General features: G+C 57.9%; 49 protein-coding genes and 2 tRNA genes (1 of these 51 running past the window's edge). 32 read left to right on the top strand and 19 right to left on the bottom strand.

What is annotated here, in order from left to right; genetic code table 11:
* From CRI93_RS07560 to CRI93_RS07535, 6 genes are all read left to right on the top strand, one after another.
* Positions 1-1,237, top strand: partial view of a hypothetical protein gene (locus CRI93_RS07560; protein ID WP_098062018.1) — the 3' portion only. 86 nt of this gene lie to the left of the window's left edge; the window shows 1,237 of its 1,323 coding nt (coding positions 87-1,323); its start codon lies off the left edge, out of view; it ends in the stop codon at positions 1,235-1,237.
* Between the two features lie 168 nt (positions 1,238-1,405).
* Entirely contained in the window at positions 1,406-2,767 is a 1,362-nt protein-coding gene (locus CRI93_RS07555) for a tetratricopeptide repeat protein (protein ID WP_098062017.1), read from the top strand.
* A 314-nt stretch (positions 2,768-3,081) separates the two neighbouring features.
* Positions 3,082-4,371, top strand: a complete 1,290-nt coding sequence (gene eno, locus CRI93_RS07550; protein ID WP_098062016.1) for a phosphopyruvate hydratase — start codon at positions 3,082-3,084, stop codon at positions 4,369-4,371.
* 78 nt (positions 4,372-4,449) lie between these two features.
* Positions 4,450-4,740: an FtsB family cell division protein gene (locus tag CRI93_RS07545; RefSeq protein WP_098062015.1), complete on the top strand. Its 291-nt coding sequence runs from the start codon at positions 4,450-4,452 to the stop codon at positions 4,738-4,740.
* 42 nt (positions 4,741-4,782) lie between these two features.
* Positions 4,783-5,751, top strand: a complete 969-nt coding sequence (locus CRI93_RS07540; protein WP_098062014.1) for an ROK family protein — start codon at positions 4,783-4,785, stop codon at positions 5,749-5,751.
* A 123-nt stretch (positions 5,752-5,874) separates the two neighbouring features.
* Positions 5,875-8,802, top strand: a complete 2,928-nt coding sequence (locus CRI93_RS07535) for a putative LPS assembly protein LptD (RefSeq protein WP_141491616.1) — start codon at positions 5,875-5,877, stop codon at positions 8,800-8,802.
* Between the two features lie 127 nt (positions 8,803-8,929).
* On the opposite strand, the gene sucC is transcribed toward CRI93_RS07535, so the two are convergent.
* Complete coding sequence (gene sucC, locus CRI93_RS07530; RefSeq protein ID WP_098062012.1) at positions 8,930-10,114, bottom strand: ADP-forming succinate--CoA ligase subunit beta; 1,185 nt, start codon at positions 10,112-10,114, stop codon at positions 8,930-8,932.
* A gap of 145 nt (positions 10,115-10,259) precedes the next feature.
* Here sucC and CRI93_RS07525 point away from each other — a divergent pair, with 145 nt between their 5' ends.
* From CRI93_RS07525 to CRI93_RS07505, 5 genes are all read left to right on the top strand, one after another.
* The gene (locus tag CRI93_RS07525) at positions 10,260-11,396 is read left to right on the top strand and encodes an LptF/LptG family permease (RefSeq protein ID WP_245850396.1); all 1,137 of its coding nucleotides are present in this window, start codon (positions 10,260-10,262) and stop codon (positions 11,394-11,396) included.
* A gap of 499 nt (positions 11,397-11,895) precedes the next feature.
* Positions 11,896-13,266, top strand: coding sequence for a tryptophanase (locus CRI93_RS07520; protein ID WP_098062010.1), 1,371 nt, complete (start codon positions 11,896-11,898; stop codon positions 13,264-13,266).
* Between the two features lie 484 nt (positions 13,267-13,750).
* Positions 13,751-14,017: a hypothetical protein gene (locus CRI93_RS07515; RefSeq protein WP_098062009.1), complete on the top strand. Its 267-nt coding sequence runs from the start codon at positions 13,751-13,753 to the stop codon at positions 14,015-14,017.
* Between the two features lie 21 nt (positions 14,018-14,038).
* On the top strand, positions 14,039-14,848 hold the full coding sequence (locus CRI93_RS07510; protein WP_098062008.1) for a glycerophosphodiester phosphodiesterase family protein: 810 nt from the start codon (positions 14,039-14,041) through the stop codon (positions 14,846-14,848).
* Between the two features lie 25 nt (positions 14,849-14,873).
* Positions 14,874-15,383, top strand: a complete 510-nt coding sequence (locus CRI93_RS07505; RefSeq protein WP_098062007.1) for a hypothetical protein — start codon at positions 14,874-14,876, stop codon at positions 15,381-15,383.
* 24 nt (positions 15,384-15,407) lie between these two features.
* Here the strand turns inward: CRI93_RS07505 and CRI93_RS07500 are convergent, their stop codons facing one another.
* From CRI93_RS07500 to pdhA, 6 genes are all read right to left on the bottom strand, one after another.
* Positions 15,408-16,235: a hypothetical protein gene (locus CRI93_RS07500; RefSeq protein WP_141491615.1), complete on the bottom strand. Its 828-nt coding sequence runs from the start codon at positions 16,233-16,235 to the stop codon at positions 15,408-15,410.
* A 182-nt stretch (positions 16,236-16,417) separates the two neighbouring features.
* Positions 16,418-17,299 carry a DNA adenine methylase gene (locus CRI93_RS15130; protein WP_141491614.1) on the bottom strand — a complete coding sequence of 294 codons (882 nt, stop codon included), beginning with the start codon at positions 17,297-17,299 and terminating at the stop codon, positions 16,418-16,420.
* A gap of 5 nt (positions 17,300-17,304) precedes the next feature.
* The gene (locus CRI93_RS07490) at positions 17,305-18,159 is read right to left on the bottom strand and encodes a NotI family restriction endonuclease (RefSeq protein ID WP_098062004.1); all 855 of its coding nucleotides are present in this window, start codon (positions 18,157-18,159) and stop codon (positions 17,305-17,307) included.
* A gap of 110 nt (positions 18,160-18,269) precedes the next feature.
* Positions 18,270-19,655: a pyruvate dehydrogenase complex dihydrolipoamide acetyltransferase gene (locus CRI93_RS07485; RefSeq protein ID WP_098062003.1), complete on the bottom strand. Its 1,386-nt coding sequence runs from the start codon at positions 19,653-19,655 to the stop codon at positions 18,270-18,272.
* An 83-nt stretch (positions 19,656-19,738) separates the two neighbouring features.
* Positions 19,739-20,725 carry a pyruvate dehydrogenase complex E1 component subunit beta gene (locus CRI93_RS07480; RefSeq protein WP_098062002.1) on the bottom strand — a complete coding sequence of 329 codons (987 nt, stop codon included), beginning with the start codon at positions 20,723-20,725 and terminating at the stop codon, positions 19,739-19,741.
* A gap of 80 nt (positions 20,726-20,805) precedes the next feature.
* Positions 20,806-22,014, bottom strand: a complete 1,209-nt coding sequence (pdhA, locus tag CRI93_RS07475; protein ID WP_098062149.1) for a pyruvate dehydrogenase (acetyl-transferring) E1 component subunit alpha — start codon at positions 22,012-22,014, stop codon at positions 20,806-20,808.
* 333 nt (positions 22,015-22,347) lie between these two features.
* Here pdhA and CRI93_RS07470 point away from each other — a divergent pair, with 333 nt between their 5' ends.
* The 6 genes from CRI93_RS07470 to CRI93_RS07445 all read left to right on the top strand — a co-directional run bounded on the left by CRI93_RS07470 (position 22,348) and on the right by CRI93_RS07445 (position 26,883).
* Positions 22,348-23,073 (top strand): polyprenol monophosphomannose synthase, encoded by a 726-nt coding sequence (locus CRI93_RS07470; protein WP_098062148.1) that lies wholly within the window; start codon positions 22,348-22,350, stop codon positions 23,071-23,073.
* A gap of 229 nt (positions 23,074-23,302) precedes the next feature.
* Positions 23,303-23,647, top strand: a complete 345-nt coding sequence (locus CRI93_RS07465; RefSeq protein ID WP_098062147.1) for a phosphomannose isomerase type II C-terminal cupin domain — start codon at positions 23,303-23,305, stop codon at positions 23,645-23,647.
* A gap of 97 nt (positions 23,648-23,744) precedes the next feature.
* Positions 23,745-24,335 (top strand): peptide deformylase, encoded by a 591-nt coding sequence (gene def / locus CRI93_RS07460; RefSeq protein WP_098062001.1) that lies wholly within the window; start codon positions 23,745-23,747, stop codon positions 24,333-24,335.
* Between the two features lie 60 nt (positions 24,336-24,395).
* The gene (locus tag CRI93_RS07455; protein WP_098062000.1) at positions 24,396-25,151 is read left to right on the top strand and encodes a metal ABC transporter ATP-binding protein; all 756 of its coding nucleotides are present in this window, start codon (positions 24,396-24,398) and stop codon (positions 25,149-25,151) included.
* The gene (locus CRI93_RS07450; protein WP_098061999.1) at positions 25,144-25,938 is read left to right on the top strand and encodes a metal ABC transporter permease; all 795 of its coding nucleotides are present in this window, start codon (positions 25,144-25,146) and stop codon (positions 25,936-25,938) included. Before CRI93_RS07455 ends, CRI93_RS07450 begins: the two co-directional genes overlap by 8 nt.
* A gap of 132 nt (positions 25,939-26,070) precedes the next feature.
* Positions 26,071-26,883, top strand: coding sequence for a DUF3047 domain-containing protein (locus tag CRI93_RS07445; RefSeq protein ID WP_176521766.1), 813 nt, complete (start codon positions 26,071-26,073; stop codon positions 26,881-26,883).
* A gap of 385 nt (positions 26,884-27,268) precedes the next feature.
* Here the strand turns inward: CRI93_RS07445 and CRI93_RS07440 are convergent, their stop codons facing one another.
* Positions 27,269-27,721, bottom strand: coding sequence for a dCTP deaminase/dUTPase family protein (locus CRI93_RS07440; RefSeq protein WP_098061997.1), 453 nt, complete (start codon positions 27,719-27,721; stop codon positions 27,269-27,271).
* A gap of 194 nt (positions 27,722-27,915) precedes the next feature.
* Positions 27,916-28,000 (bottom strand) — tRNA-Leu (locus CRI93_RS07435).
* 193 nt (positions 28,001-28,193) lie between these two features.
* On the opposite strand from CRI93_RS07435, the gene CRI93_RS07430 reads away from it, so the two are divergent.
* Entirely contained in the window at positions 28,194-28,688 is a 495-nt protein-coding gene (locus CRI93_RS07430; protein ID WP_098061996.1) for a 6-pyruvoyl trahydropterin synthase family protein, read from the top strand.
* 648 nt (positions 28,689-29,336) lie between these two features.
* Entirely contained in the window at positions 29,337-31,808 is a 2,472-nt protein-coding gene (locus CRI93_RS07425; protein WP_217992512.1) for a hypothetical protein, read from the top strand.
* A 12-nt stretch (positions 31,809-31,820) separates the two neighbouring features.
* Here CRI93_RS07425 and CRI93_RS07420 read toward each other — a convergent pair whose 3' ends face one another.
* From CRI93_RS07420 to CRI93_RS07400, 5 genes are read right to left on the bottom strand one after another with little or no spacing between them, the layout of a single operon-like run.
* Positions 31,821-33,101 (bottom strand): DNA sulfur modification protein DndB, encoded by a 1,281-nt coding sequence (locus CRI93_RS07420; protein WP_098061995.1) that lies wholly within the window; start codon positions 33,099-33,101, stop codon positions 31,821-31,823.
* A complete protein-coding gene (locus tag CRI93_RS15125) occupies positions 33,098-33,577 on the bottom strand; it encodes a GIY-YIG nuclease family protein (protein ID WP_141491613.1) in 480 nt (159 codons plus the stop codon). Before CRI93_RS15125 ends, CRI93_RS07420 begins: the two co-directional genes overlap by 4 nt.
* 27 nt (positions 33,578-33,604) lie before the next feature.
* On the bottom strand, positions 33,605-34,486 hold the full coding sequence (locus CRI93_RS07410) for a phosphoadenosine phosphosulfate reductase family protein (RefSeq protein WP_098061993.1): 882 nt from the start codon (positions 34,484-34,486) through the stop codon (positions 33,605-33,607).
* Positions 34,483-38,058: a hypothetical protein gene (locus CRI93_RS07405; protein WP_141491612.1), complete on the bottom strand. Its 3,576-nt coding sequence runs from the start codon at positions 38,056-38,058 to the stop codon at positions 34,483-34,485. Before CRI93_RS07405 ends, CRI93_RS07410 begins: the two co-directional genes overlap by 4 nt.
* A gap of 17 nt (positions 38,059-38,075) precedes the next feature.
* Entirely contained in the window at positions 38,076-38,975 is a 900-nt protein-coding gene (locus CRI93_RS07400) for a DUF4007 family protein (protein WP_098061991.1), read from the bottom strand.
* 202 nt (positions 38,976-39,177) lie between these two features.
* Between CRI93_RS07400 and CRI93_RS07395 the strand changes: the two genes are divergently transcribed.
* From CRI93_RS07395 to CRI93_RS15600, 6 genes are all read left to right on the top strand, one after another.
* Complete coding sequence (locus CRI93_RS07395; protein ID WP_098061990.1) at positions 39,178-40,161, top strand: HNH endonuclease; 984 nt, start codon at positions 39,178-39,180, stop codon at positions 40,159-40,161.
* A gap of 215 nt (positions 40,162-40,376) precedes the next feature.
* Positions 40,377-40,736: a DUF4870 domain-containing protein gene (locus CRI93_RS07390; RefSeq protein ID WP_098061989.1), complete on the top strand. Its 360-nt coding sequence runs from the start codon at positions 40,377-40,379 to the stop codon at positions 40,734-40,736.
* 91 nt (positions 40,737-40,827) lie between these two features.
* A complete protein-coding gene (locus CRI93_RS07385; protein ID WP_098061988.1) occupies positions 40,828-42,798 on the top strand; it encodes a CASTOR/POLLUX-related putative ion channel in 1,971 nt (656 codons plus the stop codon).
* Between the two features lie 255 nt (positions 42,799-43,053).
* A tRNA-Asn gene (locus tag CRI93_RS07380) sits at positions 43,054-43,126 on the top strand.
* Between the two features lie 306 nt (positions 43,127-43,432).
* Complete coding sequence (locus tag CRI93_RS15605; protein ID WP_217992511.1) at positions 43,433-43,627, top strand: GIY-YIG nuclease family protein; 195 nt, start codon at positions 43,433-43,435, stop codon at positions 43,625-43,627.
* Complete coding sequence (locus tag CRI93_RS15600; RefSeq protein ID WP_342752081.1) at positions 43,575-43,706, top strand: hypothetical protein; 132 nt, start codon at positions 43,575-43,577, stop codon at positions 43,704-43,706. The genes CRI93_RS15605 and CRI93_RS15600 overlap by 53 nt, the downstream gene beginning before the upstream one ends.
* 978 nt (positions 43,707-44,684) lie before the next feature.
* Here CRI93_RS15600 and thyA read toward each other — a convergent pair.
* Positions 44,685-45,560: a thymidylate synthase gene (gene thyA, locus CRI93_RS07370; protein WP_098061987.1), complete on the bottom strand. Its 876-nt coding sequence runs from the start codon at positions 45,558-45,560 to the stop codon at positions 44,685-44,687.
* Positions 45,561-45,651: 91 nt separating this feature from the next.
* Here thyA and CRI93_RS07365 point away from each other — a divergent pair, with 91 nt between their 5' ends.
* A complete protein-coding gene (locus tag CRI93_RS07365) occupies positions 45,652-45,930 on the top strand; it encodes a hypothetical protein (RefSeq protein WP_098061986.1) in 279 nt (92 codons plus the stop codon).
* A gap of 6 nt (positions 45,931-45,936) precedes the next feature.
* Here CRI93_RS07365 and CRI93_RS07360 read toward each other — a convergent pair whose 3' ends face one another.
* Together CRI93_RS07360 and CRI93_RS07355 are read right to left on the bottom strand one after the other, a co-directional pair.
* Entirely contained in the window at positions 45,937-48,561 is a 2,625-nt protein-coding gene (locus tag CRI93_RS07360) for an ATP-dependent helicase (RefSeq protein ID WP_176521764.1), read from the bottom strand.
* A 50-nt stretch (positions 48,562-48,611) separates the two neighbouring features.
* On the bottom strand, positions 48,612-48,992 hold the full coding sequence (locus tag CRI93_RS07355; protein ID WP_098061984.1) for an ApaG domain-containing protein: 381 nt from the start codon (positions 48,990-48,992) through the stop codon (positions 48,612-48,614).
* 287 nt (positions 48,993-49,279) lie between these two features.
* Between CRI93_RS07355 and CRI93_RS07350 the strand changes: the two genes are divergently transcribed.
* The 3 genes from CRI93_RS07350 (at position 49,280) to CRI93_RS07340 (ending at position 52,978) form a co-directional block, all read left to right on the top strand.
* Positions 49,280-51,184, top strand: a complete 1,905-nt coding sequence (locus CRI93_RS07350; protein WP_098061983.1) for a 2-oxoacid:acceptor oxidoreductase subunit alpha — start codon at positions 49,280-49,282, stop codon at positions 51,182-51,184.
* 46 nt (positions 51,185-51,230) lie between these two features.
* A complete protein-coding gene (locus CRI93_RS07345; RefSeq protein WP_098061982.1) occupies positions 51,231-52,406 on the top strand; it encodes a thiamine pyrophosphate-dependent enzyme in 1,176 nt (391 codons plus the stop codon).
* Between the two features lie 155 nt (positions 52,407-52,561).
* Positions 52,562-52,978: a DoxX family protein gene (locus CRI93_RS07340; RefSeq protein ID WP_098061981.1), complete on the top strand. Its 417-nt coding sequence runs from the start codon at positions 52,562-52,564 to the stop codon at positions 52,976-52,978.
* A gap of 18 nt (positions 52,979-52,996) precedes the next feature.
* On the opposite strand, the gene CRI93_RS07335 is transcribed toward CRI93_RS07340, so the two are convergent.
* Positions 52,997-53,512: a DUF192 domain-containing protein gene (locus CRI93_RS07335; protein ID WP_098061980.1), complete on the bottom strand. Its 516-nt coding sequence runs from the start codon at positions 53,510-53,512 to the stop codon at positions 52,997-52,999.
* A 125-nt stretch (positions 53,513-53,637) separates the two neighbouring features.
* Here CRI93_RS07335 and CRI93_RS15120 point away from each other — a divergent pair, with 125 nt between their 5' ends.
* The 3 genes from CRI93_RS15120 (at position 53,638) to CRI93_RS07320 (ending at position 57,165) form a co-directional block, all read left to right on the top strand.
* Positions 53,638-54,519 carry a hypothetical protein gene (locus CRI93_RS15120; protein ID WP_141491611.1) on the top strand — a complete coding sequence of 294 codons (882 nt, stop codon included), beginning with the start codon at positions 53,638-53,640 and terminating at the stop codon, positions 54,517-54,519.
* Between the two features lie 58 nt (positions 54,520-54,577).
* Positions 54,578-55,813, top strand: coding sequence for a lipase family alpha/beta hydrolase (locus tag CRI93_RS07325; protein WP_098061978.1), 1,236 nt, complete (start codon positions 54,578-54,580; stop codon positions 55,811-55,813).
* A gap of 116 nt (positions 55,814-55,929) precedes the next feature.
* Positions 55,930-57,165, top strand: coding sequence for an outer membrane protein assembly factor BamB family protein (locus CRI93_RS07320; RefSeq protein WP_176521763.1), 1,236 nt, complete (start codon positions 55,930-55,932; stop codon positions 57,163-57,165).
* 94 nt (positions 57,166-57,259) lie between these two features.
* Here the strand turns inward: CRI93_RS07320 and CRI93_RS07315 are convergent.
* Positions 57,260-57,671: DUF192 domain-containing protein (locus tag CRI93_RS07315; RefSeq protein ID WP_141491610.1), on the bottom strand; the 412-nt coding region annotated here is incomplete at its 5' end.

The raw sequence follows: 57,671 nt of genomic DNA, 5'->3' as shown, positions 1-57,671 counted from the left end.
TGGGTCGATCTACTCCCGCTTTGGCATTGGCGAGCTGCAAACGCCTTCTTCGGCCCAGGCCCAGGCGCTTGGCGGACACGGCGTAGCCCTGCGGTCGTTGAATTACACCAACCTCAGCAACCCGGCCCTCTGGAGCGACCAGGTGCTAACGCGTGTCGCGCTGGGCGCCCGCTTCAGAACGGTTGAGTCGGAGGGCGGCCAGACTGAAGGCACCAGCCGTCTTACCGCAGGCAACTTCGACGGTGTGCAGTTTAGCTTTCCGCTGCTACGCCAGAAGCTGGGCGTGGCATTTGGATTTGTGCCTGTGTCGCAATCGAACTTTCGCTCTCGGGTACAACGCACCGCCAGCAGCAGCCCGTTCGATGACGAGACGCTGGATTATCAGGTTGAGTTTCTGGGCCGTGGGGGGCTGCAAAAGATCACAGGCGGATTCGGATACCGATTCAACGACCTGATCAGCGTGGGCGCAAGCCTCGATTATCTCTTCGGCACCATCGAAACACAGCGCCGCACCTCGTTTACCCGGCCCAACTTTCAGGAGACCGTCGTCACCAACGGCGTCCGCCTGGATGCGCTGTCCGCTACGCTGGGCACACATCTTACCATCGGCGATCTGCTGCGCTCCGACGACAACCTGATGGTTGGTGCAGCCGTCACCCTGCCCGCCAGTCTGTCGGGGACGCGCACACGCACCATTGGGGAGAGTCTTGACCGCGATACGGTGAGCACTGCCTCTGGGGGCGCCCTCGACATGCCACTTACCACGCGCCTTGGCATTGCCTACGTACCCAGCTCAGCCCTCACACTAACAGTGAACGGCAGCTATGCGCCCTGGAGCCAAGCCGAAAGCAGCATGACCGATGACGACGTTTCCTTTGCTTTTCCTGTGGGCGGTACCGAAACGCTGGCCGACCAATGGACGCTCTCCTCAGGCGTGGAGTGGCGCCCGGCAGGCGATGACTCGTTTGAAAGCTTCTTGGCCCGAACCGCTTACCGCCTGGGCGTCTCATACGAGCAACTCTACGTCTCCCCCAATACCACAACTACGCTCAATGCAGTAGAGGCTCGGCTGGGGATTAGTCTTCCCACCTCGGTTTCTGGCACACGGATTGATCTAACTACTCATGTAGGCCGTCAAGGGACAACCAGCCAGAACCTGGTGCAAGACCTGTATTACGGTGTGTCGGCGCGCGTTACCATTGGCGAACGATGGTTCCAAGAGCGCCGTCTCCGCTAAACGGGCTATACGTGCTCTCGGGCACGCCTTACCAGCTCCGGCTCAAGGCGCCCCTTGCACAGGCTCCTTCGCCACTCGCAGTCCCGCTGCGCTACCTCGTTGTTTAACGCGCGGCCTGCACAGTGTGTAACATTCTGCCACCCCCTGTCCACTAACAGCTACACTCACATGTACGCATCACTCCGCCCGCAGCGCTCGCTCGTGTCGTCTTTCTGGTGGTCTTCGGTCGCCGGGCTGCTGGTCCTCGCTTTAGCTCCGCTTGTTGCATTTGGCCAGACGTCGGATGAGGAGGGCCCCAGCGATATGGACATCCGACGCACGTACAGCCTGTATACTGAAGACTATAACAATGAAGACTGGGAAAGTGCAGCTCCCAACCTGCGGTGGATGCTTGACAACGCTCCCGCCGAGCCGTTTAACGACGATCGCAACTACCGCCGGGCTGTCGATCTGTACGTTGGCCTTGCCGAAGAGACTGATGATGAGACAGATCGCCACGCCTACCTCGACTCGGCTGCTGTAATGCTCTCCTCTGCCCCCAACACGCTTGAAGAGCATGACGTAGAGCATAGCGATTACCGATGGGAGATGCGACGCGGCCGCTTTCTACAGCAGTACGGATCTGAACTCGACGGATCGTACGAAAACCTCGAAACGGCTCCCGTCCATTACGAGCGGGCCTTCGAGATCGACCCCGAACGCATGCAAACGTATTACATCAACGAGGTCATCGAATCGTATGTCGACCGGGGCAACCAGGCCGATGCGGTTGCCTTTATGGGCCGCGTTGAGGAACTGCGCGGGGACAATGAGGAGATCATGGAGATTGTGAACCGCGAGCGCGAGCGCATATTCGACCGCAATCCCGCTGCTTTCACCGAATACCTTGAAGGCGTTGTCGAGGAAGAGCCCGACAACCTCGAAGCCATGTCGGAGCTGTTCTCTGCCTACCTGGAGCAGCGCAACTACGAAAAGGCGAATGCGATGACGGAAGACCTGCTGACCATGGATCCTCCGGCATCGGTCTATCTCGACATTGCCCAGCTCTTCCTTGAAGATGGCGATCCGCAACGCGCGTTCGACACCTTTGAGGAAGCCGAAGAGAAAGGTGCCAGCTTCACCGCTGCCGATTACCACAGCATGGGCGAAGCCCAGCAGCAGATGGGGCAACTCTCGAAGGCTCGTACGTACTTCCGCCGTGCGCTCGACGCCGATTCGGAATATGCCGAAGCCCATGTTTCCATTGGGGATGTGTACGTAGAAGCTGTGTCGGAATGCTCGGGAGCCGAAATGGGACGTAGCGACCGTGCCGTATACTGGCTTGCAGTAGACCACTATGAGCAGGCCCAGCAGTTGGGCGATGCCAGCGTGGCCAACTCCGCACAGAGCAAGGCCCGGACATACCGCGAATACTTCCCAAGCACTGAAGACATCTTCTACCGAGACGACTGGAACGAGGGCGAGAGCATCCAGATCAATTCGGGATGCTACTCCTGGGTCAACGAGTCAACGACGGTGCGTGCCCGATAGGAAGCACCGCTCTCATTCGGATGCTCGCACGTCCCGGCATCCTCTTGCCTTCACAGGGCCGATGGCACTGCGCCATTGGCCCTTTCTGTTTGGGGGTGGAGCATCAGATCGCGGTCTTGCCCCTGCACCAACCACTGTCCAGCACAGAGCCATCGCTACCCACCATCTCGTCCTCACTCTGTGCGCACCGTCCCTATCCGTTTTTCGCAATGCACAGCCACTTGCGTCTTGTTATTGCGAACTGCTCTTCCGTTCTTGTGAAGACAGCACGATTCAACTTGTAGCTTCCCTCTGCATCCAACCCCGTCGCTCTTATGTCTACTATTCAGCAGATTACGGCCCGCGAAGTGCTCGACAGTCGCGGCAACCCCACCGTTGAGGTTGACGTGATTACCGACAGCGGCATTCGCGGACGTGCCGCCGTGCCCAGCGGCGCCTCAACCGGCGTACACGAGGCTGTTGAGCTTCGTGACGACGATGCCAACCGTTACATGGGCAAGGGGGTAACACAGGCCGTTGCTAACGTAAACACGACCATTGCCGACGCGCTTACCGGACACGCCGTGTCGGACCAGCACGGCGTTGATGCAGCCCTGCTTGAACTGGACGGCACCGACAATAAATCAAACCTTGGAGCCAATGCGATTCTTGGTGTATCGCTGGCTGTGGCTAAGGCCGCAGCCCAAACGCACACACTGCCCCTGTATCGCTACTTGGGCGGCGGTCTTGCCCGCCGCATGCCCGTTCCACTCATGAATATCCTGAACGGCGGCCATCATGCCGACAATACCGTGGATATGCAGGAGTTTATGGTGGCCCCTATTGGAGCCAGCAGCTTTGCCGAAGGGCTGCGCATGGGCGTTGAAGTCTTCCACACGCTTAAGAATGTTCTGTCGAAGAATGGGTACAGCACCGCGGTCGGCGATGAAGGCGGCTTCGCTCCAGCCCTTGGGTCTAACGAGGAAGCGATTGAGCGTGTCGTGGAAGCCATTGAGGCGGCTGGATACAGCGCCGGCACCGACCTTGCCATCGCACTCGACCCCGCCACCGCCGAGATGTATGACAACGGCCAGTACACCTTCTGGAAGAGCGATCCCGACCACCCACGCAGCTCCGAAGACATGGTGGCCTACTGGGCCGACTGGGTCGAGCGCTATCCCATCGTATCCATTGAAGACGCCATGGATCAGGACGACTGGGACGGCTGGAAGCAGCTGACCGACGCCGTGGGCAACCAGGTGCAGCTCGTGGGCGATGATCTCTTCGTGACCAATACCACACGCCTGCAACGTGGCATTGATGAGGGCGCTGCGAACTCTATTCTCATCAAGCCCAACCAGATCGGAACGCTTACCGAAACGGTGGAAGCGATCACGCTGGCGCACGAAAATGGCTTTACCAGCGTGGTAAGTCATCGCTCGGGCGAAACCGAAGACACCACCATTGCCGACCTGGCGGTGGCGTTGGGTACCGGTCAAATTAAGACGGGCTCGGCCAGCCGAAGCGACCGTCTGGCGAAGTACAACCAGTTGCTACGCATTGAGGAAAGCCTTGGCGCTGCAGCCACGTACTCCGGTACGGATGCGTTCACCCGTACCTCCTAATCCGCTTCTGCGCTGCGGCGTCGGTGGGCTGCACCGGCGCCGCGTTTCGTTGCGCTATGTATCTGCGTTCCTTGTACAATGTCCATCTCTTCCGTTTCTCGCGGCCGTCTCATCCGCTGGGGACTTGTGCTTGTGGTCGTCGTTGGGAGCATTTGGGTGCTGTTTCTGGATACGCACAGCGTGATGCATCGTATCGAACTGCACCGCGAACACGAAGCCCTGCGCGCCGAAAACGAGCGCCTGCAGACCAACATTGATGCCCTGCGTGAACAGTTGGCTGATTCGCTCTCCGATGCCGAGATTGAGCGCATTGCGCGGGAGGAATACGGCATGCAGTACCCAAACGAAACCGTGCATCCAATTGAGTAGGGCGGCTCGTCTATCGCTCTCTTTGCTTACCCCCCCGTTTCTATGGAGACCTATGCACTTGGCATCGACCTGGGCGGCACCTCAATCAAAGGGGCCCTTGTAGAACGCGAGCAAGGCGTTGTGGCGCAGAGCACGCGTCCCACCGAAGGCGACCAAGGCCCCGATCATGTGCTGGACCGCATTGCTACCATTGTCCGAGAGCTGCTCAATACCCATCAAGGCCCAGATCCTGTAGGGTTGGGCATGGGCGCCCCCGGCGCCGTGGATATGGCACGCACAACGGTAAGCTATCCGTCGAATCTGGCCGACTGGGGCGTCGTAGATGTGCGTACAGCCCTTTCGGCACGCACCGGAATTGATCACGTGGTCGTCGAAAACGATGCCAATATAGCCGGGCTGGGCTCGGCCCATTATGGCGCCGGAATGGCGCACGACTCGTTTATTATGGTGACACTGGGCACAGGTGTTGGAGGCGCCATCATTCACAATAACAAAGTGTTTCGGGGAAGCACCGGAGGCGCAGGCGAAATTGGCCACATGAGCATCGACTACGAAGGCCCGCTTGACAACTCAGGTATAAGCGGTGCTATTGAGGCCTACCTGGGACAACAGTTTCTGTCTGAACACGCTCGCATGCGGCTCCGCCACCAGCCTGAGAGTGTTGTGCATGACCTTACCGGCAGTGACCTGAGCACCCTTACGCCGCGCACGCTGCACAAAGCAGCTACCCAGGGCGACGAAGCGGCTACCCACATTCTCGCATGGGCCGGACGCCGATTAGGCTACGCGCTAAGCAGTGCGGTGAGCCTGCTCGATATTCGAGTTGTGGTGGTAGGCGGTGGGGTGTCCAATGCAGGCAGATTTCTGTTAGATCCAGCCCGAGAAGCGCTTCGCAGCCAGGTCTTCCCGGCGTTTCAGGAGGGCCTGCGCATCGAACGTGAGCAGCGCGGGAACGAAGTCGGCGTACTCGGCGCCGCCCACCTCGCATTCTCTACAACGCCGACCGCGTAACCTCCTCGTACTGCTGGTCCTCGCGCCCTTGTTCGTCACGCTACTATGACAGACTGGCCCCGGCTTCCTTTCGGAGTTGTCTTGCTGTTTGGGGGTATGCTGGTGATTCTGCTTCCCGGCTTTATGCCGGAAACTCCCGCCGCCCCGCCCGATGCCGCCTCAAAAGAGGACCCCAGGCCTCGTTCGGGCATGGTCGTACAGATCGATACCACTGAGGCTGATACCACTGAGACTGATAACGCAGCCACTGACACGCCCCAGACCGCCCTACCGGATAGCACAGCCGCTGCACAGCCGGAGAGCGGCCTCGCGCCCACGGCGCAAGCGCCCGCGACAGGAGCCGACACGACGGGCGGAGACGGCGACTTGGATGCGCCCATCGAACTGGCCGCCCGCGACTCGCTCATCCTCGCGTTCGATGCGGAGGGCGCAGGCGAAACCGGCACGCTGCATGGCGAAGCTAAAACAACGTATCAGGACAGCGAACTGCGCGCACAGACGATCCGCTACCGCTTTACTGACGACGAACTGCGTGCTACGGGCCCGCCCTCTGACACCGCCCGCATTCCGTTTCCGGTGTTTGAACGCGAAGGCGAAGACACGTTTAGCGGCGCCGAACTGGCCTACAGCCTGCGCACGCAGCGCGGGCGCGTCGTGCAAGCGCGCACGGGCCAGGGCGAAGCCTCGCTGCGCGGCGGCGTCATCAAGCGATATGAAGACCGCACCACCTTCGTGGCCGATGGTGCCTACACCACCGACAACCGCCCGCCTGGCGAAACGCCATCGTATACGCTGCGCTCCTCGCGCATGAAGGTCGTAAACGAACGCTGGGTATACACTGGGCCCATCCAGCTGTATATCTTCAACATTCCTATGCCCTTATGGCTGCCATTTGGCATGGTGCCGTACACCGAAGGCCGCCGCAGTGGACCGCTCCCGCCCACCCCCGGTGAGGATCGGCGCGGGTTCTTCCTAAGCGATTTTGGCTGGTACTTTGCCATGAACGAGTATACCGACTTCACCATTCAGGGCAGCGTGTGGTCGGGTGGCAGCTTCGAGATTAATCCATCGTTTCGGTACAGCCGCACGGACTATTACAACGGCGACCTCAATCTGAATGTGCTCTTCGAGCGCATCGGGCAGCCCGAAGACCCCGACTTTCAGAAGTCCGTAGAGGGTGATTTGAGGTGGACCCACAACCAGGATCTGAACCCGACCTCTTCAATCAATGGCAACGTAAATCTGCTTACCTCGTCCGATTTTGTCCGGGAAAATACGACCGATTACAACGATGCGGTGCGCCAAGACATCAGCTCCAGCATCAACTACTCCAAAAGCTGGCCCGATGGAGGGCGCAACATCAGCGTAAGAGCCAACCAGAGCCAGAACTTGAGTTCGGGCAACGTAAGCCTGACTCTGCCCGATGTCTTATTTAGACAGCGCAGCTTTAAGCCCTTCAAACGCGACCGCGTAGGTCAGGACGAAACGTGGTACGAGCGCATTACGACCGGATACAGGGGGTCGCTCACAAACAACTTTGAGTACACACCCACCGACACCACCAATATTCCATGGTACGAAGCGCTCGCCTCCCCCAGTGCCTATCGCGAAGGGCATAGCAACCCCGACCGTACCAATCCGTTCAATGTGGAGATGACCCATAACATCCCCCTGAGCACGTCGTTTCGGATTAACCAGTACAACCTGAACATCCGCCCCAACATCAGTTACGATTCGGAGTGGGTACTGCGTACGCAGCGCAAACGGCTCGTGGTGGATACGCTGGACGCCGACTCGCCCGGCGTGGGCACGCCTGTAGAGACCCGCGTAGAGCGTCGTAACGAGGCCGGGTTTGCAGCGCGCCACAACTTTTCAACGGGCGTAAGCATGAACACCGAATTCTTCGGGCTCTTTCCCGTTTCGGTTGGATCGTTTCGTGGACTCCGGCACCGCGTGCAGCCCTCGCTCTCGTACAACTACCGACCCAACTTTAACGATCCGTTCTGGGGGCGTACGCGCAGCTACGTGTCGGATATCGACGGCACGGTGCAGCGCTACGACATCTTTACCGGGCGCGACGTGCGGGGCGACGCCACGCAGCAAAACCTCAGCTTTAGCGTCACCAACCGATTCGAAACCAAGCGCGTCCGTACCGACTCGACGGGAGCCGAGCAGGAAACGACCATCCAACTGCTGCGCCTGAATGCCAGCTCGTCCTACAACCTGGCTGCCGACTCGCTCAACCTGAGCGACATCAACCTGAACGCCAGCACCTCTATTGGCGACTACAACGTGCGTGTGCGCAGCACGCTGTCGCCGTATCAGTATGCCGACGTGTCGGATCCGGATGATCCAGAGAGTATCGCGGTCGTCAACCAGTACATGGCGGCGCGGAGCCCGCTTACGCCGGTTCGCCTTACAAGACTTTCCGCTGCACTGAACGGTGGGTTTCAGGGGGGATCTGGAGGCTCACGCTCCGCTGATCGGTCGGGGGCACAAACCACCAGCACCTCGTCGCCCCGGGGCGGAGCGCGCACCCGCGGCGGCGCGCGCATTCAGGGCAACGCCTCCAGCAATAGGAACACAGGTGCTGCAAGCACACAAGCAGCCACTGGTGCTAATCTGGGCGGATCACAAGGCCGTGTGGACTTCAGCATTCCGTGGTCGCTCGATTTCGACCTCCAGTACAACATGCGGCGTCGGTTCGGAGAGGCCGAACACGATGCAGAGGTCAGCGGACAGTTTAGCGTGCAGCTGACCCCCAAGTGGCGCACCAGCGGGCGTACATCGTTCGACATTGGCGAGATGAAGATCGCTACTACACAACTCTCCGCATACCGCGATCTGGGTGCATGGGAGATGTCGTTCTCGTGGGTGCCGTTCGGGCGGTTCCAGTCGTACAGCTTCAGCCTGAACGTGAAAGGCGGACAGCTACGCAACCTGCTGCGCCTGAACGTGCCCCGCAACGAAGCCGGAAGCCGACTGGGCGGCACCGCAGGCAGATTGCTTAACAGTGGGGGGAGCAGTCGCGGTGGAGGACGCCCGTTTTAGCAGGCCCTGGTCTCCAGAGTGGCCACGGTGCCCCACAAAAGAACCCGTCCACCGCGCAGTAGCACGGTGGACGGGTTTCTGTCTTTTGTATGGTGCAGCAAAAACTTATTGCCACTACAGCAGGCGCTTACGCCACATCTGCTTCTTTGAGGGCCTGCGTCACTTTATCGGCCGCCTCCTTCAGAAGCACTGCGGAGCGCAGCTCCAGGCCGCTTTCGTCGAGCAGCGCCTTGCCTTCTTCGGCGTTGGTACCCTGCAGGCGTACGATAAGCGGCACATCCAAATCAATGTTCTGCGCCGCCTGAATGACACCCTTCGCAACGCGGTCGCAGCGCACAATGCCGCCGAAGATGTTCACAAGAATCGCTTCCACATTCGGATCCTTCAAGATGATGCGGAAGCCCGCTTCCACCGTTTCGGCATTGGCGGTGCCGCCCACATCCAGGAAATTCGCCGGCTCGCCGCCCGCCAGCTTGATGATGTCCATCGTCGCCATGGCGAGCCCGGCCCCGTTGACCATGCAACCCACATTGCCATCCAGCTTAATGTAGCTGAGGCCGTGTTCGCTGGCCTCCACTTCGGTCGGGTCCTCCTCGTGGATGTCGCGCATCTCCGCCAGGTTGGGGTGGCGGTAGAGCGCATTGTCATCGAGGTTAATCTTGGCATCAACCGCCGCCACATCGCCACTTCCCGTAAGCACGAGCGGATTGATCTCGGCGATGGTGCTATCGGTTGCCTCGAACGCCTCGTAGAGCGCCGTGATGAACTTTACCGCCTGCTTCAAGGCCGTGCCCTCCAGCCCGAGCCCAAAGGCCAATCGGCGCGCCTGAAACGGACGCAGCCCAATGGTGGGATCGATCCAGGCCTTCACGATCTTCTCGGGGCTCTCCTCGGCCACCGTCTCAATCTCGACGCCTCCTTCGCTGGAGACCATGATGACGTTTTGGCTCTTGGCGCGGTCGAGCGTTACGCCCACATAAAACTCCTGCTCAATGTCCACCGCGTCGGCGATGAGCAGCTTACGCACTTTTTGCCCCTCGGGGCCGGTCTGATGCGTGACCAAATCCATGCCCAAAATGGCCTCGGCGTGCTCCTTGACCTCATCGAGCGAGCGGGCCAGCTTTACGCCGCCGCCCTTGCCGCGGCCCCCGGCGTGAATCTGTGCTTTCACCACAAACATGGTGGCACCGTCGTTGGCCAACTCCTCGGCAGCCTGCACCGCGTCGTCGACCGATTCTGCGACAATGCCGGGCTGCATCGCCACGCCATGGTCGCTTAGAATTTCTTTCGCTTGATACTCGTGGACTTTCATAGGAGGTTGCGGGGTTGCGTGAACAGTTGGTCCAGCCTGTAAGTAAACAGGACGCTGGCAAAGAAGCGAACGCCTGCCCGCGGTATATCCGGTTTTCGCAATCTGCTCACGGATTGTATGGCTGCGCCTTCACGTGGGTTGGCAGGTGCCTGTACATCCTCCTCGTTCCTACGACTTACGCCTCACGCCTCCTTCGGTGACTCGGTTCGATTGGCATATTGTGGCGCGCGTACTCAAGGGCTTTGCGCTCTTTGTATCTGCGCTGATCGTGTTCTTCATTGTGCTGCACTGGGTCGAGTACAACGACGACTTTGTGGACCGCGGCGCCGACATGAGCGAGATCTTCCGGGTCTACTATCCGGCGTACATCCCGGAAATCGTGCGCCTCATCTCTCCGCTGGCCATCTTCCTGTCGTGCATCTACGTGACTGGGAAGCTTGCCCAAGAGGTGCAACTCATTGCACTCCAAACCTCGGGCGTGTCGCTCTACCGCCTGATGCGTCCGTACCTGCTGGTGGGCGTTACGCTCACGCTGGTTATGTTCGGATTCAACGGATGGGTCGTGCCGCGTGCCAATGAGGTCGTGGTTCAATACGACAATGAATACCTGCATCCAGAGCGCCAGACGATTGAGGTAAGCGAGATTCACCGCCAGAACGATCCACGCAGCATTGTGTCGGTGGGCTACTATGACACGGGCGAGCAGCGCGCGCACCACGTCTCCCTGCAACGCTTCGACGAGCAGCAGCACCTGCGCGAGCGCTTCGACGCCGACCGCATGGACTGGGTCGACTCGTTGCAGGTGTGGCGCATGGTGGGCGTCACCGAGCGTACCTTTCCCGACGACCAGCCCATGCAGCAGGCCTACCACTCGCGCATGGACACCACCTTGCAGATTACGCCACGCGACCTGGCCCGCACCGCCCGCGATGTGGAAGCGATGACGGTTACCGAGGCGCGCTACTACCTCGAATCTCTTCAGCGCTCAGGGGCAGGACAGCTGGGACGCCCGCTCGTGGCCTACTACAACAAGTTTGCCTATCCGGTGGCCAACCTCATTCTTGTGCTCATTGCCGTGCCCCTGGCTGCGGTGCGGCGGCGCGGCGGGCAAGCGGTACGCTTTGGGATTGGGCTGTTCGTAGCACTGCTGTATCTGGCCGCGCAGAAACTGAGCGAACCCTTTGGCTACGCTGAAACCCTCGACCCGTGGCTCACCACCTGGATCCCCCATGCTCTGTTCGCTACCGTTGCGTTGCTACTGCTTCTGCAAGCGCGCAAGTAACGCGGTGTGCAAGTTTTCCCATTGTCCTTTCGGGGCGGGCATCCCCCTTTGTCGCTGCGCGACGTATACTCCGCTTCGCTTCGTCAGTCGCTAACGCTCGTGTCTCCCCTTCGCGAAGGGGGAAACGCCCGAACAGCGTGAGGGAATGGGGGATGCCAGGACCGCGTATTCTGCCACAAGGCTATCACCAAGGGAAAAAGGAAACCTGCACATGCCGTTAAGTAGCTCCAGGGATGCTGGTCAAATGCTAAGTGATGCACCAAGATTGCGGCATCACTTGCCCCCTTTTCCTGCAGTGTCATTCCGATCCCGACAGCAGTCGGGAGAGGAATCTCCTGCACTCCCGAGACGCGCTTCCGGGCACTCATCATTGGACCATGAACCGCTGCCGCTCCAGATTCAACCTGCAGAATCCAGGGAATGCTCGCTTTTTGCGTATCGTTTTGTATGTTGAGGCCGCACCGTTTCTTGTTCGTTACTTATTCTGCACCCGCTGCCTATGGATACGATTATCGAGCCCTTCCGCATCAAGTCAGTCGAGCCGATTCGCCTCACTACACGTCCCGAGCGCGAGGCACTGATTGAGGAGGCCCACTACAACCTCTTCAACCTTGACGGCGACGACGTGATGATCGACCTGCTCACCGACTCGGGCACCGCCGCCATGAGCGCTGCGCAGTGGGGCGGGCTGATGCAGGGCGACGAGAGCTACGCGGGCTCGTCCTCGTACTACCGCTTCGAGGCTGCCGTGCGCGATTTGATGCCGTTCGAGCACATCATTCCCACCCACCAGGGGCGCGCTGCCGAACGCATCCTCATGGGCATTGTAGCAGATGAAGACGCCATCATCCCCAACAACACGCACTTCGACACCACGCGCGCCAATATCGAAGCCACCGGGGCGGAGGCGGTGGATCTGGTCATTGAAGAAGGCCACGATCCAGCGAATATGCATCCGTTCAAGGGCAATATGGACGTGGATCGCCTCGATGCGCTCCTCCAGGAGAAGGCCCATCGCATCCCCCTGGTGATGTGCACGATCACCAACAACTCGGGCGGCGGACAGCCGGTGTCGCTGGCCAATCTCAAAGCCATCAAGGCGGTGTGCGAGGCGCACGATGTCCCGCTCTTTCTGGATGCGTGTCGGTTTGCCGAGAACGCCTATTTCATCAAGATGCGCGAGGAGGAGTACGCGGATTGGAGTGTGCCCGACATCGTTCGCGAGATGTTCAGCCACGCCGATGGCATGACCATGAGCGCGAAGAAAGATGCGCTCGTCAATATTGGGGGATGGCTGGCGCTGAACGACGATGCCTGGGCCGAGGCCGCCCGCAACCAGCTGATCCTTACCGAAGGCTTCCCCACCTACGGCGGCCTCGCCGGGCGTGACCTGGAGGCGATTGCGCAGGGCCTGAAGGAGATTGTGCGCGAGGACTACCTGGCCTACCGCATGGCCTCGACGCGCTACCTGGGGCAGGCGCTCACCGACCTCGGTGTGCCCGTGGTGCGGCCCATCGGCGGACACGCGGTCTACATCGACGCAAAGGCGCTCTTGCCGCATATCCCGCCGCTGCAGTATCCGGGGCAGGCGCTCGCCGTAGCGCTCTACGAAACCGGCGGGATTCGAGGCTGCGAGATCGGCTCTGTGATGTTTGGCCGTCAGCCCGACGGCTCCGAAGAACCCGCTGCTATGGAGCTCGTGCGCCTGGCTATCCCACGTCGCGTGTACACGCAGTCGCACATCGACTATGTGATCGAGTGCTTCGAAGACATCGTGGAGCGTACCCGTGAGCTGCCCGGCTACGCCATCACCCACGAGCCCGAACAGCTGCGCCACTTCACTGCGCATTTTGCTCCGATTGATGCTTAGTGCTGTGTCACGCGTCGATCTCGGGGTAGCAACGTACCCCTCCCAAACGCTGTCATTTTGAGCGAAGCAACTGCGCTTAGCAGGTGCGGAGTCCTGACACGAGCGAAGCGACTGATGAACGCAGTGAATAAACGTCTCCCCGAGGTTGGCAGACCCCCTCCGCTGTATCTGCCAAGCGCCAAGGAGATGTTTCGACGCGCTTCGCCCCGGACAGCTCGGGGCTCCGCTTGCTCAACATGACAACCCGTTGGAGAGAAAGGCCTGGAGGGAGCCTTGCACCGCGCATTGTGCTCCAGTTGATGCATAGGATCGTTACCATCCTTCCCGACTGGAGGCGGTCAAGATGACCTGCGATTGGGAGACATCTCACCAGAAGTATCCTGTCGAAGACTGTCGTCTATCACGCAGCACGCTCGACTTTTTCTGAGATGCGTTGTATGTTGCGCTGTACACGCCCATCCGAATCTTCATATGACTCGTATTTATGTCCGACGACGTCTTTTCCAGCGGTCCGTCCCGCGATGATGAACTCAATGCCCTACGCTCCGAAGTGCGATCGCTGCGGAGCCGGATTCAAGAGCTTGAATCTGGCGGGGCCTCCGTACCCGACTCCATGCTCTTTGACACCAGCTTCCTGAAGCGCTCCTTTGCGGTGTTTGGGCATCATTTCGTGGCCAATCTCATCATCAGCATCCTGATTGGACTGCCTATTGCGCTGCTGCTTGTTCTGCTTGGTGTCCTTTCTGCGTAACCACTTGGTGTCGTACTGCTTATGTCGCTGCTCTCGTTTGGCACTGGTGCCTGCACTATCGTCGCTCACCGCGGCGGACGCGGTGGGGCGCCCGAAAACACGATTGCCGGATGCGACTGGGCCCTCGACCAGGGCGCCGAGGCGCTGGAGGTTGACGTGCAGCTCTCAGCCGATGGCGAACTGATCGCGATCCACGACCCAACGGTTGACCGCACCACCAACGGCACCGGACGCGTGCGCGACCTTTCTGTGCACACGCTCCAATCACTTGATGCGGGCTACCACTGGCAGAGCGAAGACGGCGCGTATCCGTATCGGGGCGGGGGGATTCGGTTGCCCACACTTCGAGAGATGCTGCAGCGCTACCCGGATACGCCGCTTATTGTGGAGCTCAAGGGCGGAGCCGGGCCGCGTATCGCCAATGCGATGAGCCACCTCATCGCTGACACCGAGCGTACCGACCAGATTGTAGTAGCCAGCTTCAGTGCCAGCATCTTGCACCGCTTTCGGGCGCTGCGTCCGCGTATCCCTACGAACATGGCGATGACCGAGACGGCTTCGTTCTATGCGCGTCACCTGCTGGGGAGGCACACCCGGTACGATCCGCCTGGAACTGCTTTTCAGGTGCCGCACTGGTACGGCCCGATTCAGGTGGTGCAGCGCCGTTTTGTGGAGGCGGCCCATGCGTGCCAGATGCCGGTGCAGGTGTGGACGGTCAACGACCGTGCCGAGATGGCCACGCTCCTGGCCTGCGGTGTGGATGCACTCATCACCGACTATCCACGCCGTGCGCGCGGTGCCGCTGCCCAGGCCGGGTGCGCCCGCTCGTAGCTCGTTTCCTCATTCCCGCTGTGCCATGATCAGTCTTCGCATGCGGCCTGCGTTTGAGCGGCACCTGTCGTGCTCGCCCAATGCGGCTGTTGAGGCCCTACAAACCCACGTTGAGCAGTCGGACGACGGCTACCGGGGCGCGTTCTACGATAAGCACGTCATCATCAACGTGCCGAAGGACGAAGCCTGGTTTTGGTCGCCACAACTCAGCCTCGACCTCCAGCCCAAGAATGGGGGCACGCGCCTGCGCGGCGTGTACGGGCCGCGCCCGTCAGTGTGGACGATGTTCATGGCCATGTATGCGATGGCAGCCTTTGCGGCGTTTCTGGGCGGCGTGGTGGGTGGCACGCAGTGGAGCCTGGGGATGGACGCACCCTGGCTGTGGTCGATTCCTGCGGGGGGCGGGCTGGCACTGGCCACGTACGCCCTGGCGCTGATGGGCCAGTGGCTCAGCCGCGACCAGCTCGACGCGCTCTACACGTACACCGAGCGCGCCCTGGCCGCCGCCGACCCTGAGCTACCGCACGACCCGTAATAAGCGAAGCCTACCGGCCGATCTCTACTGCTGACGCTCCCACGCCTCGCGCGAGGCAAAGCGCTCTACGTCTGGCACGTCAGCCCCAGAAGCAATCTCTACCCGAGCGCGCTCATCCACAATCAGACGCCCTTCTACGCGGCTGTCGCCATCGATGCTGAGCACCGGCGGCTGAGAGCCGTCCCAGTCCTCGTGCATCAGCAGCCGCACATCGCCGCGGATGACCGTTCCCGCACGCAGTCGGATGTCTCCGTTTCGGGCATCAACCAGCTGGTCGACCTGGGTGCCTGAAAGGGTGATGGTGCCATTCCGGGTTTCCACTTCGCCCTGAATGCGCACACCCTCTGCGGTCTCGATGGATCCGTTGCGCGTCTCAACATCGCCGTCCACCGTTGACTCCCGTTCAATCGTCACATTTCCATTGCGCGTCTCCACCGCCCCGCCAATGGTGCTTTCTGCGCCAATGGTGACGCGTCCGTTGCGCGATTCAATGCCCCCCGTGGTGTTTGCTCCACGAAGTACCAGCGCCCCGTTCCGCGTTTCGATGGACGCAGCCTGCGCGCCTTGCTGCAGCACAATAGCGCCGTTGCGATTCACAATGTTGCCTACCTGTGCACTCTCGCCAATTGTAATGGCTCCGTTGCGGCTCTCGACATCATCAGAGGTGGTCGTACCCGCTTCAACCGCGATGGGGTCATTCCGGGTCTCCAACGGCGACGTATCGTCATCCGACTGCGCACCTGCGCATCCAACCGTACTGATCCAGACCATTGTGAGCATCAGCAGGGCAGGGCCGGTCAAGGAAATCCGTACCTGCGGCAGGCGAGCCAGCGTTCGAGATAGCATAGTCATAGTGGATGCAGGGGAATGGTTCATGGAATAGAGGGTTAAAGCCAGCTTCGTTGTCGTCTCTCAGGACGACCATTCCCCAACCAATGTTACAGGCTTTTTTTGCCATGCATTGTCCAACGCAAAACGCCGCTTTCGCATCCTGCACAATGCAGAGGCAGTGTGCTTCCAACAAGATGGGCGTTCTACATAGACGGATCCATGCTCCGCAACCAGGTCAGATCTTTGCCAATGAGCAGCTCCGTTTTTCGCGTGTGATGCGTTGTGGACACGATAAGCTCCTCCGAGTCAAACCCATGCGCGTTCACAAGCGCCTGCACATGCTCCGAATTGTCGTATGTAAGGAGAACCGTTCCTTCAGCAGAAGCGGCGTATCGGAAGATTTCGTCGTGATCCACATCCGAATGCTCGTATAAACGCCCGCCTGCCTTGGGATACGGCGGATCGATAAAGAGAGCCTCCTGCGCTCCGACATGGTCGGGAAACACGTTGAATGCATCGCCTTCCACGAACGTGACGCGGCTACGAAAGTCAGCAATCTTCTGAATCCGCTGGACAAGCGTTTTTGCATACCAGCGCGAGCTAAGCCCTTTGCCGTTCTCCCCCTTTTTGACCCATCCAGCCCCGGGAGCTGTAATTCCTCCCCGGCTTACGCGATTGTGCACAATCATAGCAAAAGCCCGGTCGCGTACCGATTGATCTTTGGCTTCGATGGCTCCTTCTGCTGCCGCGCGCGACATTTCGAATGACTGAATACGGTCGAGCAGCCAGTCAACCTCATCGCTAAAGATTGTTTTCCAAACTGCGCTTACATTCTCATCTACTTCAACAAGAATGACCTCATCAACTATTGTGTGTGCCCACGGCTCTATGGCAACAGCAAGCCCTGCATGGGCTCCACCTGCAAACGGCTCGACAAATACCGAAGGCTGCGTCGATAGTATCCACTGCTTTATGTAAAAGTACCACCGCGACTTTCCACCTGGGTACCGAAATGGACTGTACAGTGGTACTTTCGCAACATTGGGAAGCGTATATTCTACGTCGTCGAAAAGCGTTTTGGGCATATCTCTTATAATGTAAATATGGGACTGTCATCACGTGCTAACTTTCGCTGAAGCGCCGCGCGTATGTCTGAATCATCTTCCGGCGTTTCAAAATACTGCAGATCGGTTAATGTGTGCTCTACACGAGTATGTATTGTGTCTACTTTTGTGAGCCGATGCCGTTCATCCTCGCGAACCAAGTCGTAGATAAGCCACACCATGTTAGCGTCTTCAATGGGAACGCGCGTGAGATCAGGCATGGAGTCATAGAACGGTTGTTGGATGACAACAGCCTGTTTTTTCCCCAACTCTGCGAGAAGCGTACCCTTTGAGTTGATCTGACGAAAGAGTCGCTTGTGCGAAGAACGCCAGTCTGGGGTCGGATAGTAGCCTCCACGTTCAGACACACGCGAGCGCCAATCACGGCTGGCTTGCTCAGGGTCATCCATGTAGTGCTCAAACGGACGCCGCATGTTGCCGCTGATGTAAACAGACTGGACTTCTATCGTCCCAAAGTCTACGATGCTGTCGTCTTCTACCTTCACGAGTACAAAGTCAATGTTGCCAACAACCTCGTTGTCTGCATCGCGCATTTGATATTCGCGAAGCACGTGGTATGTAGAGCCATTCTCGAAGAAGAATGCAGCACTATCTCTAACAATCGTCCAGTCTTCAGTGAACCGCTGCGGACAGGTGATCACAGCATTTCCGCGCTGATGGACATTGCATGCCCCGAGTGGGTCGCTCTTCTTGTCTTTTGTGCAGTACTGGGACTTGTTGTTGAATGGACAGAGTTTCTCCTCACGGTGCTGCACTGCTTCCTCTGAGAAATCGTCGATCGCATATCCGAATACTTCAACGAGTGGGTTGTCTGCATTCATGGCACTGGGGAAATAAGGACAGGCCTACAAGGATAAGCGCATTAAAACGCCGCAGCCGAATCCGGGAGGATTCCGCTGCGGCGCAGGATGGATTCGAATGAGAGGTGGCGTTACAGCAGCATCGTCATGGGGTCTTCGAGGTAGCCGCGTACGGTGTCGAGGAACTGCGCTCCTACGGCGCCATCCACCACGCGGTGATCGCAGGAGAGCGTTACCTTCATGCGCTTGCCGGGCACAACCTCGCCGTCTTCGACGACCGGCTCATCGCGAATGCCGCCAATCGCGAGGATGGCTGCGTTCGGCGGATTCAGGATCGCCGTGAACTCTTCGATGCCGAACATGCCCAGGTTGCTCGTGGTGAAGGTGGCGCCTTCATACTCTTCGGGCTGCAGCTCGCGGTCGCGGGCTTTCCCGGCCAGCTCGCGCGTCTCAGCTGCGATCTGCGTGAGGCCCTTCTGGTCGGCATTGCGGATGACGGGCGTAATCAGCCCCTCGTCAATCGCGACGGCAACGCCTACGTGCACGTCGTCGTAGAGACGGATTTCCCCTTCGTCGGCGTGGTAGGAGCCATTTACGTATTCGTGCTCACGCAGCGCCAACGCGCAGGCCTTCGTGATCAGGTCGTTGTACGAGATGCGCGCACGGTCTTGCGCCTCGGCGCGTTCGTTGAGCTCGGCGCGCACGCTGGCCGCGCGGGCCATGTCGACGTCGATCGTGAGGTAGAAGTGCGGCGCGGTGAACTTGCTCTGCGCCAGCCGCCGCGAGATCGCTTTCCGCATCTGCGAGATGGTCTCGGTGTCGTAGCCCACGTCGATTTTGACGGATTCGGTGGGCGCGGGCTGTGGCGTGGGGGCGCCGTCGCCTGAGGGCGCGGGGGCTGTTTCGGGCGCGGCGTCGGGCGTGGCCTCACGCTGTTCGAGGGCTGACTCCACATCGCTGCGTACAACGCGTCCGTTCGGACCGGTGCCTGCTACGCTCCCCAGATCCAGGCCGTGCTCCTGCGCCACACGGCGTGCCAGGGGCGAGGCTTTCACGCGCTCGCCGCTCGCATCGGTGGGCGCCGGGACGGGTTCGGGGGTGCGCTCGGCCAGTTCGCCATCGCCGGCAGGGCTGGCGGGCGCCTCCGTCTCTGGCGATGCAGGTTCTGGTTGCGAGGACGCAGCTTCTGCCGAAGCCGCCTCGGTCTCGGAGCTGGCGGCAGCCTCGGAGGCGTCGTCGGAACCGCCCGTATCTCCAACAAGATCAGAGATGTCTTCGCCCTCTTCGCCCAGTACAGCAATCATTTCGCCGATGGGTACGGCATCGCCCTCATCGATCATTTTTTTGAGGAGGATGCCGTCGTCGAAGGCTTCCAGATCCATGGTGGCCTTGTCGGTTTCGACCTGAGCGAGAATGTCGCCCGCCGAAACAGCGTCGCCTTCGTCGACCAGCCAGGCGGAAAGGACCCCTTCCTCCATGGTGTCGCTGAGCTTGGGCATTTCAATTGTGATAGCCATAGACAGTTGGTTTTGTGCAGCAGGTGAGTATCAGCAGAACAGGAATGGGGGATGCGCAGGCTGCGGGGCCCGCCCACAGGGGGTTAGGCGTCAGCGTAGAGCACCTGGCGGCAGGCAGTCACGGTTTCATCGACGCTGGGCATGTACGCCTCGTACAGATTCGGTGCATAGGGCGAGGGCGTGTCGGCGGCGTTGACGCGCGCTACGGGCGCATCCAGGTAGTCAAACGCGCGCTCCTGCACCTGCTGCGACACCTCGCTCGCAAAGCTGGTGAAGGGATTGCTCTCGTCGACAATGACGAGGCGATTCGTCTTTACAACCGACTCCACGATCGTGTCAATGTCGAGCGGCTTAATGGTGCGCGGGTCGATAACCTCGGCCTCGTAGCCTTGCTTGGCCAGCTCCTCGGCGGCATTCATAGCGAGGTGGTAGCTCTTGTTGTGCGCCACGATAGTGACGTCGCCGCCGGTACGCGCAACGCGCGCTTTGCCGATGGGCAGCGTGTAGTCGTCCTCGTCCGAAACCTCGCCCTTCAGACCGTACATGAGTTCGCTTTCCAGGAAGAGCACCGGGTCGTCGTCGCGCACCGCGCTTTTGAGCAGACCCTTCGCATCGTCCGGGTTCGACACGGATATGACCTTGAGGCCTGGGAAGTTGGCATAGATGGCCTCGACCGAGTTGCTGTGCGTGGCCGCGAGCTGTCCGGCGGCACCGTTGGGGCCGCGGAAGACAATGGGCGTGCCAAACTGCCCGCCCGACATGTAGCGAATGTTCGCCGCGTTGTTGACCACCTGGTCGAACGCGACAAACGAGAAATTCCACGTCATGAACTCGATGATGGGGCGCAGGCCGTTCATGGCCGCGCCGATGCCGAGTCCGGCAAAGCCCAGCTCACTAATCGGCGTGTCGATGACGCGGTCGGAGCCAAACTCGTCGAGCATGCCCTTGCTCACCTTGTAGGCGCCGTTGTATTCGGCCACCTCTTCGCCCATCAAGAACACCTTGTCGTCGCGGCGCATTTCTTCGGACATTGCCGCGCGAATTGCTTCACGTAATTGCAGTTCAGCCATCGGGTAGGAAACAGTCAGTCAGTACGTAATATCGTTGGGGAGGCGCGCGGCAGGCGCGCCCGTGGGTGCCAATGCGCAGGTCAGTTCAGGAAGCGGTAGTCGTCCTGCGCGTACACATTGTCGTAGAGCTCGCTCTCGTCGGGGAAGTCGCTCTCTTCCGCAAAGTCGATCGCGTCGAGCACGACCTGTTGCAGCTCGTCGTCAATCGCGTCGAGCTCGTCTTCGGTGGCAATGTCGTTGGCCACAAGATAGCGCTGCAGACGCACAATGGCGTCTTCGCTCTTGCGGTCGTCGAGCTCGCCTTCTTTGCGATACGCGGCGGGATCGCTAATGGAGTGGCCCTGGTAGCGATACGTGCGGATCTCCAGCAGCGACGGCTGGCCGTTGCGCGCCATTTCAGCGTGGTCGTGCACCGCCTTCTTGACGCTAAACACGTCCATGCCGCTTACGAGCGCGGCGGGCATGTCGTACGAGAGGGCCTGCTTGAAGAGGTCGGGCTGCGAGGAGGCGCGGTCCACCGCGGTGCCCATGGCGTACTGGTTGTTCTCGATGATCGTAACCAGCGGCAGATCGTAGAGCGAGGCCAGGTTCAGCGCTTCGTGAAAGGCGCCCTGGTTTACCGCGCCATCGCCCAGAAAGCAGAGACAGACGTTGTCTTCGCCGCGATACTTGTGCGCGAAGGCGATGCCCGCGCCCACCGGCACGTGCGCGCCCACAATACCGTGTCCACCAAACAGACGCTGTTCCTCGCTAAAGAAGTGCATCGACCCGCCTTTTCCGCGCGATGAGCCCGTGGCCTTGCCAAAGAGCTCCGCCATGGCCGGTCCGGGCTGCATGCCCATGGCCAGTCCCAGGCCGTGGTCGCGATATGCCGTGATGACGGAGTCCTCGCCCAGCCGAATCCCGTGGACTGATCCGGTCGAGACGGCCTCCTGACCAATGTACAGGTGCAGAAAGCCCGAAATGTTCTGCTTCTGATACTGCTGACGGCAGCGCTCCTCGAAGCGGCGCTGCAGCGTCATGCTACGAAACATCTCGACGAGCTCGTCCGCGTCGGCGTCTACGTCGTCGTGCGTATACGCATCGGCCGGATACGTGTCGAAGGTGTACTCCTCCGTAATCGGATCGCTGGGAATGACGATCGACTGCTCGGTCCACGGCCCTTTGGGCGCGTCGTCGGCGACGCCGTTGCCCGACGCCGCAGCGTCGGACGCTGTGTCCTCAGCAGCTGCATCGCCAGTGGCGTCTTGCGCATTGCTTTCGTCTACTACCTCGTTGCTCGATGCCATAACCGTATCGTTGGGTATCAGGATGATGGATAGCGTGGGGCGGCCCACCCGAAAGCGGTCCCCGGATATACCAGCTCTTTTAAGTGAGGCCGTGGCGTACGGTTTCGGTGTGACACGGAATCGGAACGGTTTCCTATCGTTCTTTGTGGAGAACCTTTGCGATGACGGCGGACCGCCTCGCACGATCCGGGGTACAACCCGGAGCTACGTTTCGATTTATGCCTCGCTTTTTAGCGCAGGTTTTGGGCTCAACCGCTGCTGTTACGTGTCTGTACGTGTGCACGCCCCGACCGCTTGTTACGCCTGCCCTCTTTCCTGACCCACTTGCGTTCTGTGCCCCCCACGCTGGTTCTCGTTCCCACGTACAACGAAGCTGCCACCATCGAAGTGCTGCTCACCCGCATCATGGAGCTGCCCGATGCAGTGCATGTGCTCGTCATTGATGACGGCTCGCCCGACGGCACCGCCGACCTGGTGCGTAAGGTGAAGACCGTGCATCCCAACCGGATTTTTCTGCTGGAGCGCTCCGGCAAGCAGGGGCTCGGCTCGGCCTACCGCGCCGGCTTCCGGTTTGCACTGGAGCGCGACTACACGTGCATCTGTGAGATCGATGCCGACCTTTCGCACGATCCCGACGACCTGCCGCGTCTCATTGAGCCGGTGGCCGCCGACAAAACCGACCTGGCCATCGGGTCGCGCTACATCGGCGGGGTGCGCGTCATCGACTGGCCGCTGCCGCGCCTGGTACTCTCGTATGGGGCAGGCATGTACACACGCGCCATCACCCGCATGCCCATCAAAGACGTTACAGCGGGATTCAAGTGCTTTCATCGCCGCGTGCCGACTCACCTCGACCTCGACCGCGTGCGCTCGAACGGGTATGCGTTTCAGGTCGAGATGCACTTTCGCACCTGGCGCGCTGGATTTCGCATCCAGGAAGTCCCCGTCATCTTTACCGAACGCAGCGAAGGGCAGTCCAAGATGAGCAAAGCCATCGTGCGCGAGGCGGCCTGGAAGGTGTGGGAACTGCGGCTGCGCGACTGGGTCGGGCGGCTGTGAGGCGGCAGCCCTGGTCTCCGACTATGGAAAACGCTCCGTGTACGTCATCCCGGCCCCTGAGCCGGAATCTTTCGTTTTTGAAGGACAGGACACAGGATGGAAGAATGCGCTTCCCCCGTCGCATCCCGCTGTATTTTCATAAAAAGAGCGCGTGCGATGCTTGCGTGATACCGTCGGTATCGGGCATACTACATCCTCCATCTTTTTTAACCATCAATCCAATTACCGCATGCTACTGGATGCCGACGACCGTCCGTGGGGACGCTGGGAAGAGTACTTGAATGAGCCGGGCTACCGCGTAAAGCGCATTGTAGTGAATCCGGGCGAACGCCTCTCGCTGCAAAAGCATGAGCACCGCCAGGAGCACTGGGTGGCCGTACAGGGCAGCGCCGACGTGACGCTCAACGACGACGTGATCACCATGGAGGTGGGCGACTCGGTCTTCATCGACATTGGCGATGTGCACCGCGTCACCAACCCAAACGACGCACCGTTTGTCTTTATTGAGACGCAGCTTGGGCTCTGCATCGAAGATGACATCATCCGCCTCGAAGACGACTACGGGCGCTCGTGAAGCGACCTGTAGCAGGGCACTCGCGGTCGAATCCCTGCGCCACACCACGGGTATAAGGAGACTGCGTTTTGTTTGTCCACCAGCCCCCGTTTGCTTCATGATTCTGCCCATCTACGTGTTTGGCCACGATGCGCTGCGGCGCGAGACGGAGCCCGTCACCGAGAACACCGAGGCGGTGCAAACGCTCATCAGCAACATGATCGAGACGATGCGCGCCGCTAACGGGCTGGGGCTGGCGGCTCCGCAAGTAGGCCGCACCGAGCGCATCTTTGTGGTGGACCTGCTTCCGCTGGCCGATGAGCTGCACGCCGACGGCGTCGAGTTTCCGGAGCAGCCGATGGTGTTTATCAATCCCAAAATTACATGGGAAAGCGAGGCTACCGGTAAATTCGAAGAGGGCTGCCTTTCGATTCCCGACGTCCGCGAACCCGTGCGGCGGCCCGAGCGGGTGCAGGTTGAGTACCTCGACCGCAACTTTGAGGAGCAGTCGTACGAAATGGGCGATATGCTGGCCCGCGTGGTGCAGCACGAATATGACCACCTCGAAGGCGTCCTCTTCACCGACCACCTGAGCGCCTTTCGCCGCCGCCTCTTACGCCGCACGCTGCGCCAGATGGCCAACGGCGACATCTCCGCCGAGTATCCCCTGCGCACCGCCGATGGCGATACCATTCCGGCTGCCGCATAGCTCGTACCTGTTCGGGCTCCTGGATGCAGGGGCATGTCTCATTGTGCTCATCGCTCTGCTATGGCCCAGGCGCCTGTCATTCAAGTCAACCGCCTTTCGGTGGATCGCGGGCGTCGGCGTGTCATCGACCACGTGACGTTCAACGTGGAGGCTGCCGCCTTCGTCGCGGTGGTCGGTCCCAATGGCGCAGGCAAAACCACGCTCCTGCATACACTGCTGGGACTTGTGGAGCCCTCTGATGGCACGGTGCGCGTGCTGGGCCACCCGCCGGGGCGCGATGCTCCACGCATTGGCTACGTGCCGCAGGTCAAGACGCTCGACCGTACGTTTCCCGCCGAAGTCATCGACCTGGTGTGCTCGGGACTCACCCACGCCTGGCCGTTCTGGCGCACGCAGTCAGCCACCGAGCAGGCCCGTGCCGCCCTACAGACCGTGGGGGCCGCCGATCTGGCCACAGCTTTGCTGAGCGACCTCTCGGGCGGCGAGCTGCAGCGCGTCTACCTGGCGCGCTGCCTGGTGCACGAGCCCGAGTTGCTGCTGCTCGACGAGCCCGCCACCGGCGTCGATGCCACCGGCGCTGCCGACCTCTACGAGCTCCTCGATCGCTACCAGGCCGACCACGACGCCACCATCGTAATGGTGACGCACGACTGGAACGCGGCCTACCACCACGCCACCGACGTACTCTTGCTCGACGGACGATGCATCAGCTACGGGCCGCCGCAGAAGGCGCTTGGGGCCGATCCGCTCCGCGAGGCCTTTGGACATGTCGGACACGCCCACGCTATGCTGCAAGGAGGCCCACCTCATGATTGATGCGCTTCAGTATCCCTTTATGCAGCGTGCGCTGGTGGTCGGTGTGTGCCTGGGCGCGCTGGCCAGCTACTACGGCGCGTTTGTGGTGCAACGCCGCATGAGCTTTCTCGGCGTGGGCCTCTCGCACGCCGCCTTCGGCGGGATTGCGCTGGGTCTGCTTCTGGGCATCGAGCCGTTCTGGGTCGCCGTGCCGTTTACCGTCGGTGTGGGATGGGCCATCGCATGGATTAGCGACCACGGCCCGCTCACCAGCGACACCGCTATCGGGATTCTGTTTGCTGTTGCTATTGCACTCGGCGTGGTGCTGCTCTCGTACCGGCAGCAGTACACCGCCGATGCGTTTACCTACCTGTTTGGCTCCATCCTGGCCGTGGAGGCATTCGACGTAGGTGTGCTACTCGCGCTCGTGGTGGGCACCGCGGCCCTGGCGCCGCTCTGGCCCCGATGGGCCTACGCTACGTTCGACCGCACCCTGGCCCGCGCCGATGGCGTGCCTGTGCAGCGCGACGACCTGATGCTCATCACCTGCATCGCCATTACCGTGGTGGCTGCGGTGAAGCTCGTCGGGGCCATTCTCGTGACCGCCTTTCTGGTGGTGCCCGCCGCCACCGCCCGGCTGCACGCACGCTCCTTCCGCACCATGACCCTTGGGGCCATGGGCGTGGGCACAACCACCGCCGTGGCGGGGCTCTTCGCCTCGTTCTACCTGGACTGGCCCAGCGGCGCCGCCATTATCTTGATGCAGGCACTCGTCTTTAGCCTTGCACTCGCGGTGTCTTACCGCTGAGGCATGGCGCCATGCCGAGCACGCATGTAACGCATCAGACACATACGCGCGGCGCCCCCATCCGCGTGCATGCCACAATCCGTACGGGTGTACAACGAAGCACTGTCCCTCGTACATCCCTGTGGCCTCGCTATGCGTGCTATCTTCGCTACGATTCTTGTTTGCACACTTGCCGCTGGGCTGGTTGGATTCGGCATGCTGTCGCTGCCCGACGATGTGATTCGCGTTGGCGATTTCTCGGCGGGACAGATCGAGCGCGGATTCCCGGCCGGGTGGCAGCCCATCACGTTTGGCGATATCGACACGCCTACCACGTACACCGTGCGGCGCGTGAACGACACGCTCGTGGTGCGGGCCGAGAGCGATGGCGGTGCCTCGGGACTGGCGACCGAGCGGCGCATCAACCCGAATACGCACCCGATCGTTGCGTGGCGGTGGAAGGTTAGCAACGTGCTCGACGAAGGCAGCGTCTACGAGAAGAGCGGAGATGACTATCCGGCGCGCCTCTACGTGACGTTCGACTACGATCGCAGCAACCTGAGCTTCGGGCAGCGCGCGCGCCTGCGCACCGCCAGCTTTCTTGGATACGACAACCTGCCCACGCGAGCCCTCAACTACATCTGGGCAAGCCAGGCCCCGATTGGCGAGCCCGTTGAAAACCCGTACACGCGCCTTGTGATGATGCTGCCCACGCAGAGCGGCTCCGAAAAGACCGGCCAGTGGGTCGAGGAGGTGCGTCACCTGGGTCACGACTACCGGCGCGCCTTCAGCGATGCCGAAGGCCCCCTGCCCAACGTAAACGGCGTAGCCATCATGACCGATACTGACGACACGGGCGAGTCGGCCACCGCGTACTACGGCGACATTCTGTTCATGACCGAAGCAGCCGCTGCCGCGCGGTATGGCGACGATGCGGTGTCGGCGCTTTCGTCTCCCCAACCATAACCGGGCTGACTGCCACAACGAAAATCCGGCTATCTGGAACAAGTCGCTAAAGACATACGTGGTCGACAAAAATTACCCGGCTGAGGACTTACGCAGTTGCGGCTCACACATGTTATCTCGTCGCGAGGCTCGTACCTGTTTAGCGGCCCTCGGGCTAAACATCCTACGTGTCCACCCCTCAGTCGCTCATGCGACAGCTCCCCTCTCCAGGGGAGCAGGTGGAAGCGGCACACTTTCGTTTGTCTCCCCCTTCGGCTGAAGGGGGATTAAGGGGGATGTGTGGTGCTGCCAAACGGCTCGGTCCCGTCCTTGTGCAAGAAACCACGACAATCGAGACCAAGTGCGTAACTCCTACCGGCTATCAAAGCGGGGGAGGCCGCGGCTTCTATTCGACAATGCCAAACACCTCCAGCCGCGAGATCCGGGCATTCTCTTTGATGTGACATCCGCCCGTGCCCACGGTCAGTAGCGTTTCGAGCGTGCCCTCGGGCGGATTAAGCACACGCGACGGGTGCTGTGCGCCTGCCCGCAGCAGCCGGGGGAGCGGGTCGAGCCGGGCGTGCTGGTCGCGGGCCAGCTGTATCATCTCGTTGTAGCGAACCAGGTATGTGCCTTCGTCCAGGCGCCACCAGCCGTAGCTGTCGTCGGGATTGGCCTTGGAGGGAGCCAGCCGCTCGCGTGGCGCCTCGGCATACTCGTCGCCGCCGAAGTCCAACTGCCCCGGACCACTCAGGCGAAAGATCTCGGCGACGGTAAGATCGGCACCATGGGGCGTTTCCTGTGTCTCCCAGTGGACGATGCCATCAAGCAGGGGTCGGATGTCTGCAATGCGTTGCATAACGAGACCGGTGTGGTTTGATGAACATCCCAGCGCGCTATCGCACAAATATGGTACAGCGCGTATGCCATCGTGTTGAGACGAGCATCCCAACGTAGCGTCCGGCCTCCGCATCCCCCTAAAAACACCCTGCAAACACAAAAAAACGCCCTGCTTTGGGGGAAAGCAAGGCGCTTCGAATCGTGTGGAATGGGTGCCCAAGAGAGGACTCGAACCTCCACGTCCGCAATGGACACTGGCTCCTGAAGCCAGCGCGTCTACCAATTCCGCCACTTGGGCAAGTGGGCTGCGTGTTGTGCAGACATGAGCGTAATAGTCTGATTTCGGATGCAAGTTCCACCAGGCTGCGCGAAGGTCTCGTAAATCGGGGCGATAGCGCGGCGGCGGGGAACCTCTGCAGCGCGGCGGTCGGTACGCATTCGTCCGTGCTTGACGCGGATCACTCGTCTGCTCGTTACCCTGTGTTTTTCGTATGACCGTCGCCAAACGCTTTCGGTGGGAAGCCGCGCATCGCCTGGCGGATCACCCCAGTCTGTGCCGCAACCTGCACGGCCACTCGTACACCTGCTGGATCGAACTCGACGGCACGCCGGGTCCGTCGGAGATGCTGATCGACTTTCAGGAGGTGAAGCGCGTCGTATCCCCCTTAATTGATGCGTGGGACCACTGCACCTACGTAAACCGGGACGACACGGCGCTGCGCGAGGCCCTGGCCACGCTCGGCGTAAAGCACTACGTCTTGGACGGCCGCAGCACCACCGAGGCGCTGGCCGACTACGTGGCGCGCTACCTGTGCACGCACGGCTTTGCCATGCTGCAAGACCACGGCGTAACGGCGGTGCAGGTGCGCGTGCAGGAGACGGAGACGTGCTACGCCATCACCCGCGCCACCGTTGCCGACTACGCCGATACGCCGGCTCCGGATCTGGAACAGGCGCTTGTGGAGACGGAGGCAGTAGCCGGATAGGCTCATTTGTCATGGGAAATACAAAACTCAGATCCATCTTGTGTATCACGTTCTGAAGACAAGCTCATTTACGTACCGTTAATGCGTACATGTGATACACAAACTGCAAATTAGCGCCACGAATCCGGCATTGATAGACCTGTCAGGTCTTGGAGACCTGAACAGGTCTCGCTAACTGTAGACTGCAACCCTCCACATAGCGATTCGGCGCAGATAATGTAGAGTGTGCCCTCCTCATCTGCACCTGTGCACGCACGGCTTCGCGATGCTGCAATCGTACACCGCCCCCGGATCTGGAAAAGGCGCTTGTGGAGACGGTAGCAGTGGTGAGATAGGCATTGTTTGTCATAGGGATGCGGTGGGTAGCCTTCACTATAAGAGCGGAGCCACTGAATGTGGTTTGGAAGCGCTCCCAGATTATGGCGAAACAGTTAACGTAAGCTTTTCATTCCTATGGGTGTGTTCTCAAAGAGCATGTTGATATTGCCGGTGGTTCAGCCTTATCATTGTGTAAAGAAAGTCAAGGCCCTTCTTATTCAGATTCGGGCTTTAGGTATCACTTATCAGCTTCAGCTTTCTCCCCTCCACAACTTGGGGAGCTATTGCCCCTAATCATCTCCGACCAGCATATCACCTTCAAATCGACGTATGACACACGAAAAACTCTTCTGGCTGCTCTACGAGGCTGACAAGGAAGACACTGTAGCAGAGGTCATTGATAGTCACCCTGAGGTCTTCCACGACGGAAACTGGGTTCCCTACGGGGGCAACGACAATAACTTCGGGGTTGTCGAAAATCAACAGGCTGCACCTGTCCCTGCACTTGTAGAGAAAATAACCAACTCCATTGATGCAATCCTAATGCGAAAGTGCTTGGAGAATGGAGTCGATCCGACTTCTCCAGAGGCTCCGCAATCGATAGAAAAAGCTGTCGAAAAGTACTTTCCTGAGCACTCGAACTGGGATCTTCCGAAATTCCGCCAGGAGCAAGCTGAAGACATTCAGATTATTGCGCAGGGACTGAAGTACACACCTTCCCTGGTGATTTACGATAATGGGGAGGGACAGCATCCCGAAGACTTTGACGACACGTTTCTGTCTCTGCTACGGGGCAACAAGAACGAAATACACTTCGTGCAGGGCAAGTACAATATGGGAGGTTCGGGAGCCCTTGTGTTCTGCGGAGATAAGCGTTACCAGTTGATTGGTTCACGTCGTTACGACGAGAGTGGCGACTTTGGTTTTACGCTGCTGCGTCGTCATCCCCTTTCAGGTGAAGAGCGTACACGCAAGAAAAACACCTGGTATGAGTACCTGAAGATTGATGGCTCAATCCCGTCTTTTCCGATCGGAAACGGCTTAGACTTGGGTCTGCACAATAGGCCTTTTACTACAGGGTCTATTCTCAAGCTGTATTCTTACAACTTGCCGAGCGGCGCAAAGTCTATCATCACACGAGACTTGAATCGGCACCTCAACGAGTTCTTGTTTGAACCGGCCCTGCCTGTATATACGATTGAAGGGCGTCGCGATAAGTACCCGCATGACAAGAACCCAGAACGCGATCTCTACGGCCTGAAGCGACGCCTGGAAGACAAACAGGATAAATACATCGATGAGACGTTTTCGCTTGATTGTGAGAGTGAAGACATAGGGGGGAAAATCAAAATCACCTGCTACGTCTTCAAGTCTCGCATTGACGGAAAGAGCGTCAAGGAAACCAAAAAGGCGATCAGAAGCGAGTTTTTCCAGAACAACATGCGTGTGGTCTTCTCTGTGAATGGCCAAGTGCATGGGCATTACACCACAGAGTTTATATCGCGGTCTCTGAAGTACGGCCTACTCAAGAACTATCTCCTCATCCATGTTGATGTTACTGACCTTGACGTGGAGTTTCGAAATGAGTTGTTCATGGCCTCACGAGACCGCCTGAAACAGGGCGATGAGTCGAGCACCTTGCGCAATTTAGTTGCCAAAGAGCTCAAAAGCAGCCGTCTGAAAGATATCTACAAGCGGCGCAAGAGCTCAATGAATGTTGAGAGCGAGAGTACAAAAGACCTTGTTCGGCAGTTTGCAGAGAACTTGTCCATGGACGAGGACATGACGAAGCTGCTCAACCAAACTCTTAAGCTTGACCAGCGATCAGATAACGGAAAGCAAAAGAGAAAATCACCCTCCTCAAAACAGCGAAAAAACAGCTCTCGTGGAGGGGATAAACCCTCATTCGAAGGCCACCGCCATCCTTCTTACTTCAACCTGCGCTCCGGGCAAGATGTAGACGGTCGTCGTGTCATCACGACTCCCCTTGGTGGCCAGCGAACCGTAAAGTTCGAGACCGATGTGGAAGATCAGTATTTTGACCGCGTCAGAGACCCCGGCGATCTCAAAATATCTATTCTTGACTATAGCCCGAACGAAACAAAAGGAGGAGACGAGTTGGGTCATCCCGATCAGGTATCGGATATCTTCGATATCGTGAAGTCCAGTCCTGACAAGGGAAAAATCCGAGTGCGGATGAAGCCCAAAAGCAATGTTAGCGTCGGCGATGCCTACCAAACGAAGGTGTCTCTTTCGGCTCCGGGGCAAAACCTGGAAGAGATTTTCTGGGTTAAGATCGGGAAGCCACGGAAGAACAATGGTAGCACAAAAACTGAGAAAAGCGAACCGGACCTCGACAACTTGATCGGGCTCCCCGAACTTATACCAGTGTTTGAGTCAGCGGATAAAGGAAAAGCCACTTGGGCTAATCTTGCCGACGTCATAGACATGGATTACGGAACCATTATGCATCCATTCGTGAACGAAGAAGACCGACTTGAAAAGATCTTCGTCAACATGGACAGCCGAGTGCTGCTCAATTACAAATCCAGTCAGAGCGGCGAAGAAGGCATTAAAATCGCTGAGAACCGCTATCTCTCCTCTGTCTATTTCCACACGCTCTTCCTTTACACGATTACGAAAAACCGCGGATATCAGATTAAGCAACCTCCCGAAGACGGCTACTCGCAGCCAGAAGAGGTTGAACTTGGCGACTACCTGAAGGATGTATTCGACAGTTACTACTCGGAGTTTCTGCTCAACTTCGAAACGGGTGTACTGATAGAGGCCATCGCAGACTAAAGCCGACATGCTCTAGATGTACTTCGGTACCTCCACATCGCTTTCAGGCTGGTTGTAAAGACCTGCAAGTTCACTGCGTATTTCATCTTCAGTCGACATAGTCCGAAACCGTGAGAGATCCCCACCTAAAGAGAAAAGTGCAAGCCGCGTTGCAGCACGTTGATTCTCGCGAGATGTGACCATACGTTTGTTGGCATTATCCCATAGGAGACCTTGCCAGGGCGAGTTTTCAAGCGACATCGGGAGTTGAGAAATACGAGAAATTGCAGATTGCAGCGAAAGATCAGAGTCTTCTCGAAGATAACGTACTACATTGAACACCAATAGGAGACCGACCGGCCGAAACAACAGGTGTCCTCCATGTTCGCTGTTTCTATACTGAAGTGCCATATCCTCTGATACTGGAAGGTTAGCATACTCTTGAAGCGCATCAATTTCGTCGCACAACATATCATAGGCTCTCATACACAGATCCGTAAGCTCTCGGATCTTTTCATCTTCAGGCCTGACTTTTTTGTACTCATCCCAATCTGGATTGGATCTATCCCTGAGCAATATATCCAAAGAATCGTACAATGCAACCAGAGACGTAAAGCTTTTATTATCAGAAGTATGTATAGCTTTTGTCTTATTTAATGCAGTGTTATTTTTCAATAGAGGATGGATTTCGATCAATTTTCGTGTGGATATTGCAACCACATCATCCTCATCTAAAGCTATAGCTTCGTGTTTACTAACAGGGTTTGCATATCTATTAAGCGTAGTAAAGAGCCGTCTCGTTCTGCGCCTACCCTTTTCACTTCTTTTATGACCTACAAATATTGCAGATATTTCTTCTTTTTTTATGTCTTTATTACCTTTACTTATTGCCTCTCTTATTCCAGCGACTCTGTGTTGCCCATCAATAGCAAATAGTGTTTCGCTTCCATCAAGTACTAGCAAACCAAAGATTCCTTTTAAGCGTTCTGGTATCGTGATATTACTTCCTGGTAAAGGCATATCCCCAATTTCTACCTCATACCAGTTAGGAACACCTCCATAGACACCTATCACAAAAGAGTTAAAAAATCTTTGGTCTTGAGTTTCAAGATAGCGCTTAATCTTAGGTGCTCTTTTCTCATCCAGTAATTCCCGTTGAATCATTTCCCCTAAAGAGTTCCCTTCATGTATCTCTTCTGCTACATTTACACGCTCGTAGACATCTTCCATGGTTAGAGAAGCTGAGTAATAGACCCAGTCTCCCATGAATGAGCGAAGTGCAGGTACGATAAGTGTTTCGTCTGATCTACTCATGGTCCGAATGCTTTTTGCGGTTGACCTACGCTAGCGTCCATAGCAATGTTGTATGGAGGCCTAAATGCATTAATCATGCTATCTTGGACTTCTTCTTTTCTCTCCTGACATACTTTTATATAATAAAATTTTACAAATCCTTTCCACATGAAAAGAAGTTTTCGAATCATAGGTCTTCCTTTCTCTTCGTCTACCTCTAGCAAGTATTCTGAGAATCTACGCTGTAGATCTTTAGTCTCCCCCACATACATCAAGTAACCACAAGACGGGTGGCATGCAATATTAGGCTCAACTATTAGGTTGTATACTCCAGATTTATTTGGTATGTTTGATTTGTTTTCCTTCTTCAAAGGTTTCTGGTTCCATTCGCAGCTATGCTCCTCATTGTAAGCTCTCCATGCTTCAGGGAGAAGCGTGAAATCTTGTTTGTGCGCAGCAATCTCTTTGCCTCTGCTAATTAAATCGTTAGTATCCATCTTCAGTTGTACTCTAGCGGCTTATCATTACAAGTGACAAATATTACACCCCTTGCCATCATCCTCTAAGTCCCGGACTTCGTCCTCGAAGTAGAGGCTCATCAGGGAGCGGTTGGACATATTCTGTTTCAGCCGCTCTCTTCGTTGTTCAGCCCGCTCTTTAATCTCCTCAATGCGCTCTGGGTCTTCCAGTTCGTCGAGCGATTCGGTATCCGACCAGGTGAAGGATTCTCCGGTCTCTTCGTCTACCTTCTCATACTCTTTTGCTTTCTCGAAGAACTCAGGGTGGTTCTCCTTGAGACCAACCCACTCGCTCCTGCGCTGAAAGAAGCAGAAGTAGCATCCGCTTCGGGAGCGCCAGTCGTAGTACTCAGGTCGTCCCATGCCGCTGTCTTCCAATATACGGTAGATGTCCTCTTTTACGAGGCCATCTTCTCGAAAAGGAAAGACCGAAGTGATGTTGTCTTTGGTGCTGATGTATCCCTCACGGTCTTCGTCGGCCCGAATGCCCACATAGTTGATAACCGGATCATCACCAATATAATTCTCGAACGGCTTAATCTTCAAGTTGCGTGTGCACCAACGCATGTTGGCACTGGGCAAGAAGCCACCGTATAGTTCTAAGTAGTGGTCGAAAGGTGTCTTGCCGGGTGGTGAGTCGGCCTGCAGGCGCTCTATAGGTTTTCCGAGCTTCGTCTCCAAACGATCCAGGTATTCGTAGGTCTCTTCAAGCTCAGTGCCGGTGTCGCAGAATACAAACTCAACGTCTTCCAGCGGCTCGCGCGGCTCTGCTTCCGTTTTGCCGAGATGCTTTTGCCACCGATTGGGCTCACGTAGGTATATGGCCAGCGCAGAGCTGTCTTTACCACCGCTGATTGCTATAATATGCCGTGTTTCAGAATCGCTCATGATTGGAGATCTGCTTCAAGTTCAGAAGTCAACGAGGTGTCCAAGTCTTTGCTCAACCGCTGGATGAGCTTCCCAAGAGCGGCCAAATCGATCTGTGTATCTCTACTGCCCACATTCGATGCTGATTCAAGTGTGTATTCCAACTCATCAGCAAGCTTATCAACAGTCTGTTGGTCATCAGGCTGGATCTGGACGACGGTCTCTTGCTCGTCCTCACCCAATGTAGTAATCCCCAACCGTATCCGAATAAGATTGCACTTGGGCTGCTTACGCGACTGATTTTTTTCCGGCTTGTCTCCAGTACTCGAACCACTCTCAAACACCAGCGGCTCGCGATTGCGAAACTTGCGGGCCGTCTGGACGAGTTCTGCGCTAAATCGCTCAAAATCATCATCGAGCCACTTCACCGGCGGTTTGCCGGTCAGTAGCGTAGCAATGGATTCGTACCAGGCCTGCGTATCCATCATTTCGTTTGTGGCCCGAATTACAAAGGCCTTTAATTCATCGTCAGAGACATGCGGCTCCAGGGTCTGGGCCCGCTCGGAGATCTCATGGCGCTGTTCCTCAACGGTGTCTCCTCGGGTTTGGAATGATTTGGCAACCCGCTCTTGGATAATGCGGATAAGCTGATCGTATGCTCTGGTAATTTCACGCAGCGCTTGCTGCAATCCGGTAACAAAAGACTGGATCGCCTCCTCATTGACGTCTTCAGACGAAAGGAAGGAATCTACTGACGTGTTGAGCGCCCTCGGAAGCTCATCAAAAAGTAGAGTGGTCGGATCCGTAGCTCTGTACAGGGCCTCTCGAACGGCAAGCGCCTCTTCAGACATGCGCGACGTCTTTCGGACATAGGGCGGGAGGCCGTGTATTTCGCGCAGAATCCTGAGGACAACGGGTAGCGGTTTCCGGTCATCATCGGCAAGCCCAACCAATGGGGCCAGGTGCTCAAGCACATCACGTCGCGGGCCTTCTATAGTTACCTGCTGCATCTCGAACTTAGACGGGGTTTTGAGCAAGCGCTCAATCATTCCGTAGTCGATCTGCTGGAGAAAGGTGCCATTCTCATAGAAGGCAATCTCGTCTTCATTAGCCTTGAAGTAGGCAAACAAAAATACTGGTGTAAGTCCAGCCCGCATTCCATACGGGCGTTTTGCTAACTCATCAAAGAACGTGTCAACCGTTACAGGCTTTCCGCTTGCTTCGCGAAAGCACTCCTCGATACGATTCCATACCGCATAGCATCCAGGCTTTTCTTCTTTGTACGGATGAGTAAAGTACCACGTCCCGTCGTCTCCTTCACGATGCATGCCCGTTGCTTGCACGATAGAGGCATAAAGGCCATATTCTGCAGGTGTCCCCTCAATACCCAGGCGGTTTTTGTCGGGAGCGCGTCCTTCCTCCTCGTTGCCTGTCGTCATTGCTTCGAGCAGTTTCTTCTGCCCTCGAACAGCACTTGGGGACGGCTCACGGAGATTCAGTAGTTCATTCCAGATCTCGGGCACGTCGGGAAAGGCCTCGTCGCACGCTTCGGAGAAAATACTTTGCAGGTGGCGTTGCCCTTCAACCCGAAGAGTCGCACCCTTATGGATCCATGTACACGGGTTCTGGCCCGACTCATTTGCAACGAGTAGGCGACTAAGCGACGCGTCTACACGCTGTTCGAGATCGGCCTGTCGCTCTCGTAGCTCACGACGGGCTGTGGCATCTCCGTTCAGTTCCTCAACATTTTTGCCAACCCACTGAAGGCATTTGAGCTCGTAGACAATATCTCGAAGTCGGCTAACACCTTCCGGAACGGCAAAGAACAACAAGGTGTCTTCCGCCTCACTTTTTAGGGCCTGGACAAGCTCTTGTCGGTCGGTATTGCGGTCTGGTAAAACGTAGACGATATATCCGTCTGCTTCAGGTGTTGCCCCTTCGAGCGTAGCTTCCCACATATTGCTTGCACTGTAAAGCACTTCAAACACTCGCGTCGTGCCTGTTTCATAGGAGTGCCGATGGGCCGCTACAGGAGAAGGAGGTACGACTTCGGTAAGCAGATCAGCGAGAGGAACGTCAGGAGAAACCTGTGCCCGTGCTTTTTCAACTTCCTCTTCTATGTCGATATCACTTCCCTGCCATACGATATAACTGTCGCTGTATTTTCGGTAGGCGATCACCCGTTCATCAATGAGACGACTGAGCTCCTTTTCAACATCTTCTGTGGGCGCATCCATCGAGGAACAGATTAAATCAGTCGTGGCCTCCAGTCCGGCCATTTCGCCCGCAAAATTGAGAAGCGCAATCTGTTTGAGCACCGGTTGGGATAGCGGTGTCACGTCCTTCATGCGCCCGAGGGCTGCCTCCGTTTCAGCCCATAGCTTGCTCGTATTTTGATTGAATAGAGTCGCCCCCAATGTTGTCATCAGGTAGTCATAGAGATGGTCAAGCCGATATAACGGCAGGTCTGAGGCCGGTGCCTCCTCACCGACTTGAGCCATGATATCCAGGAAGCCGTTTGGCTCGCTGGAAGAGAGAAAGGCAAACAGTGAGCGCTCATTTTGAGCAAGTCTTCTGAAGAGTGGACCGACCAGCAACGAAACGAGAGGGTGCAGAGGGAGCGTTTCATACAGTAGCTCCCGTGTCTCTGATACGTCAAACCGCTTTGGCAGTTGTGCAGCTGCCACAACATCATCAACAAGCAATTTGCTTTTGCTACTCAATGCACTACGGTCTACCTGAACGGCGTTGGCAAGTAGTTGAAGCGTTGCGTCCGTAGGCTCCACGTATGCAATGTCCTCAAAGCGCCCTTGCACCTTTTGCCACTCCTCACGCTGGGTTTGGTCAAGGTCGCTCGCGTACCGTTCAAAGGACTGGTGCAAGATCGTTGTTAGGAAAAGCGACGGCTCATCTTCCTTGACCGTCCGTGCCGCTCGCTCAGCGAGTTGCTGAAGCACAAAGATATCCCCTCGGTCGGGATGAAGGGCTGCATATTCCAGCAGTTTTCCAAGTTCGTCAATAACGATGAAGAGCCCATCACCTCCGCTGCTCTGAACACCACGAGACGCACGGAGGAAAAGGTCAAGTGTGGTCTCTCCAGAGAGGTCTTCCTGGTGGATTGCCTCTTCGATTTCCTTAGACAAGCCGAGCAATTCTTCACGCGTATCCTCATCGGCATCCACTTGCTCAGCAAATGAAGGCAGCGCTGCTGCGAGCCCTTCCAGAAGTGCGGTGTTCAACGGCTTTCGTGCTCCGCCTACCAGCACGGGACAGAGCGGCGTTTCTTGAAGAGGCTTGAATGATATGGCAAGCTCTTCGTTTTCTTTGCGAAGATGATCTATTGCGTTTGAATTTCCCCGTGCTATATGAGACGCAAACAACGCAAAAGCACTCTTTCCGCCTCCGTATGGACCGGTAAGGGTCCAACTACGCTCCGTGCGATCTCCCTGAATCGATGCTCCTATTTGGCGAAGCACCTTCTGGGCCGTAGGGGTTACGATGTAGCCGTCAATTTCCGAGGCGTCGTGGAAATCACGTACAAGATCTACGCTTCGCTTGAACTGTCCTCGAATAGATACTGGAAGGTCTTTCATAGAACTAAGCCGTTGCGTTAAGCTATTGCGTGATGGGCATGCGTGTAGTAGCGATCAAGCACATCTGCTGCCGTCATGCTCTCATCATGCCGGAAGAGTTGGCGATTTCCCGCAGAGTCTCGATACGTGAATGGAGGATTCGGCCAGCTTTCTGCTTCCGTGAGCAGGTCGAATGCTCGGTTCTGCGCCACCTTGAAAATACGTCCGGGGCTTCCTCCTTCTTCCAAGACCTCCTCAATTGAGATTGACTTTGTATCGCCATGCTTCATACTCCAAAACTGGAGCACTGCGTAGACGAAGATTTCCGCCGGCAATGAGGGTTGCAAACCTCGCCGGAAGTGATACACCCCACTCGTATCGTGAATTAGCCCTAACTCTACGAAAGGACTCCCCGGTGTCTCAAGGTGGTTTCGGCGAGAGCGTCGACCCGCATACGTACTCAAGAGACACTTTAAGTCGCGCTTCAACGTCGAGTTAGCAGGCAGTCGCATATCATTTTTCTCAGCCCAGTCCTCAAAGGGAGGGCGTACAGTACCGATTTCAATGCCACGTCCTGCCCAATGGGCAAACACAAAATGCCACAGCGGTGAGGGTTCGGGCGCTGCACATAGTTTCCAGTGTAAGAGCCATGCTGTGCCAACATCTTCCAGATAAGGATCCCATCCTTTTTCTCCCAAGAGCTGATGCCCAAAGTCAGTGGGTGTATATCCCCCCGTCACATCAGGGTCACTTTCAAGCACCCCACAGGCCAACCCCCAATGGCGAATGGACCGGACCATATTTTTACCAACCCCAAATCTGGCAATAGCTTGGTCAGAATTGAAAATATCAGACTTCTTACTTGCTTCATCAAAAGCTTTTTTCAGCCAATTGAAGCGAAGCGGGAATGTCTCGTGACCGGAGAAAGATACACGCATAGTGAGCTTTGGACAGAGAAGGAAGCTTTTATTCTTTACTGGAGAAGCTCTCCAGCAAGAGCTAAGTTTAGCATAGGTTAGATTTGATTGAAACACAAGACCGGATCACATCTTTCTTCGTTCTTATGATTGTGCTTGTATCCGAATCGGTCTTTTGATAGGTTCAAAATCAAGCAGACCTGCCATTTGTTTTTATATCCTCATGTCAGACATTGACTTGTACGTCAGTAAGATTCAGAATCTGAGGCGCGACAAAAACAGAGACAGGTACCCTTCTGCTACTCGATATGGAGCCCCCCACAAGCCTATTCTTCTACTCTCGGTTCTCGACTTGATCGAAGAGGGGCAGCTCCCGAAGAACCATATTCGCCTCACACCCGATTTGCACGACTTATTCAGATCGTACTGGGAGGATGTCATGTCAGAGGAGAGACGGCCGAATATTGCAATGCCGTTCTTCCATCTAACAGGAGATAACTTTTGGCATCTGATCCCGGCTGAGGAGAGCAAGCCTATTTTAGAGGCAGGTAAACGTCTGCGCTCTATCCGCGCGCTCCATGACCACACAGAAGGGGCTCGCTTAGACGACGAGTTGTTCAGTTTGCTTCAGGGCAGTGAAAACCGTGATGTGCTACGCGCTACACTTATCGAATCTTACTTTTCTAAATCCGCACGGTCTGCGGTCCTGGAACGTGGACAAATAAATGTGCGATCCTTCAAGTACAGCAAAATCCTGCTCCAACAGCCTCATCACAGTCCGTCTCCTCAAGATGACAGTGACGCTTCAGAAGCTTTTCCCGATCCTGTTCGAGATCAGGGATTTCGCCGCGCAGTAGTTGCTGCATACAACCATCGGTGCGCTGCAAGCGGTATCCGTATTCTAACAGCAGACAACCGCACGGCGATTGATGCTGCACACATTGTGCCGTGGAGCATATCGCATAACGATTCTCCCCGAAATGGTATTGCACTCAGCAAGCTTTGCCACTGGGCTTTCGAACAGGGCCTGATGACTATATCTACAGATTACAGGATTCGACTGTCTTCAGAACTCTCTGCAAGCTATAACTCGCCCGGCTATTTGGGCACCTTAGACGAACGCCCTATTCATCTGCCAGACGATCGTGGTCTACATCCTGACCCAGAATATCTGAGTTGGCATACCAAGAAGCGCTTCAGGTCTTGAGTATAGTTAGATCTACTTGTGCGTGGCGGCGTGCGGGGCGTGATTCCGGGGCGGGCGGATTATTCAGATGCCGCGTAGCCATCTTGTCCGCGTTGCGGTTCACATCCGCGCGCTTGTTCACGCAGCGTTGACTTTACTCATAGTGACCAATATACTTTGAACCATAGCATGGCCGTAAATTATCAACATTTATATTCTAATCCGCTGTAGGCAATATGGATACTCCCAATTCCCCCATCTCAGATGACGAAAACAAATTAGCAATCGTCAGCCATCTGCTGGCGTTCTCTACGTTTATTATCCCGTTTGGAAATATCCTGGGCCCGCTGGCCATCTATCTGATCAAAAGAGACGAATCGGACTACGTGCGTCATCATGCGGCTGAGGCGCTCAACTTCCAGATCAATATGACCATTTATGGTGGAATATCGGCGCTTCTCATTTTTGTGTTGGTCGGGTTTATCCTTCTGCCGATCGTCCTTGCCATCGATGTGATACTGACGATCGTGGCTGCAGTCCGGGCCTCCAACAATGTCTGGTACACCTATCCCCTCACCATCCGATTTATTGATTAGACGGAGGCAGCGGACTGCACATCACGCTGTGCTTTTGTACGTTGGGCGTGTTCGATTACGCCCCGTAGTACGTTCCTTGTAGCTTTGTTGCATGTCGCGCTCCCGTATTGCTCGCTGGCTGCTGTTCCGACTGGAGCGCTGGATCCAGCATGGATGGCTCGCCCAGCTTACCGTTGCGGCCACGCTCGTCGTCTTGATTGCAGGCATCGGGGGACTGACGGCATGGGGGACCACCGATGCCTTCGATCATCCGCTTGTTGCTATCTGGTGGGCGTTTTTGCGCATGACCGATCCGGGGTATCTGGGGGATGACCAGGGCGCGATGCTGCGCACCGTGTCAGTGGCCGTGACGATGGCCGGCTATGTCCTGTTTATGGGCTCGCTCGTGGCCATTATGACGCAGGGGCTGCACCGCCGCATTGCGACGCTGGAGCGCGGCCTTACGCCTATTGCGGCCCGCGGGCACGTCGTTATTCTGGGGTGGACCGACCGGACGCTCGACCTGATGCGCGAGCTGGTGATCTCACGGGGACGCGTTAAGCGCTTCCTGAAACGGCGCGGCCTCCGGTCGCTGCAACTTGTCATTCTGGCGGAAGAGATTACGGCGGCGCGGCGGCAGGAGCTCGCTGAGCATGTCGGGCGCATGTGGGATGTGGATGACATTGTGTTGCGATCGGGCCGTGTCTTGGATGCAGATGCCCTGGCCCGCGTCGACGCTCGACAGGCGGCTACGCTCATCATTCCGGCGCTGCGCTCGGCCTCGCTCGACCGCCTCGCCACCGATACCCGCGTGGTGAAGACGCTGATGACGCTGCGTGAGATGCCTGCTGAAACAGAGACGCTTCCCACCATCGTGGCCGAGTTCACGCAGCCGGACAGCCAGTCCGTGGCCGAGTCGATGACCGGGGCGGCGCTGGAGCCGGTGGAGAGCGATCGTACGCTGGCGCGGCTGCTCGCGCAGACCACGCGGCATCCGGGGCTGGCGGTGCTCTACCACGAGCTGCTGTCGAACGATCGTGGCGCGGCGCTCTACGTGCAGACCAGCACGCACCTCGACGGACGCTCGGCCTATGAGGCTGCGGCGTGGTTTCCGTCAGCTACGCTCGTGGGGGTGATACGCAGCTCTGGGAACGAGGCGCACACCCACCTGAATCCGCCCCCTGACTTCCAGCTGACTCCGGGCGACCGGCTCGTGCTGCTTGCCCATGCATACGACGACACCCTCCCGCAGCCGCCCGAATCAGCGATCCCTGAGCCGCCGTCGCTCGTCCCCCCTGCTCCCTCGTCGCGCACGACCTCTGAGCAGCGCATTGTCTGCTTCGGGTGGAGCGCGCAGGTCGTGTCGCTGATTCAGGAGTACAGCAGCTACGCCACGCCCGTGCATCTTACCGTGGTGTCGATCGTCTCCACAGCCCGCCGACGCGAGATGCTCAACGAACTGACGCTGCCTGATCATGTGCAGATTGTGCATCAGGGGGGCGATTACACGCGGGCCGCGGTGCTGCGCAGGCTGGACGTGGCGGCTTATGATACGGTGGTGCTGGTGGGAAGCGACCGCTTTGCTTCGGGCGAGGAGGCCGATGCGCGCACGCTCATGGGCCGGCTCATGGTGCATACGCAGATCGCCTCGTGCGCAACGCCCCCTGCTGTCGTCGTGGAGCTGATGGACGCCGCCAATGCGCCCTTGCTCCGCGACTATCCAGGCGATGTGATTGTATCGCCCGCTCTCATGAGCCGTATGCTGGCTCAGGTAACACTCCGCCGCGAGCTGGGAGGCGTTATGAGCGAACTGTTCGGGCCTGATGGAGCGGAGATTGCCTTTCACGCTGCATCGCGCTACGGACTTTCTTCCGACACCGAGCACACCACCCACGCCCTGCAGCGCGCCGTGGCGACCCATCATGGAACGCTCCTGGGGATACGGCACGGTACCGCTGCCGACCGCACTCTTCATCTGAATCCCCCCAACGACACCACGTGGACCCTCGACGCAACCACCGAACTGGTTGTTTTGGCAACCGATACCGCAACCGACAACGCCCTTCACACCTCTTCCTCTTGAAATACAGGTCAAGCCCTTGACCTGACGCACAAAAAGGGCTACCATGCGTGTGCCCACTGGGAACTGCCTCCCATGCGTGGCATTGATAACGACCGCAACGCACGGGACGCCCTGTGCAGTGCGGCCCACGCGGAGCCTCATCCGCGCACAGTCGCACTTGGTAGCTCAATCAGCGTAACATGCGGCTGTTATCCCGACCACTGTCGGGATGCGGGTTCGAGCGACACACGCAATACGCAACACACGACTTAACATTCCTCGGTAGCTCAATTGGTAGAGCATGCGGCTGTTAACCGCAGGGTTGCTGGTTCGAGTCCAGCCCGGGGAGCTTTTTTGTTTGGTAGGCCGCACCTGCATGAGCGGCTGTTATCCCGACAGCCGTCGGGATGCGGGGTCGAGTCCAGCCCGGGGAGCTTTTTTGTTTGGTAGGTCGCACCTCTCTCCTCCAACGCCGCATGTGCGGCTGTTATGCCGACAGCGGTCGGCACGCGGGGTCGAGTCCAGCCCAGGACACTTTTTGTTTGTAGATATGGAGCCGCACGCAGTTGAGCGTGGGGCTCCTTCTAATTTGAATCTGTGTGCGTAGCGAGGCATGCTGTCTTAGCCGAGCATACGTCCAATCTGATACGTCAAGATGGCCACGCCCCACGCGCTCTACATTCTTCAGTCGGAGGCGGCTGATCGCTTCTATGTGGGACGGTCCAGCAACCCCGAACGTCGCCTTCAGCACCAGCACCGGATTCACCGCGCGGTACCGCCCGTGGCGTCTTGTCTTTGTGGAGTGGTTTTCCACCAAGCACCAGGCCATCGCTGCCGAGCAACTGGTTAAGCGTTGGAAGAGCAAAAAGATGACGCGCTACGTAGTTGAGGGACGAATCAACCTTAAAGAACGATTGGAAGCCCTGTGACAGTTGGCTGTTATGCCGACCGCCGTCGGGATGCGGGTTCGCGTCCAGCCGGGGAGCTTTTTGTTTGATAGGCTGCACCTCTCTCCTCTAACGCCGCATGAGCGGCTGTTACCCCGTTCGCCTCCGCCGGAGACGTCCTTCCGACCGCTGTCGGAATACCAGTCTCCGGCTACAGGCCCATTCCTTCCATCACTTAGCATTGAACCGCTACCATAAAGATTAACACCTCGTCGCATGGCTCCGCCGTGCGACGTGCGCCGTACAGGGGCTCTGCCCCACCGACCTTGCTTATCACATCTGCATCAGTTTTGTACGAGGGCCTGAGATGGGGATGGGAGTTCATATCCCTCCACGGGCTCAGGCTTTTGATGAGTAGGTAGTCGCTAATCTTAGAGAGATCGATGTTGGCAGGAGAAGCATAGAGCCCATATCAGCGGCACCAACGGCGCCTTTTGTGGGATTAGCTGCCGTATACTACAACGCTCGCCCACAGGGATTTTCCATAGCTGGGGACGCGAGCGATAGCTGTTTCAGGCTTCCGCTTGCATCTTCTCTTGCATCATGCCAATCATCTTTCGATGGATCTACAGACGGCCTGGACGGGGCGGAGCCCCTAAACAACTGCGTCACAAGGCAGAGCCTTGCGACGAGCGGGACCGGAGTCGGGTTGGAGTTGCAGAAGCGTTCTCCTCATCGCGCGGACGGGGTGACTTGTGCCGAACGCTATTGGCACCGTCGGGGCACCAGCAACGACCCCCTTTCAGACGCTATCACTTCGAACGGAGCAACTGCACCAAGCAGGTGCGGAGTCCTGGCACGAGGAAAGTGACTGCTGAACGTTAAGGAGATGGTTCGACTCTCGGCTCCTTCGTCGCCTTCCGCTCACCATGACAGGCTCCGGTCGAGGATGATTGCAGGGCAACCATCAAAATAGAGGATTGACAGAGCACCCGGGTATGCCCTCAATGCCCGGTCTCCTCACACCGCAATGGGCGCGGGCAATGCCGGGTGGTGGGTGTAATCGTGCAGGTGGATGTGCTCCGGCGTGTAGTCGAAAAGCGAGGGCGCTGTGTCCACGGTAAGCGTAGGGAGCGCATACGGCGTGCGCTGAAGCTGCGTGCGCACCTGCTCCCGGTGATTCTCGTAGATGTGGCAGTTGCCTCCGCTAAAATGCAGCATGCCCGGCGCATAGCCCGTCTGATCGGCCAGCAGATGCGTGAGGAGCGCGTAACTGGCCATGTTGAACGGCAGCCCCAGAAACGAATCCACCGAGCGCTGCTGCCACATGAGCGAGAGGCGGTCGGGGCCGTCGGGGACCGACTCCACGTGGCACTGGAATGCGTAGTGGCAGGGCGGCAATGCCATTGCATCCACCTGTGCGGGATGCCAGGCGCTTACCAGATGGCGCCGCGAGTGCGGGTTGAAACGCAGGCCCTCCACCAGCCGCGCCAGCTGATCCACTCCGTCAAAGTTGCGCCACTGCTTGCCGTAGACCGGCCCCAGCTCGCCCCACTCGGCAGCAAAGTCGGCGTCGTCGCAGATGCGCTGCTCGAAATCGTCCTGCGAGATCGCCTCGCCCGTGGCCTCACGGTAGCGCCGCAGCGGCCAATCGGTCCAGATGGAGACGCCCTGCTCCACAAGCGGACAGATGTTGGTGCCGCCGTCCAGGAACCACAGCAGCTCGGCCACAATGCCGCGCATCCACACGCGCTTGGTTGTGAGCAGCGGGAAGCCCTGCTGCAGGTCGAACGACAGGTGCGCGCCGAATACGCTGAGGGTGCCCGTGCCCGTGCGATCGGGCGTGCGCGTCCCCTCGTGCAAAATGCGCGACAAATACGACAGGTAGGTCTGCATGCGAATCCGCCGGAAGGAACGTGATTTTGAATGCGAAGGTAGAGGCCATTACTCTTATCATTCTAACCACCACGCATCCGAATCGCCCGCTATGGATCCTGATATTCCATTAAATAAGCATCTCAAGCAGGCCGTCAACCACCTGAACAAGGTGCTCAACTACGCGCCCATGGTCGCCGAAGGGCGCACGGCCACCGTGCATCTTACGCCGCAGGACTGGCACGTGGTGGCCGATGCGCTCTTCAAAATGGACAAGCCCGAGGGCGCCCTGCCCGATGCAATCGACGACTACGGGCTGGCCGACCAGAACGAGGTCATTACGCTGACCACACCGGACTACGATATCCGCATCGAAATGGTGGCGGCGTAACCGAACTTACGCATCAACAAGTGCCGTAAGCGCCGCCTTGCCCCGCTTGTACGCGGCTGACTCCACCTGCATGAGCATGTTGGTTTGGTCGGATACGGAGGCGGTGTCTTCGGTATCGGGGAGCGTCTCAGGCGTGGAAGTCTCTGCCGGCTCCACCGCTCGGTTTTCGACGTGAAGGTAGAGCGTTTTACCGGAGTTGGATCGCCGTTCGAGGTGTCCCCGCATCTCGCTCCACGCGGCGCCGCCTACTCCCGCCACGTCGTCTTCGGTGAGCGTAGCACTGCGCTCCAGGGCCACGCGCCCCACAGGCCGCTGCTCGCCGCCGGTCTCCTGATAGACGTGGACCGGCCCCGCGTCGGTGGGCTGCGATGCAAACGTAAACGGCGCATCAGGATGCACGAGCACATCGGTGTGTGTAACGGCCACCGGAAGCAGTTCGCCCTCTGCAAGCGGGTTCGCACGAGCACGCTTGCGGAGCTGCTCTGCCCGACGCTCCGCCGCTGCAAGCTGTGTACGTAGCGCCTGACGCTGCGCATCGGACGGCGTCCACCACGTGTCCAGTGTCCCACCCAGCTGCAGCGCGCCCAGACTTACGCAGACGGCCACCGCATCAGCCGGAGTGAGTTCGTCCGGCGGCATCTCAATGACGCGGCGTAGTGTGTTGCACTGTGCAATGGCCGTTTCTGTGCGCGCCTCCGTCAGAAACGGCGAGGGCGCCTCCTCGTCATGACGCGACAGGTAGAGCGCCTCCTGAGCCCGCGTCACCGCTACGTAGAAGAGCCGCCGCTCCTCTTCCGGCACCGATTCTGGCCCCGCATTAGCACGCGTGGGCAGCGTGCCGTCGTTGCAGCCGGGCACAAGCACCACGGGCCACTCGCCGCCCTTGGCGCGGTGGATGCTGCAGATGGACAGCGCATCGGAACTGGGCCCGCGCTCGGGACGGTTAAACGAGATCTGCGCGATTTTGTCGAGGAGCGCCTGCGTGGTGGCGTGCCCCTGCGCAAACGTGGCCAGCGAATGGGCCGTCTGGATGCGCCGGTCCGCGATCTCGGTAAACGCGCTGCGCTCGCGGATGTACGCTTCGTAGTCGAGCGCATCAATCAGCCACGACACCGTTTCATGAGCGGGCTGGTCGAGGCGTGCTACGAGTCCGTCGATCGTGTCGGTAAATGCATCTACATTCTCGACCGTGTTGTCGTGCATTGCATCAGTGCGCAGGGCCAGCACATCGAGCAGCGACACCTTGTCGCGCAGCGCCGTTGTGCACACGCGCTCCACAAGCGCGCTACTCACGTAGCAATTGGGCTCGCGGAGCAGCTTTTTGAAGCGCTTCACGTAGTTGCGTGCGTTCCGGCGATCGCGAAACCAGCCCTTCTCGCGCACGGTGCGCTCCAGCGTAGCCCAGTACAGGTAGCGCGTTAGCACTTGCACTTCGTGCCGCAGGTAGAACGGCTGACTTCCCACAATGCGATACGGCACCTCCGCGTCAATAAGCTGCTGCTCCAGCAGCGGCGTCTGCGCATACTGCCGCACCAGCACAACCATATCGTCGGTGGGCGTGCCGTTCTGAAGATGCGTGTGTATGGTGGATACGACATACTCCGCCTCCTCCTCGGGCGTATCGCACACCGCAAGGTCAGCGGTGCCCTGCACGCCCCGCGTGAGGTGGATGCGCTTGCTGCGGCGCTGCTCGTTGTACTGGATGACCGCATTCGCGAGGGTCGTCTGCTGCGCGTGCGAGCGGAAGTTCTTGTGCAAAACGTACTCCTTGGCATCGTACGTCTCCGCAAAATCGAGGATGAACGCCGGGTTCGCCCCGCGCCAGGCGTAGATGCACTGGTCGTCGTCGCCAATCGCCATGTAGTTGCGATGCGGCACGGTAAGCACATCCAGGATCGCGTGCTGGGAGCGGTTCACGTCCTGAAACTCGTCCACAAGCACCTGCTCGTAGCGCGACTGCGCCTGCTCGCGCACGGTCTTGAACCGCATGAGCGCCTCCCAGCCCTCCATGAGCATGTCAGCAAAGGTGATCCAGCCCTCCTTGTCGCGCTCGGCCTCGGCGTAGCGGTAGAGCGTCAGGTAGTCCTCGTTGTCGTGCGTGGCCTGCTGGGCGTGCTCCAGCGCCCGGTCAGGCAGATGCGCCTGCTCAAGATCGGCGTAGCAGAGCTGGCCCTTCCACGTGGCAATCTGGTCCTCCAGATCGCTTGCGGTGATGCCCAGCATGCTCGGCTCGGTGTCTTGCTCGCGGGCCAGCTTTTGAAGGGCCCGCTGCGCCAGGTAGCGCCCCGCATCCGCCGGATTCACAGTCTGCTGCTCCAGGCGCGGCGGCAGATGCTTGGCTTCCTCGGCCTGCTGGATGAACTGGCGGCCCAGCGCATGCAGCGTCCGCGTGTCCACTCCGCGCACGCCTACACGCCGAATGCCCGCCTCCAGATCGTTGACGGTGGCCCGGCTAAACGAGCTCGCCAGAATCCGGGCGGGCGCTACGCCCTCTGCCTCCACCAGATGCCGAATGCGATGGACCATGGACGTGGTTTTGCCCGCTCCGGCCACGGCAAACACCAGGGCCGGTCCCTCATGATGGCGCACAATGCGCTGCTGGGCATCGGTCAGATCGGTGAAGCTGAGCATGTGGGAGAGGTGAACGAAGTGAGCAATACCGCCTGGAGCCAACTGGTGTGCTAATTCGCCGCAGCATGCAGCGGAAACGAGGGGAGCGCAATGCGCACGCGCTCGCCATTTGGAAGCTGAGCCAAGTAGTTGCCCTCCACCACTGCGTCGAAGCTGTGGACGGTGCATCGCTCATCGAGCACGTGCTTCTCACCTGCGGGGATGATGGGGCGCTCGCCCAAATCATCGCCATCCACGTCCTGCAACCGTCCATTGGCCTCCTGAATCGTACGGCGCTTACGGATCAGTTCCAGGTCGTCGGTGCCCCGGTTATGCAGATGCACCGCATAGCTGAATGCAAACTCCATCTCCATAAAACTCGACGGCGCATCCAGATACACCGGCCAAACATGCACCGTAACACCGTGGGTGGTAGCTGTGTAGGCAATCATATGAACTCATTTCGCATCCAACAAACGTGTGTAGCGCATTTACGCACGAACTCCGTGCCAAGGCACCGTTGTTGTGTTACGCATGCGTTACTCCTTGTTCATCTATCGGTGGATACGAGGGCAGAATTCACGGACCCAATGCTGGCGCTCGGGCTCCTGCAGCCGATCTGTTTCTTCACACGGCCTGCCCCATGCGCGCTGAACGCTCACCTGCAGGCAATGTACAAACCTATGTGCAGTTGATTTGCTGGCCGTCCCTCCCTCCGTGTTTTCCTTCTGATGGCGCCATGACTTCTCCTTCCGACCCCGCTGCTGATGCCTCCACGCGCTCCATCCCCGACGCCACCGTCCTCTTTGCGGGCGACTCAGGCGATGGGATGCAGCTTACGGGCGCGCAGTTCACACTCGCCTCAGCCTACGCCCGCAACGATCTGGCTACGCTGCCCGACTATCCGGCTGAGATCCGCGCACCCGCCGGTACCACCTATGGCGTAAGCGGATTCCAGCTGCACTTTGGCGCGGTGGACATCCATACGCCGGGCGACAAGGTGGACTTGCTTGTGGCCATGAACGCCGCAGCACTCAAGGTGCACCTGTCGCGGGTGCGTCCGGGCGGCACGGTGCTCGTGAACACCGACGCGTTCGCCCCGCGCGACCTGGAGCTGGCCGACTGGTCCGACGCTGACCCGCTACACGACGACACGCTCGACGGCTACGAGGTCATCGAAGTGCCGCTGACCACGCTCACCCGCGAGGCGCTGAGCGACACCGATCTGTCGAAGAAGCAGGTCGATCGCTCTAAGAACATGTTTGCGCTGGGGCTGACGCTCTGGATGTACTCGCGTCCGCTCGACCCGGCACGCGATTGGATCCGCAACAAGTTCAGCGACCGCCCGGTCATCCGCGATGCGAACCTGGCCGTCCTGAAGAAGGGCGCGCACTACGCCGAAACCATCGAAGCTATTGGCACGCGCTACCAGGTCGACCCCGCCGCCATGAAGCCCGGCACCTACCGCGCCGTTCGCGGGGCCGAGGCCACGGCACTGGGACTGGTCGCTGCCGCACATCAGAGCGGACGCTCCGTATTCTACGGGTCGTATCCGATTACCCCAGCCTCGGACATCCTGCACGAGATTAGCAAGCACAAGAACTTCGACGTGGCTACGTTCCAGGCCGAGGACGAGATTGCAGCGGTGGGTGCGGCGCTCGGCGCCAGCTTTGGTGGATCCATTGGCGTGTGCGGCACGAGCGGGCCCGGCGTGGCTCTCAAAACCGAGGCGATTGGGCTGGGCGTAATGACCGAGCTCCCACTCGTGATTGTAAACATGCAGCGCGGCGGGCCCTCCACCGGGCTCCCCACCAAGCCGGAACAGGGCGACCTCATGCAGGCTGTCTACGGACGCAATGGGGAGGCGCCACTCCCCGTGCTGGCCCCTGCTTCGCCCGGCGACTGCTTCTACATGGCGTACGAAGCCTGCCGCATCGCTACCACCTACATGACGCCCGTCATGCTCCTGGCTGACGGCTACCTGGGCAACGGCTCGGAGGCCTGGCGCATTCCTGCGGTTGATGACCTGCCGTCGTTTACGGTGGAAAACACCACCGAGCCCACCGACCGCAACATGATGACGGATGACGATGGCAATCCACAGTTTCTGCCATACGTCCGCGACGACGACACGCTGGCGCGTCCGTGGGCGGTGCCGGGCACGCCTGAACTGGAGCACCGGCTGGGCGGACTCGAAAAGGAGCACGAAACCGGCAACGTCTCGTACGACCCCGAAAACCACGAGCGCATGGTGAAACTGCGCGCGGAGAAAGTGCAGCGCGTTACGCAGTCCATGCCGCCGGTGCCCGTGCGTGGGCCGCGCCAGGGCTCGCTGCTGGTGCTGGGCTGGGGCTCTACGAAGGGCGCCATCGACGAAGCGGTGGACCGCTGCCACTCTGAGGACACGCCCGTAAGTGCGGCGCATCTGCGCTACGTGTGGCCGCTGCCTGCCGACCTGGAGGCGCTCGTTGACGGGTTCGACCGCGTGCTGGTGCCCGAGCTCAACAACGGCCAGCTCATCCGTCTGCTGCGCAATGCGTACGATGCCGAGTTCCTCCCCCTCAACAAGATTCAGGGACGGCCCTTCCGCGCTGCAGAAATCTGCACGGCCATCCGCGATGCCCTGACTCCGGTAGCCTCATAGCGCCTGTTTCACCGTTTCCCCTCTGACGCTGCTTCCGTTTTCTGCTATGGCCGACGCCTCTGCATCCTCCAATACCAACAACACCACGAAGCCCGCGGGCCCGCCCGGTGCGAAGAAACCAGCGGGACCTCCTGGATCCAAAAAGCCTGCGGGTCCGCCGGGGTCCAAAAAGCCCGATGGGCCTACGTTGCCGCCTGGATACGGGGGCGATGGCGGCGGGTGTGGGCTGAGCCGCAAGGACTTTTCAAGCGATCAGGACGTGCGCTGGTGTCCCGGCTGTGGCGACTATGCCATTCTGGCCACGGTGCAGCGCCTCTTGCCGGAGCTTGATGTGCCGAAGGAGAACACTGTGTTTATTAGCGGGATCGGCTGTGCCGGACGCTTTCCGTATTACATGGATACGTACGGGATGCACACGATCCATGGGCGCGCGCCGACCTTTGCCACGGGCCTGAAGTGTGCGAACCCGGAGCTGGATGTGTGGATTGTGACCGGCGACGGCGATGCGCTCTCGATTGGTGGCAACCACCTCATTCACCTGTGCCGCCGCAACCTGGATACGCAGGTCTTGCTCTTCAACAACAAGATCTACGGCCTCACGAAAGGGCAGTACAGCCCGACCTCGGAGGAGGGCAAGGTGACGAAGAGCACCCCGCACGGCTCCATCGACGCGCCGTTTAATCCGGTGGCTGTGGCGCTGGGGGCCGATGCCTCGTTCGTGGCCCGCACCATGGACCGCGACCCGAAGCACATGAAGGCGATGATGAAGGCATCACACGAGCACGCGGGCACGGCCTTTCTGGAGATCTACCAGAACTGCAACATCTTCAACGACGGTGCCTTCTTCGAATTCACCGAGCGCGGCACAAAGGCCAGCCGGGCGCTCTTTGTGGAGGACGGCGAGCCGCTGACCTATGCCAACGGCGAGCGTGGCCTCCGCCTGGACGGCCTCTCGCTTGAGGCGATTGACCTCACTACCGACCGCTGGTCTGTGAGCGACTGCCTGGTGTACGACGCCAGCAACCGCGAGATGGCGCATCTCATTGGCCGCATGTTCGACCAGCCCGACCTGCCGCGTCCCTTTGGCGTGCTCTATCAGACCGAGCGCCCCACCTACGAGCAGCAACTGCATGACCAGCTGGATGCGGTGCGCGCCGAGCGCGGCGACGGCGACCTGGAGACCTTGCTGCACAGCGGCGAAACGTGGACCATCGACGCGTGATACGCGCCTACAAACCATGCAGCCTGCGTGTGCCTGTCATGACACGTAACGATGTCACGAATACACGCGATTCCCGTTGGGGGATGCATTGCTGCTTTCCATTCGGCGTTGTACGTTGCAACGTATAATCTTTTTACACACCCCACTGATACCTTATGCTTATCAACCTCCCCGACCGTCTTCGTCCCCTTGCGTTCTTGCTGCTCCGCGTAGGCGCAGGCCTATACATGTTTCTGGGACACGGCCTCGGCAAAATTACGGCTGGACCGGAGCAGTGGACCGAGCTGGGCGGCACGATGGGGCTCATCGGCATCAGCTTTGCTCCTATGGTGTGGGGCTTGCTGGCGGCCCTGGCGGAAGGCGTAGGTTCATTGCTACTTACCGCGGGCTTTCTGACGCGCACCGCTGCGCTACTGCTCATGGGCACCATGGGCATGGCCACGACGATGCATGTTATGACCGGCAACGGCAACCCCGAAACCGCGGTGATCTACCTGCTCGTCTTTACGCTCTTCTTCCTGGCCGGACCCGGTGCATATAGCGTCGATGCCATCATGGGTAAGCGCCGGTAAGCACGGCAGCTTCCACGCCTACTCCTGGCGCGTCCACGCCAGGCGCTGCCCTTCGATGATACCGATGCGGTCGGCGTAGCCTGCGGGCACCTCCAGCACGTACTGCGCCGGCACGCCCGAGGTGACCTGCTCTTGCGAGTAGGGCGTGGTGTACTTTCTCATGGATACAATGCGCCGGTCCGCATCCGCAAAGATGATGTCGAGCGCCAAGGGCGTGTTTGCCATCCAGAAGCTCTGGGGGGCCTCCTGCTCAAACAGGAACAGCATGCCCGCGTCTTCGGGCAGCTCGGTGCGCTCCATCAGTCCGCGAGCGCGGGAGGAGTCTGTATCTGCAATCTCCACCGCAATGGTGCGCAGCGTGTCGCTCTCTTGCAGGATGTGCAGCGTGCCGTCGGGCCGAAACGGAATGGGGTCTTCGATGTCCTGCTCCGTGGTGTCTTGTTCAGTTCCAGACTCACCGGTGTCGCCATTCGAACTACAGCCAGTGAGCACGGTGCCGATTATTAGCACAACGCACAGCGGGAGCAGATACATAGGCAAAAAACACACACCAATGTTAAGATGATGCAAATCCATCGATTTCAATTTGAAATTGGAAAAAAAAAGAGAATACAGTGATTGTGAAGTAAGTTAGCATTCAACTTTTCTCTCTCTATCTCATGTCGTACGTACAATCTTCTTTTTTCTCTCTGGTTGTCCTTTCTGGACTGTTGCTCCTGCTTTCTGCTTGTGATTCCTCTACAGGTCTCATTGACTCAGAAACAGAGCCCGATGCTGATGTCGAAGCGCCATCAGCTGATGCGATAAGTTCTGGGCAAGGCAATGAACTGTCGTTCTCGATCGATTTTCACGGTGATGTTGCGCATTCGTATCAGCAGGGCAATACACCTCTTTTCGATGAGATTGCTGATGATCCAAGCGATCTTCGAGGACCAGATGGTGAAATTGAGTTCACTGGATCCGTGGGTAACGACGGATTAGGATCTTTCTCGTTGACTAACAGCAGTACTCAGATGTTGAGTAGCACTGCTGGCTCCCTTTATGAGAGCAACTTCTCGTATAGCTCTTCTAACGTTTACCGCGACTTTCAGGGAAGTACTTATTCGTGGAACCTGGATCAGGATCTGCATCCACACCTTGACGATGATGCACCTACTCGCTACTCCACTGCTCGGCAAGATTTGGTTGATGCCATTCTTTTAGATAGTGGTGACGGCGGAGACGATGACTGCACGACCTGTATCATTTCCGAGAAGAGCAATAGCGAAATACAGCGTCAGTTTGAATCGCAAGGGTACACCGTTGAGACGGTGAACACGCAGGATGTGAAGGTTTCGCGGTCTGTTGGACCTCGATCGGCCAGTATAGAAGTGGTGACGACGATCGACCGCCAAACTGGAGATGTTAAAGGCTCTGTGCTGAAGCGCAACGGCAATGTAGAGTCGCATTTCAACGTGGGTACGGATGCTCAGGGCTATCCAACCCTACAGTCGGAAATGATGACACTCCGTCCAGGACAGAACGCATTCAATCGACGATAAGCAGTTCTAATATCGTCCTTTCATAACTCTATAACGTTAAAATTAAGTACTGGTTAACATGAAACGCTTATTTACATTTTTATTGCTTGTGCTCTTTGCAAGCGGGGCACACGCTCAAGAGTCAGAAAACGTAACGTTTATCCATGGACTTGGGGGAACGTCCCTCTCTCTGCAAGAGGCAGACAACACACTATCTGACGACTTTCTCATCAACACGCGACGGCTCGGATATAGCTCGCAAAACGACATAGCTTCAATTGCCAGTAGTGAACGTGGCAATGTGCTTTCCAACAGCGTTGTGGTTGGCCACAGCATGGGGGGCATTGTGGCACGCGAGATGATTCGCAATGACGGATCTCAAAGTGACATTGATGCCTTGATCACAAGTGGAAGCCCACACGAAGGGGCCCTGATTGCAAATCAGCTCGCGAGTGGATCCGCACAAAACATGGCAGAAAACTGGGTCCTTGCTGTCTCTGAAGGCATAAGACGTGAAGTTGGATTTGATTTTGGTGTAGTTGCCCAGGCCTTATTTGACTACTTGGTTGATCGTGGCGCATTGGGGTATCTGGACTTCGAGATCGAGAACTATCAGTCCCGGGTCAGTGCATACACGGACCTTGAAGTTAACTCCAACTTCATGAATACGCTTAATGCAGATCCTGATGCGACACTTCCTCAAGCGCACTATGCGATTCACGGAGTGGATGAACGAAAAAGACACTTGAGTTTGGCTGCAAGTGCGATGGGTCAAAGCTATCAAAACGTAGATCTTTTGGCCTCTGGTCTCGGATTCAGGTTCCTTACAATAGGCTGGAAACGTCAAGCCACGGCCAATCAGTACTTCATGGAGTACAGTTCCACAGGGGATCTTTATGATTACGACTTGGCTCTGTATTACCAGTGGCTGGCGGAAGGACACTTCATTTCAGCCTGGTCGCTGCTCGTCTGGCAAGAAATCGACTGGGAACTGCTCACGCAGGGCTCCCAAGCCGGGGGCCCCAGCGATGCACTGCTGCCAAAATCAACGACGACGCCGGGTTTCGTTAGCGAAACGCGTGAGATTCAAGCATTAGGCGATGTCAATCACCTTGAGTTGCGGGATAGCCAAGAAGCAATAGAAAGCATAAGAGAGGCGTTTAGGAAACCTGATATCGATATTCCTGAGGCAGCTGATGATCCGCCTGAGGATGACCCGCCCCCCTACGAGCCTCCGCCGTATGAGCCTCCGGAGTGCGAAGATCCAACGGTCATTATCTGCGAGGCTACTACGCTCTCATCAGATAAAGAATAACTGTTATTTCACTCTCATCGCGGCGACGGTAGCAGAGGGAAAGCTCTGCTACCGTCGCGCGTTTTTGCTTATAAGCTTTATATACCAATGAAGTCAATTCTGCTATGTACTGCATAATGAAGCGCTTACAGATCGTTGTTGTGATTGCGCTTATCTTCCCCTTCTTGCTCGGCGGCGTATTCATTGGCTGTGACCTGTTTGGAGGGGCTAATGATGACGGGATAGAGCCGGGTGAGGTCGCATGGTGGCATGAGCATAATCAGTGGGAGGTGTACAAAACACAGCCTGCCATAAGCGAAGAACGCGCCTTTTTTGCTTCTGATGGGCATGTGCGAGCTTTCCACTTAAGCACGGGCGAGCTCATCTGGAAGAGTGATCCGTTGATCGGAGGAGATCGGCCACGATTCAGTTCTCACAAACTTCTGCGTGATGGAACTACCCTCTACGTAAACTCGCAACGTAATGTGTGGTCCTTGGACGCCTCCACTGGCCAACTGCTTTGGCAAACTCGTATTTCTGATTTTCAATCCATTAGACGGGCCAAGATGGCTGAAAACTCCACGCATCTTTTTCTTGGTGGAGCGGGAGAAGTCGTTCGTCTACGGAAAGATGATGGCACAGTGGATCTAAGAATTGAACTTGATCGCTTGTTGCACCCCGAAGCCGAGGAGCAACTGGCATACGATCCCGAAGTCTTCAACGATGACATGCTTGTCGTTCCCGCGTCGTACTTCTTTGATGGTGCCGAAGAGATTTACGGGAATGTATTTGCCTACGATGCCCATACGGGCGAATTGTTATGGGAGCATGAACTTCCGCTGAAGCGACGTCCTCGGCCCAACAGTTCTGACTCAACAACGATTGGTGCTGGAACCTATGGACTGGACATATCGGACGAGTATGTGATTGTGCCGTATGGCGCATCGGTTCGGGCTTTAGACCAACGCACCGGTGAGGTAATCTGGGATAACTTCCTTGAAGGGTATGGCTTCCATGCTGGAGCGACTATTGCCTATGATCGTGTCTACGTAGGATCTGGTTCAAATTCATCGTTGGCTGATCCGTCTGTGCTATCGCTTGATCTGCGTACCGGCGATCTGCTTTGGGCAACTCCAACTCCCCGGGGAACGCTTTCCACCATCATAGCTGCAAGTGATGATAGGGTGTATCTTAATAATTCGCTGGCAAACACCTTATATGTCATGGATGCATTCGATGGGGACGTCATTTGGGAGCGTCAAGCGCCCCGTGAGCTTAGTTCGAATGATGGATTCACAAGCCCCATTGCTGTTGGAGAAGACTACATGGTCGTCAATGGCTCCGATCGCGTCTTTGCATTCAAAAAGCCGTAGCTTCTTCGGCAGTGTTCTCTACATTCTCTACAAAAGAAATAGCTCTGGTATGTATCCGTAAGATCTTCTTCAAGGGCAAGCGCCGGTAGCACACCTACTCCCTGTTGCGAGTCCACGCGAGGCGCTGCCCTTCGATGATACCGATGCGGTCGGCGTAGCCTGCGGGCACCTCCAGCACGTACTGCGCCGGCACGCCCGAGGTGACCTGCTCTTGCGAGTAGGGCGTGGTGTACTTCCTCATGGATACAATGCGCCGGTCCGCATCCGCAAAGATGATGTCGAGCGCCAAGGGCGTGTTCGCCATCCAGAAGCTCTGGGGGGCCTCCTGCTCAAACAGGAACAGCATGCCCGCATCCTCGGGCAGCTCGGTGCGCTCCATCAGTCCGCGAGCGCGGGAGGAGTCTGTATCTGCAATCTCCACCGCAATGGTGCGCAGCGTGTCGCTCTCTTGCAGGATGTGCAGCGTGCCGTCGGGCCGAAACGGAATGGGGTCTTCGATGTCCTGC

This window comes from Longimonas halophila, assembly GCF_002554705.1.
GTDB classification, from domain to species: domain Bacteria; phylum Bacteroidota; class Rhodothermia; order Rhodothermales; family Salinibacteraceae; genus Longimonas; species Longimonas halophila.
The sequence above is the reverse complement of the archived record's forward strand: the minus strand, read 5'-3'. Positions and strand labels throughout refer to the sequence as shown.

Excerpts from the sequence above, each read along its gene's own strand:
- CRI93_RS07555 (WP_098062017.1), top strand. The coding sequence starts at position 1,406 with ATGTACGCATCACTCCGCCCGCAGCGCTCGCTCGTGTCGTCTTTCTGG.
- eno (WP_098062016.1), top strand. The coding sequence starts at position 3,082 with ATGTCTACTATTCAGCAGATTACGGCCCGCGAAGTGCTCGACAGTCGC.
- CRI93_RS07545 (WP_098062015.1), top strand. The coding sequence starts at position 4,450 with ATGTCCATCTCTTCCGTTTCTCGCGGCCGTCTCATCCGCTGGGGACTT.
- CRI93_RS07540 (WP_098062014.1), top strand. The coding sequence starts at position 4,783 with ATGGAGACCTATGCACTTGGCATCGACCTGGGCGGCACCTCAATCAAA.
- CRI93_RS07535 (WP_141491616.1), top strand. The coding sequence starts at position 5,875 with ATGCCGGAAACTCCCGCCGCCCCGCCCGATGCCGCCTCAAAAGAGGAC.
- sucC (WP_098062012.1), bottom strand. The coding sequence starts at position 10,114 with ATGAAAGTCCACGAGTATCAAGCGAAAGAAATTCTAAGCGACCATGGC.
- CRI93_RS07520 (WP_098062010.1), top strand. The coding sequence starts at position 11,896 with ATGGATACGATTATCGAGCCCTTCCGCATCAAGTCAGTCGAGCCGATT.
- CRI93_RS07515 (WP_098062009.1), top strand. The coding sequence starts at position 13,751 with ATGTCCGACGACGTCTTTTCCAGCGGTCCGTCCCGCGATGATGAACTC.
- CRI93_RS07510 (WP_098062008.1), top strand. The coding sequence starts at position 14,039 with ATGTCGCTGCTCTCGTTTGGCACTGGTGCCTGCACTATCGTCGCTCAC.
- CRI93_RS07505 (WP_098062007.1), top strand. The coding sequence starts at position 14,874 with ATGATCAGTCTTCGCATGCGGCCTGCGTTTGAGCGGCACCTGTCGTGC.
- CRI93_RS07500 (WP_141491615.1), bottom strand. The coding sequence starts at position 16,235 with ATGACTATGCTATCTCGAACGCTGGCTCGCCTGCCGCAGGTACGGATT.
- CRI93_RS15130 (WP_141491614.1), bottom strand. The coding sequence starts at position 17,299 with ATGCCCAAAACGCTTTTCGACGACGTAGAATATACGCTTCCCAATGTT.
- CRI93_RS07490 (WP_098062004.1), bottom strand. The coding sequence starts at position 18,159 with ATGAATGCAGACAACCCACTCGTTGAAGTATTCGGATATGCGATCGAC.
- CRI93_RS07485 (WP_098062003.1), bottom strand. The coding sequence starts at position 19,655 with ATGGCTATCACAATTGAAATGCCCAAGCTCAGCGACACCATGGAGGAA.
- CRI93_RS07480 (WP_098062002.1), bottom strand. The coding sequence starts at position 20,725 with ATGGCTGAACTGCAATTACGTGAAGCAATTCGCGCGGCAATGTCCGAA.
- pdhA (WP_098062149.1), bottom strand. The coding sequence starts at position 22,014 with ATGGCATCGAGCAACGAGGTAGTAGACGAAAGCAATGCGCAAGACGCC.
- CRI93_RS07465 (WP_098062147.1), top strand. The coding sequence starts at position 23,303 with ATGCTACTGGATGCCGACGACCGTCCGTGGGGACGCTGGGAAGAGTAC.
- def (WP_098062001.1), top strand. The coding sequence starts at position 23,745 with ATGATTCTGCCCATCTACGTGTTTGGCCACGATGCGCTGCGGCGCGAG.
- CRI93_RS07455 (WP_098062000.1), top strand. The coding sequence starts at position 24,396 with ATGGCCCAGGCGCCTGTCATTCAAGTCAACCGCCTTTCGGTGGATCGC.
- CRI93_RS07450 (WP_098061999.1), top strand. The coding sequence starts at position 25,144 with ATGATTGATGCGCTTCAGTATCCCTTTATGCAGCGTGCGCTGGTGGTC.
- CRI93_RS07445 (WP_176521766.1), top strand. The coding sequence starts at position 26,071 with ATGCGTGCTATCTTCGCTACGATTCTTGTTTGCACACTTGCCGCTGGG.
- CRI93_RS07440 (WP_098061997.1), bottom strand. The coding sequence starts at position 27,721 with ATGCAACGCATTGCAGACATCCGACCCCTGCTTGATGGCATCGTCCAC.
- CRI93_RS07430 (WP_098061996.1), top strand. The coding sequence starts at position 28,194 with ATGACCGTCGCCAAACGCTTTCGGTGGGAAGCCGCGCATCGCCTGGCG.
- CRI93_RS07425 (WP_217992512.1), top strand. The coding sequence starts at position 29,337 with ATGACACACGAAAAACTCTTCTGGCTGCTCTACGAGGCTGACAAGGAA.
- CRI93_RS07420 (WP_098061995.1), bottom strand. The coding sequence starts at position 33,101 with ATGAGTAGATCAGACGAAACACTTATCGTACCTGCACTTCGCTCATTC.
- CRI93_RS15125 (WP_141491613.1), bottom strand. The coding sequence starts at position 33,577 with ATGGATACTAACGATTTAATTAGCAGAGGCAAAGAGATTGCTGCGCAC.
- CRI93_RS07410 (WP_098061993.1), bottom strand. The coding sequence starts at position 34,486 with ATGAGCGATTCTGAAACACGGCATATTATAGCAATCAGCGGTGGTAAA.
- CRI93_RS07405 (WP_141491612.1), bottom strand. The coding sequence starts at position 38,058 with ATGAAAGACCTTCCAGTATCTATTCGAGGACAGTTCAAGCGAAGCGTA.
- CRI93_RS07400 (WP_098061991.1), bottom strand. The coding sequence starts at position 38,975 with ATGCGTGTATCTTTCTCCGGTCACGAGACATTCCCGCTTCGCTTCAAT.
- CRI93_RS07395 (WP_098061990.1), top strand. The coding sequence starts at position 39,178 with ATGTCAGACATTGACTTGTACGTCAGTAAGATTCAGAATCTGAGGCGC.
- CRI93_RS07390 (WP_098061989.1), top strand. The coding sequence starts at position 40,377 with ATGGATACTCCCAATTCCCCCATCTCAGATGACGAAAACAAATTAGCA.
- CRI93_RS07385 (WP_098061988.1), top strand. The coding sequence starts at position 40,828 with ATGTCGCGCTCCCGTATTGCTCGCTGGCTGCTGTTCCGACTGGAGCGC.
- CRI93_RS15605 (WP_217992511.1), top strand. The coding sequence starts at position 43,433 with ATGGCCACGCCCCACGCGCTCTACATTCTTCAGTCGGAGGCGGCTGAT.
- thyA (WP_098061987.1), bottom strand. The coding sequence starts at position 45,560 with ATGCAGACCTACCTGTCGTATTTGTCGCGCATTTTGCACGAGGGGACG.
- CRI93_RS07365 (WP_098061986.1), top strand. The coding sequence starts at position 45,652 with ATGGATCCTGATATTCCATTAAATAAGCATCTCAAGCAGGCCGTCAAC.
- CRI93_RS07360 (WP_176521764.1), bottom strand. The coding sequence starts at position 48,561 with ATGCTCAGCTTCACCGATCTGACCGATGCCCAGCAGCGCATTGTGCGC.
- CRI93_RS07355 (WP_098061984.1), bottom strand. The coding sequence starts at position 48,992 with ATGATTGCCTACACAGCTACCACCCACGGTGTTACGGTGCATGTTTGG.
- CRI93_RS07350 (WP_098061983.1), top strand. The coding sequence starts at position 49,280 with ATGACTTCTCCTTCCGACCCCGCTGCTGATGCCTCCACGCGCTCCATC.
- CRI93_RS07345 (WP_098061982.1), top strand. The coding sequence starts at position 51,231 with ATGGCCGACGCCTCTGCATCCTCCAATACCAACAACACCACGAAGCCC.
- CRI93_RS07340 (WP_098061981.1), top strand. The coding sequence starts at position 52,562 with ATGCTTATCAACCTCCCCGACCGTCTTCGTCCCCTTGCGTTCTTGCTG.
- CRI93_RS07335 (WP_098061980.1), bottom strand. The coding sequence starts at position 53,512 with ATGTATCTGCTCCCGCTGTGCGTTGTGCTAATAATCGGCACCGTGCTC.
- CRI93_RS15120 (WP_141491611.1), top strand. The coding sequence starts at position 53,638 with ATGTCGTACGTACAATCTTCTTTTTTCTCTCTGGTTGTCCTTTCTGGA.
- CRI93_RS07325 (WP_098061978.1), top strand. The coding sequence starts at position 54,578 with ATGAAACGCTTATTTACATTTTTATTGCTTGTGCTCTTTGCAAGCGGG.
- CRI93_RS07320 (WP_176521763.1), top strand. The coding sequence starts at position 55,930 with ATGAAGCGCTTACAGATCGTTGTTGTGATTGCGCTTATCTTCCCCTTC.